Below are 55,452 nucleotides of genomic sequence, written 5' to 3'. Positions count from 1 at the left end.
CGAGCACGCTGCGCGCGAGTTCCACCGGGTCGCCCTGCGCCAGCGTGGTCGGCACGGCGCGCACCGCCAGCGTCCTGGGCGAAAACGGCACCACCTCCAGCCCCAGCATGGCCAGCACCACGCCGCTGTCTTCGGCGGTCGCCACCTCGGTGGGCGTGGCGGCGAAGGTGGCCGGGATCAGCAGCGGCTGGCTGGCCAGCTGCTCGTTGTCCATCTGCTGCTTGAGGCGTTCGTAGACGATGCGCTCGTGCGCGGCGTGCATGTCCACCACCACCAGACCCTGGGCGTTTTCGGCCAGGATGTAGACGCCCTGCAGCTGCGCGATGGCGCGGCCGAGCGGCCAGTCGCCTTCGGGCAAGGCCTGAGCCGGGGCTTCTGCGGACTCAGCCTGGACGGAAGCCGCGTTGGTGAGTGGGGCATCCGGGGAGATCGCCCATCCCTCGGTTCGGGGTGAGGCGGTCGTTGCCCTTTCGGAACCGTTGCCCCACAAGGCCCCAAGGTCGCTCACCCGCTGGCCGATGGCGTCGGGCGGCGCGTAGCGCTGGAACGGCAGTGGGTTTTGCGCCGCGCCCAGCGTGGAGGGCAGGCGGTCGGGTGGCGTCCATACGCCTGCCGATAGGGATGGGTTGGCGCCGGCTTCGCCTTGCGGCAACACAGCTTGCGCACTGGCCGCAGCCGAACGCGGCGCGGCCAGTGCGGCTTCCACCGCGTGGCGCACGGCCTGGTGCACCTCGCGGCTGTCGCGGAAGCGCACCTCGATCTTGGTCGGATGAACGTTCACGTCCACCCGCGTCGGGTCCAGGCTCACGTAGAGCGCGTAGACCGGCTGGCGGTGGCCGTGCAACACGTCTTCGTAGGCGCTGCGCGCGGCGTGGCCGATGACCTTGTCGCGCACGAAACGGCCGTTCACGTAGGCGTATTGCCAGTCGCTGCGCGAGCGCGCCGCGTCCGGCACGCCGGCAAAGCCCCAGACGCGCAGGCGCTGCACGCCGTCGGCCAGGGCCACTTCGCCGGGCACGGCGTCGGCCGGCCAGTTGACCGCCACCGCCTGTTCGATGAAGTCTTCCCCCAGCACGTCGGCCAGGCGCTGGCGCAGGGCGTCCAGCGTGCCACCACCGGCCAGGTCGGCCGCCACGGCACGCCATTGCGCCACCAGCTTGCCATCGTGCCAGATGGCAAAGCCCACCTCGGGCCGCGCCAGCGCGTGGCGGCGCACTGCCTCGATGCAGTGGGCCAGTTCGGTGGCGTCGGTCTTGAGGAACTTGCGCCGTGCCGGCGTGGCGAAAAAGAGTTCGCGCACCTCGACCGTGGTGCCCGGGTTGCGCGCGGTGGGCTGCAGTTCGCCGCTGCGGCCATCGAGCAGCCAGCCGTGGGGCTCGTCGCCGGTGTCCACGCGCGTCAGCACCGAGACCTCGGCGATCGAGCAGATGGCGGCCAGCGCTTCGCCGCGAAAGCCCATGGTGTGCACCGATTCCAGGTCGCCCAGGCTGGCGATCTTGCTGGTGGCGTGGCGCTTGAGCGCGGTGGGCAGCTCGGTGCGGTGGATGCCCCAGCCGTTGTCCTCCACGCTGATGAGCCGCACGCCGCCGGCCTGCAGGCGCACGGTGATCTGGGTGGCGCCGGCGTCCAGCGCGTTGTCCACCAGTTCGCGCACCACGGAGGCGGGCCGTTCGACCACCTCGCCGGCCGCGATCTGGCTGATCAGTTCGTCGGGCAGTTCGAGGATCGGGCGGCGGGCGGGGGAGGGGATGGATGCGTTCACCGGCAAATTGTAGGTCGCAGGGATAATGGCGGTTCCCCCTGCGCCGCTGCGCGGCTTCCCCCCCGAGGGGGACCACACCAGTGGCCCGGTCAGGCCGGTTCCACGGCGTGTGCTGGCAGGGGCCTCTTCTCTCCGGCTCTTCGCGCTGATCCGTCCACCATTGCACACACATTTATGGAACTTGTCACGTTCTTGATCGACTTCATCCTGCACGTGGACCAGCACCTGCAGGCCTTTGTGCAGGCCTATGGCGCCTGGGTCTATGCGCTGCTGTTCCTCATCATCTTCGTGGAAACGGGGCTGGTGGTCATGCCCTTTCTGCCGGGCGACTCGCTGCTGTTCATCGTGGGCGCGCTCTGCGGCGCCGGCCTGATCGACTACCCGCTGGCCGCCGGCCTGATGCTGGCAGCGGCCATCCTGGGCGACCAGACCAACTACAGCATCGGGCGCTACTTCGGGCCGAAGGTGTTCCAGTGGGAGAACTCGCGCTTTTTCAACAAGAACGCCTTCAACCAGGCGCACGCGTTCTACGAGCGCTACGGTGGCGTGACCATCATCCTGGCGCGCTTCATGCCCTTCATCCGCACTTTCGCGCCTTTCGTGGCGGGTGTGGCCGAGATGACGCGCAGCAAGTTCACCGCCTACAACGTGGTGGGCGGCTCGATCTGGGTGATCGGCCTGACCGCCGCCGGCTACTTCTTCGGCAACCTGCCCTGGGTGCAGGCCAACCTGTCCAAGATCATCTGGGCACTGATCTTCGTGCCGGGCCTGATCGCGATCTTCGGCGGCTGGCGCGCGGCGCGGGCCGAAAAGGCGAGGGCGTAGTCCACCCCCGCGACGCCGCAGGCGGCGCGGGGGGCCATCAAATCTGCCGGGTCTTCGCCAGCGGCGGATTGGCGCCGAAGTACTTGACGATGCCCTTGAGCAGGGCGTCGGCCAAGTCGTTCTGGTAGCGCTCGCTGCGCAGGCGCTGCTCTTCCTGCGGGTTGCTGATGAAGGCGGTTTCCACCAGCACGCTGGGGATGTTGGGCGCCTTGAGCACCGCGAACCCGGCCTGTTCCACGCGGGGCTTGTGCAGCTTGCCCACCCGGCCCACCTCGCCCAGCATGGCGCTGCCCAGCTTGAGGCTGTCTTTGATCTGCGCCGTGGTGCTCATGTCGAGCAGGGCGCGCTGCACCGTGGCGTCCGCAGCCCTGACGTTGATGCCGCCCACCAGGTCGGCGGCGTTTTCCTTCTGGGCCATCCAGCGCGCGGCGGCGCTGCTGGCGCCCTTGGTGCTGAGAGCGAACACACTCGCGCCCTGGGGCTGGGGCGTCATGAAGGCGTCGGCGTGGATGCTGATGAACAGATCGGCCTGGACCCGCTGGGCCTTTTGCACCCGCATGTGCAGCGGCACGAAAAAGTCGGCGTCGCGGGTGAGGTAGGCGCGCATGGGGTTGCCGTTGACGCGGGTGGCGTTGATGCGGTCGCGCAGGCGCTGGGCGACCCGCAGCACCACGTCTTTTTCGCGCGTGCCGCCTGGGCCGATGGCGCCAGGGTCTTCGCCGCCATGGCCGGGGTCGAGCGCCACGATGATCAGGCGCTCGGTGGCGTCGCGCTTGCTGGCCGTGGCGCGCTCGGCGGGCGCGGGCTTGGGGCGCGGGCCGGTGGCGGGTGGCCGGGCCGTCACGGGGGAATCGACCGCCGCGCGTTCGTGTTGCGCGATCAACTCGCCCAGCGGATCGATGGCGGCACCGTCACCGCTCGAGGGTGGGTCGGACTCCATGCCCAGCCCCAGCAGCTGGGCGGCGCGCGCGCTGGCCTCGTCCAGCTCTTTCATGCGCTGGCTGATGAGTTCTTCCAGGGGGTCGCGCGTGACCACCGGGTACAGGTCGAGCACCAGCCGGTGCCGGTAGGCCGCCACCGGGTCCAGCTGGAACACCTGGGGTTTGATGGCCTGTTTCAGATCGACCGTCAGGCGCACGAGGTTGGCGCTGATCTGCGAAACACGAATGCCCGCGATGTTGGGGTCGTCGGATTTGAGCTTGCCGACCAGCTCGCGCAGACCCTCCACCAGGTCGATGCCTTCGATGTCGACTGACAGGCGTGGCGGGTTGCTCACCGTGGTCTGGCGGGCCTTGAGCGCGCCGTCGGACTCGATGGTCACGCGCGTGTAGTCTTCCGCGGGCCAGATGCGGACCGCCAGCACGCTGGCGCCGCGCGCGATGTGCTGCGTGCCCAGCAGCAGCACCAGCGAACCCACCTGCAGCAGCAGGCGTCGGTTGGGGTGGTCGGGCGCGGTGCTCACTGGACGACCCTTCGTGCTGCGCTCACTGGCGTACCTTCGCCCTCCGGGCTGCGGTGAGCGCTGGCTTGGGAGCGGCCCGGCGCGGTGCTCATGCCTGCAGCGCGGCCAGCAGATGGCGGCCCGCGGGGGTGAAGGCAGTGAAGGTGACGCGGCGTGCGTCGTCCGCGTCGTCGGCGCGGGTGTCGGGGCTCATGGGTTCTGGCTCGATGTGGATGTCGGCATCAACGCTGGGCAGTGTGTCGGCCGCGCGCTCGGGCCATTCCACGAGCTTGAGGCCGGGGCTGGCGAAAAGTTCGCGAAACCCCGCGTCTTCCCACTCGCGGGGATCGCTGAAGCGGTAGAAATCGAAGTGCCAGATGTGCAGCACCTCGCCGTCGGGCATGAACGCGCAGCTGGTGCTGCTGTGCGGTTCCACCACCGCGTAGGTCGGGCTCTTGATGCGCCCGCTCACGCCCAGGGCGCGCAGCAGGTGGCGCACGAAGGTGGTCTTGCCCGCGCCCAAGTCACCGTGCAGGGTGAGCGTGGCGTGGGCGATGGCGGGGCACTCGGCCAGGCGCAGGGCAAAGGCCCGGGTGTCGTCTTCATGGGCCCAGTGTCCGTGCCAGCGCGGGGCGCCCGCATCCGCGCCCGTTCCTACAATGGGCGCAACATGAAGTCCGGTTTTGATGCTGCTCAACTCGTCTCACAGATACAGGCCTGGGGCCGGGAGCTCGCATTTTCCCAAATTGGGGTCGCTGGTGTCGATCTTTCTGCGGCCGAACCCGGTTTGAAGGCCTGGCTGGGCGCCGGATTTCACGGCGACATGGGCTACATGGCCAGCCATGGCCTCAAGCGCGCACGCCCGGCCGAGCTGGTGCCGGGCACGGTGAGCGTGGTCACTGCGCGCATGGACTACCTGCCGCGCGACACGCCAGACGACTGGCCGAGCCGGGAACTGGCCCGGTTGCAACGGCCCGGCGAGGCGGTGGTGTCGGTCTACGCGCGGGGGCGGGACTACCACAAGGTGTTGCGAAACCGCCTACAGAAGCTGGCCGACCGCATCGCCCAGGCCGTGGGGCCGCTGGGCCACCGCGTGTTCACCGACTCGGCTCCGGTGCTCGAAGCCGAGCTGGCCAGCCGCAGCGGCCAGGGCTGGCGTGGCAAACACACGCTGGTGCTCAGCCGCGAAGCGGGCTCCATGTTTTTCCTGGGCGAGATCTACCTGGACATCGCCCTGCCGCCCAGCGAGCCCGTGAGCCCGCACTGTGGCAGCTGCAGTGCCTGCATCGAGGTGTGTCCGACCCAGGCCATCCTGGGGCCGCACCGGCTGGACGCGCGCCGCTGCATCTCGTACCTCACCATCGAACACGCCGGCGCCATCCCCGAGGACCTGCGCCCGCTCATGGGCAACCGCATCTACGGCTGCGACGACTGCCAGCTCGTGTGCCCATGGAACAAGTTCGCGCAGCGCAGTCCGCTGCCCGACTTCGACGAACGCGAAGGCCTGAGCGGGGCGACGCTGATCGAGCTGTTGGCCTGGTCGGAAGACGAGTTCCTGCGCCGCACAGAAGGCAGCCCGATCCGGCGCATCGGGCATGAACGGTGGTTGCGCAATATCGCGGTGGCGATGGGCAATGCGCTGCGGGTGAGGCCCGATGCCGGTGCCCACCTGGCCCTGCGAGCCGCGCTGCAATCGAGGGCCGCGGACGCCAGCGCGCTGGTGCGCGAACACGTGGCCTGGGCGCTGCGCCAGGCCGGCGGCGGCGACGCCTTCTGAGGCCGGCCCCTCGGTCAGGGCTTTTCGACGTTGGCCATCATGCGTTCGAGCTGAGCCTGCAGCGAGGCGAGTTCGGCGGCATCGAAGCCACGCGTCAGCGCCTGTTCAAACCGCATGCGGTGCTGCTGCATCCGGCGGTGCATGGTGTGACCCTCGGGGGTGAGCCGCAGCCGCTGGCAGCGGCCATCTTGCGGGTCGGGTGCACTTTCCAGCAGGCCGCGTTCGTGCAGCGTCTTGACGATGCGCGCGATCTGCGCCTTGTCGCGCCCGGAATGGAGCACCAGCTCGCGCTGGCTGCTGCCTTCGTGGCGCGCCAGGAAGTTCAGCGCGCGCGCCTCCATGAGCGCCAGCCCGTCGCCGTCGCCACGCACGGCCTCGTGCATGTGGCGGTGAAAGCAGGTCACCAGACTGTGCAGGCGCTCCAACACCTCGGACTTCGCGGGAGAGGGTTTGGTCGGGCTCATATGGTTGACAGTATCATCCAATTAATCCAGAATGGTTGTATCTATCAACCAATGGGTCCACTGTACACCAGGACCTCGGGACCCCATACCCTCATGACCCCAGACCACACCCCGCATCCCCTGGCCGTTCAGCGCCTGCGCCATCCCCTGAAGGTACGCCGTGTGCAGGTGCAGCAGGTCCACAGGCTCAGCCCGCACCTGGTGCGCGTGCGCTTTGCCGGTGAAGATCTGCACGATTTCCACAGCGCTTCGTTCGATGACCACGTCAAGCTCATGCTGCCCGCCGAGCCGGATGGCCCGCTGGTGTTGCCCGAGCTGGGCCCCGACGGCCCGGCGCTTCCGCCCGACGTTGCACGTCCGGTCATGCGCGACTACACGCCACGGCATTTCGATCCGGTGGCGGGGGTGCTCGACATCGAGTTCGCGTTGCACGGCGAAGGCTTTGCCGCCTCGTGGGCCGCACAGGCGCGTGTGGGCCAGCCGGCCGGCGTGGGTGGTCCGCGCGGCTCCTTCGTGGTGCCAACGGGTTTCGACTGGCATCTGCTGGTGGGCGACGAAACCGCCTTGCCCGCCATCGCCCGGCGGCTGGAGGCGTTGCCGGCGAGCAGCCAGGCCATCGTCATCGCGCAGACCACCGCCCCGGCCGATCGCCGCGAGCTGCCCACGCCAGCGGCCCTGCAGTTGCGCTGGCTCACCGAGGGGGTCGATGGCGGACTGGCCGCGGCGGTGGGTGAACTGCGTCTGCCCGACGGCGAAGGCTATGCCTGGGCCGCGGGGGAAGCGGCCGAAATGGCCGCCACACGCCGCGTGTTGGTGGAGCAGCTCGGGTTGGCCAAGGAGCGCCTGCGCGCCGCGGCATACTGGAAGCGCGGGGCCTCGGCCCACCACGAAAACCTGTGACCCGGAAACGGCAGCGGCGCGCCCGGCTTCTGGTGCTCGGGCCGCGGGGCGTTGCGGCGGCGGGCGTGGATGGCCGGAAAACTCCTGTTACAGCGCGGCCCGCCGGACGGGGCAAGATGTCCGACTGAAAACCAGCAAACGCCTTTTGCCATGGGCGTTTAGACCACCCCGAGCGCTGGCTGTCATGCAGTTGCGGGGACTATCATCCCAGCCATGAACCCCGCCTCGTCCACGCAAAACGCCTTGTACCGCTGGGGCCGGCAGTTGCTGACCTCGGTGCTGACCTGGTGGCATGTGCTGTTGCTGGGGGCGCAGATCATGGTGCTTGCGTTCCTGCCGTCGAGCTATCAGGCCGGGGCGCAGCGCGTGGCCGTGCTGCGCAATGTCTACATGGCCACCGCGCCGCTGCTGACCTGGTTTCTGGTGCTCTCGGCGCTCATCAGCCTGGTGCTGATCCGCATCGTGGTGGCCACCGCCTACAGCTACGGCCTGTCGCAGTACGCGCTGGAGGTGCTGGTGCGCACCCTGGTGCTCGAACTCATTCCCCTGTACGCCGCCATGTTCGTGGCGGTGCGCTACGCCATGCCCGGCGCGCAGAGCGTGCGGCGTGCGCTGTCGCGCCAGCTGCGCGAAGGCGTGGTGCGCGATCACCAGGAACTGTTGCGCACCGAGCTGCTGCCGCGCGCCCTGGCCAGCATGTTCTCGGTGCTGCTGCTGGCCGCGCTGAGCTGTGTTATCGCCATCGTGCTGACCTACCTGAACGTGTACGGCTTTACCCACTGGGCGTTGCCGGCGTACGCGCGCAGCGTGGGCAGCGTGTTCTCGCCAGCCGTCACCCTGATCTTTTGCCTCAAGACCTTCTTCTTCAGCCTGGCCGTGGCGGTCGTTCCCATGGCCGGCAGCGCCGCCCGCGATCGCGACGGCGGCTACGGCTACCGCAGCGACATCACCGAATTCGCGCGCCTGCTCTCGGTGGTCGTGCTCATCGAAGTGGTCTCGCTGGTCGGCAACTACTATTGACATGCCATGAACCCGACGCCCATGCCCCCGCCCCTCGACCAGCCCCCGCCAGTGAAGAACCTTGAGCTCAAGGCGGTCATCCTGTTGCTGCTCATGCTGGCGCTGGTGGTGGGGTCTGCGCTGTATGTGATGTACGCGCGTGGCATGTTCGAGCGCACCCAGCGGCTGGTGCTGGTGTCCGACGACTCCGAGGGGGTGGTGGTCGGCATGGACATGACCTTCGCGGGGTTCGCAATCGGCCGCATTTCGCGCATTGAACTCGCCGACGATGGCAACGTGCGCTTCATCGTCGACGTGCCCAGCAAGGACGCGCGCTGGCTGCGCACCTCCAGCATCTTCACCATGGAGCGCAGCCTGGTGGGTGGCACCCGCATCCGAGCCTACAGCGGCATGCTGGAGGATCCCCCGCTCGAAGACGGTGCCGTGCGCCAGGTGTTGCGGGGCGACGCGGCGGCCGAGATTCCCAAGCTCACCGCCTCGGTCCGGGAACTGCTGGACAACCTGACCGCGTTGACCCAGTCCGACGCGGCGCTGGCGCAGAGCCTGACCAATGTGCAGAGCGTGACCGAGCAGCTCAAGGGCCCGCAGGGTGCCCTGGGGGTGTTACTGGGCAACGAGGCCGACGCCAAGAAGCTCCTGCTCACCATCGACCGCGCCAACGCGCTGCTGGCGCGCTCCGATACCCTGGTCCAGCGGCTCGACAGCCTGGTGGCCAATGCCGACCGGCAGGTCTTTGGCCAGGGCGCAGGGCCCGGCGGGCAAGCCGGTCTGGTCAACGACGCACGCGCCACCGTGCAGCAGCTCAATGGCCTGCTCACCGATGCCCGAGGCAGTCTGGCGAAAGTGGACGCGGTGCTGGTGGAGGCCCAGGGCATCGCCAGCAACACCAAGGAGGCCACTACCGATCTGGGGGCGCTGCGCAGCGAAGTGGACACCAGTCTGCGCAAGGTGGACGGGCTGATCAACGACATCAACCGGAAATGGCCATTTGCCCGCGAGACGGAGATCAAGCTGCCATGACGATGCACACCCCCGTTGCTTGCTCGCTGCGCGTCGCCGCATCCCCCCTCAAGGGGGCAACACCTGTGGCCCGGCTGAGCCGGTTCCATGGTGTTTCTGGGTTGGGGCACTTTTTCGGGCGCGTGGGTGGGACCACTCGCTGGAGCGTCGTGGCCCTGGGGTTGGCGCTGGCGGCCTGCGGCAACAATCCGCCCACTCCCGACTGGCAGATGAACGCCAAGAGCAGCAGCGAACGTGCCGCCAACGCCTGGCTCGGTGGCAACAACCGGGTGGAAGCGGCGGAGTTCGCGCGTGCACGCAGCGAACTCGCGCGCACGGGGCGGGCCGACCTGCTGGCGCGCATCGAGCTGTTGCGCTGCGCCACGCGTGTGGCGGCGCTGGCGTTCGAGCCATGCGCCGGGTTCGAAGCGCTGGCCGCCGATGCCGCTCCCGCCGAACAGGCCTATGCGCGCTACCTCGCGGGCAGCGCCACGGCGGCCGACACGCGCCTGCTGCCCCCGGCCCATCAGGCGGTGGCTCAGGGCGTCAACGCGCCCGATGCCGCGCTGGCCTCGATCGAAGAACCCTTGTCGCGCCTGGTGGCTGCTGGTGTGCTGTTCAAGCGGGGCGTGGCCACGCCCGGCGTCATCGCGCAGGCGGTGGACACGGCCTCGGCCCAGGGTTGGCGCAGGCCTTTGCTGGCCTGGCTGAAGGTGCAGCAGCAGCGCGCGCAGGCGGGTGGTGCGGCCGATGAGGCGGCGCGGATTCAGCGGCGCATCGAGCTGGTGCTGGAAACCGGTGTGGCCAAGATGCCCGCGCCGGCGAAGTGATGTGGGCGCGTGAAGCGCCGCCCATGAAAAAGCCGGGCAGATGGTGACATCTGTCCGGCTTCCTGCATGTTGGTGGGGGCAGTAGGATTCGAACCTACGACCTACTGATTAAGAGTCAGCTGCTCTACCAACTGAGCTATACCCCCTGGGCGATGGTGGAGACGAGGAGGATCGAACTCCCGACCTTCGCATTGCGAACGCGACGCTCTCCCAGCTGAGCTACGTCCCCAGAAGCCGCAGATTGTAGCAGCCCTTTTCGGTGCTTCCGGCCCAGGCCGGGTGGCACTGCTCGCATTTTTGATGGGATGCGAACGGCGCTACCGTCGTTGGCCGTCTGCTCGTCCGCGCGATCACGCCATGCCGTTGCGGCTGGCGAGCTCCACGAACAGGGCCGAGTGGTCCAGGTCGGCCAGACCGTGGTCGGCGGCCTGGGCGAACAGCTGCTCGAACAGCGCGGTGATCGGTGCCTCAAAACCGATCTCGCGTGCCGTGGCCATCGCGTTGCGCATGTCCTTCAGTTGCACCGAGATGGCGCCGCGTTTGGCGAAGTCGCGTTCGACCATGCGCTGGCCGTGCACCTGCAGGATGCGGCTGTCGGCAAAACCACCGGTGATGGCCTGCCGGACCTTGGCCATGTCGGCGCCGCCTTTCTCGCAGAGCAACAGCGCTTCGGCCACCGCGCCGATGGTGATGCCCACGATCATCTGGTTGGCGAGCTTGGCGAGCTGGCCCGAGCCGTGCGGCCCCACATGGGTGGGGCGCCCCAGGTGCTCGAACACCGGTCGGGCGCGCTCGAAGTCCGCCGGTTTGCCGCCCGCCATGATGGCCAGCGTGGCCTGCTCGGCGCCCACCGTGCCGCCGGACACCGGTGCGTCCAGGTGATGCACGCCAATGGCGGCGAGCCGGGCCGCGTGGTCACGCGCCTGGCGGGGCTGGATCGATGACATGTCCACCACCAGCGCGCCGGGGCGCAGCCCCTCGGTGGTGCCCTGCCGGAACAGCACGTCTTCGACCACCTTGCCATCTTCGAGCAGGGTGATCACCAGGTCGGCCTGCGCCACCGCCTGTGCCGGAGTGTCACAGACCTGGGCGCCAAAGGGTCGCAGGCGCTCGGCCTTGTCGGGTGAACGGTTCCAGGCGCTCACCTGGTAGCCGGCCACGCACAGGCGGCGTGCGATGGGCCAGCCCATCATGCCGATGCCGAGCACCGCAATGTTCTGGACGGCGGAGGGGGAGGTGGGGGTATCTGGGGTCACGGAAGAGGGGGTGAAAGGGGTGAGAGGGAGCATGGTCCCTGGGGAAAAATTGTAGGTGGCGCCGCTGGTGCGGCCGCACCGTCAGGAAAAAAAAGCGGGCTCCGGGCCAGGCCCGGAGCCCGCACCAAGTGGTTCATCGAACCACGGAGTTGTCGGGGGCAACGGCGGTGCCGGTGTGAGCGTCCATCTGGGCCCCCAGGTGGGCGCTGGCCTGGCCGCTGTGTTGGCGCATCAGGGTCTCGGCTCGCTCGGCGTCGCCCGAGGCCACGGCCTGCGCCATGGCCTCGTGTTCGTCCCACACCGATGCGCGCAGGCTCGACGACTGCAGGGCCTCGCCCATGGCGCGGCGGATGTGGTGCCAGTGCAGCAGGGCGCTCTGTTCGATCAACGGGTTCTGCGAGGCCTGGTAGAGCGCGCGGTGGAACGCCAGATCGGCGTCAATCATGGCCTTGATGTCGCCACGGCGCACCGCGTCGCGCCCCTGTGTGAGCAGGGCGGGGTCGATGCGGGTGCGCCGGGCGGCCGCCAGCCGGACCGCCAGTGCATCGAGCGCGCCACGCACTTCGTAGACGTGGGCGATCCATTGCGCATCCAGCGGGGCCACCTGCAGGCCGCGGCTGCGGCCGCCCGGCCCGCTGGTGACGGGCGCGTCCTGCACGAAGCCGTCTTTCTTCAACAGGCGCAGGGCCTGCATGACCGGCTGGCGCGACACCGCCAGCTGTTCGGCCAGCTCTTCCTGGGTGATGCGCCGTCCCGGCGCGAGCGAGCCTTCGCTGATGGCGTCGAGCAGTGCGCGGTACACCTGATCGGCCAGATCCGGAGTGGTTTCAAGCTGGATCAACTGGGCTGTCATGGGCGGGTGTGAAGATGAATTCTGAACTCTGTATACAGAATACACGAAGTCGAGAGACCTGTCACAACATCCCTCTGCATGACACAATTCGCCCACATGAACGCACCCGCCCACCCCGATCCCGCCTGGCTCGATGGCCAGTACAACAACCGGGCGCTGGTGCCCGAACACGCCCGGCATTTCGAGCGCTGGGCCAGCGAATCGCTGGCGGCGCGCCGGCAGCTCGGCGGTATGCTGGATGTTGCCTACGGCCATGGCGCCGGCGAGACGCTCGACCTGTTTCCCGCACCACGCCCGCACAACGCGCCGCCCGCGCCGGTGCTGGTGTTCATCCACGGGGGGTATTGGCGCAGCCTGGACAAGGCCGACCATTCGTTTGTTGCCCCGGCCTTCGTGAAGCACGGCGCCTGTGTGGTGGTGCCGAACTACGCGCTGTGTCCGGCGGTGGGCATTCCCGACATCGCGCTGCAGATGGTCGACCTGCTGGCCTGGCTGTACCGCAACATCGCCGTGCATGGCGGCGACCCGCACCGCATCACGCTGGTGGGCCATTCGGCCGGCGGGCAACTGGCGGCCCTGCTGCTGGCCTGCCGCTGGCGGGACGTGGGGGCGGATCTGCCCGACGCGCTGGTGAAAAACGCGCTGTCCATCTCGGGGCTGTACGACCTGGAGCCGCTGCGCCACACCCCGTTCCTGCGCGATTCACTGCGGCTGACCCCGGCGCAGGTGAAAAAAGTCAGCCCGGCGCTGCTGCCCGTGCCTCCCGTGCGCGAAGGCCGTGGTCTGCTGTACACCGTGACCGGTGGCGAAGAGAGCAGCGAGTTCCTGCGCCACAACCGGATGATTCAGCAGGCCTGGGGCGAGGAGGTGGTGCCGGTGTGCGAAGCGCTGCCGGGGCTGAACCACTTCAGCGTGCTCGAAGCGCTGGTGCAGCCCGGGCACCGGCTGAACCAGCTGGCGCTGCAACTGTTGAACGGCTAGCCCCCCGCGCCGCCTGCGGCGTCACCCCCCAGGGGGCGGCACTGGCGGCCCGGCGAAGCCGGTTCCGCGGTGCCCTGGCGCCAACGCCCTCTCCGGCGCGAAATGTCTTGATTCGAGGATGCGGTGGAACCGGCTCTGCCGGGCCACTCGCATCGCCCCCTTGAGGGGGTGACGCGCCTTTGGGCGCGGCGCGGGGGTGGGCTTACATAAACAGGTGTTCGCCCGCGTTCTCGCCACCCAGGATCACGTAGTTCACTTTTTTCAGGTCCAGCAGCTTCGTGCCGCCCGAATAGCTGATGGAGCTCTGGACGTCCTGCTCCATCTCCACCAGCGTGTCGGCCAGCGTGCCCTTGATCGGCTCCAGGATGCGCTTGCCTTCGACGTGCCGGTACTCGCCCTTGTTGAAGTCGCTGGCCGAGCCGTAGTACTCCTTGTAGAGCACACCGTCGACCTCCACCGTCTGGCCCGGCGATTCTTCGTGCCCGGCGAACAGCGAGCCGATCATGACCATGGACGCGCCGAAGCGGATGCTCTTGGCGATGTCGCCGTGGCTGCGGATGCCGCCGTCGGCAATGATGGGTTTGGTCGCCACGCGGGCGCACCACTTGAGCGCCGAGAGTTGCCAGCCGCCGGTGCCGAAACCGGTCTTGAGCTTGGTGATGCAGACCTTGCCCGGGCCCACGCCCACCTTGGTGGCGTCGGCGCCCCAGTTCTCCAGATCGATCACCGCCTCGGGCGTGGCCACGTTGCCGGCGATCACGAAGCTGCTCGGGAGCCGGGCCTTGATGTAGCCGATCATGTCGCGCACGCTGTCGGCGTGGCCGTGGGCGATGTCGATGGTGATGTACTCGGGCACCAGGCCTTCGGCGGCGAGGGTGTCCACCGTGGCGCGGTCGGGCGCTTTCACGCCCAGCGAGATCGAGGCGTAGACACCCGCGCCGTGCATGTCGCGCACGAACTGCACGTTGTCCAGATCAAAGCGGTGCATCACGTAGAAGTAGCCGTTCTGGGCCATCCAGAGGCAGATCTTCTGATCCACCACGGTCTTCATGTTGGCGGGCACCACCGGCAGGCGGAACTTGCGGCCACCCAGCTCCACGCCGGCGTCGCATTCCGAGCGGCTCTGCACGCGGCACTTGCGCGGGAGCAACAAAATATTGTCGTAGTCGAAAATTTCCATTTGAAACCAGGCTCCAGAAAACTGTTGTAGATGAACAGGGAGAGCGCTTGGCTTGGGTCCGGCTTTCTGTTGGGCGGGAAGGCCTCCGGCCAAAAAGAAACCGGGCGCAAGAATCTTGGGCCCGGTGATTGATTCTAGGCGCTCTGGCGCCGCGCGCACAGACCGCAGGCCCGTCGGTGGCGGTATGACGCCCATATGGTCTCTCATATAGATCCGCCGCCGGGCACCGGCTTCCTACAATCGACACCATGTTGTTTGAAGAATCCGTTGCCCCGTCCCCGCTGCTCGCGGGCCTGAATGCCGAACAGGGCGCCGCCGTCACCCTCCCTGCCGAACACGCGCTCATCCTCGCCGGTGCCGGCTCGGGCAAGACCCGCGTGCTCACCACCCGCATCGCCTGGCTGCTGCAGACCGGCCAGGTCACGCCCGGCGGCGTGCTGGCCGTGACCTTCACCAACAAGGCCGCCAAGGAAATGATGACGCGGCTGTCGGCCATGCTGCCCATCAACGTGCGCGGCATGTGGATCGGCACCTTCCACGGCCTGTGCAACCGCTTCCTGCGTGCGCACCACAAACTGGCCAACTTGCCGCAGACCTTCCAGATCCTGGACACGCAGGACCAGCTCTCGGCGATCAAGCGCCTGTGCAAGCAGTTCAACATCGACGACGAGCGCTACCCGCCCAAGCAGCTCCAGTACTTCATCAGCGGCTGCAAGGAAGACGGCCAGCGCCCGATGGATGTGGTGGCGCGCGACGAGGAGACACGCAAGAAGGTGGAGCTGTACGCGCTCTACGAAGAGCAATGCCAGCGCGAAGGCGTGGTGGACTTTGGAGAACTCATGTTGCGCAGCTACGAGGTGCTGCGCGACAACGACCCGGTGCGCGAGCACTACCAGCGGCGCTTCAAACACATCCTGATTGACGAGTTCCAGGACACCAACCGCCTGCAGTACGCCTGGATCAAGATGTTCAGCACGCCGCCGCTCGAAGGGCTCACGCCCTCGGGCAACGCGGTGTTTGCGGTGGGCGACGACGACCAGAGCATTTACGCCTTCCGCGGTGCTCGCGTGGGCAACATGGCCGACTTCGTGCGCGAGTTTCGCGTGAAGCACCAGATCAAGCTGGAGCAGAACTACCGCAGCGTCAGCAACATCCTGGACTCGGCCAACCAGCTGATCAGCCACAACAGCAACCGCCTGGGCAAGAACCTGCGCACCGACGCGGGCGCGGGCGAGCCGGTGCGGGTGTTCGAAGCCACCAGCGACTTCGCCGAAGCGCAATGGATCGTGGACGAGATGAAGCAGCTCGCGCGCGAAGACGTGCCCAAGAGCGAGATGGCCGTGCTCTACCGCAGCAACGCGCAGAGCCGCGTGGTGGAAACCGCGCTGTTCAATGCCGGCATGCCCTACCGCGTGTACGGCGGTCTGCGCTTCTTCGAGCGCGCTGAAATCAAGCACGCGCTGGCCTACCTGCGCCTGCTGGAAAACGCCAACGACGACACCAGTTTCCTGCGCGTGGTGAACTTCCCGCCGCGCGGCATCGGGGCGCGCAGCATCGAGCAGTTGCAGGATGTGGCGCGCAGCTCGGGCTGTTCGCTGCACGACGCGGTGAGCGCCGTCACCGGCCGCGCCGGCGCGGCCATCGGCGGTTTCGTGGCCAAGCTCGACGTGCTGCGCGAGCGCTCGGTGGGCATGACGCTGTCCGAGATCATCGAGCTGGTGCTGGATCACAGCGGCCTGATCGAGCACTACCGGGCCGAGCGCGAAGGGCAGGACCGGGTGGAAAACCTGGAAGAACTGGTGAGCGCGGCCAAGAGCTTCGTGGGTATCGAAGGTTTTGGCCGCGACGCGGTGGCGCGCACGGTGGATGGTTCGCCGCTGACACAGAGTCCGGCCAGCCAAGGCATTGACCCGACACTCCCGGTGCTGGACGAGCCGCTGGCCCCCGACGCCGACACCGGCGAGACCATGAGCCCGCTCGCGGCCTTCCTCACGCACGCCGCGCTCGAGTCCGGCGACAACCAGGCCCAGGCCGGGCAGGACGCGGTGCAGCTCATGACGGTGCACGCCGCCAAGGGCCTGGAGTTCGACTGCGTCTTCATCACCGGCATGGAAGAGGGGCTGTTCCCGCACGAGAACTCCATGAGCGACCGCGACGGACTGGAAGAGGAACGCCGCCTGATGTACGTGGCGATCACGCGCGCGCGCAAGCGCCTGTACCTCAGCCATTCGCAGACGCGCATGCTGCACGGCCAGACGCGCTACAACCTCAAAAGCCGCTTCTTCGAGGAACTGCCCGAGAGCTGCCTGAAGTGGCTCACGCCGCAGCAGCCGGCCTGGAACCCGAGCGCAGCTGGCGCGGGCGGTGGCTGGCAGGGCAACCGGGGTGGCTATGGCACGCGGGGCGCCGGTGCGCCCGCCGTGCTGCAACCGGCCTGGTCACCGGGCTGGGCTTCGGGCAGCGACCCCAAAGGACTGGGCGGCAAGAGCAACCCCGAGCCCGACCGCGGCACCGACATCAAGGCCGGCATGAAGGTGTTCCACAACAAGTTCGGCGAAGGCAAGGTGCTGGCGCTGGAAGGCGCGGGCGCCGAGGCGAGGGCCCAGGTGAATTTCTCGCGGCATGGCGTGAAGTGGCTGGCGCTCTCGGTGGCCAAGCTGACGCCGGTGGACGACTGAGCCTCGCCCACGAAAAAAAGCCGCGGCGGCCAAGCCGTCGCGGCTGTAAAAAATCACGCGGTCTCTGATTGACGAGTGTCTCCGCGCAACCTTGGAGCAACTGCGGCGTGCACGAGGCACGCCGTTTCAAATCACATCAGAAGTCGTGGCGCACGCCCATGGCGAAGAGCCTCGTGTCGGCGGTCTTCACGCCAGCGCCATCTTCCACTTCGTGCGTGCGGTAGCCGGCGTACAGCTTCGAGCGCTTGGACAGGGTGTAGGTGGCGCCCAGACCGAAGCCCGAGGCCTTGGACGAGGTGAAGCCGCCGACCTTGGTCTTGCTGGTGGCGAAACCGGCCGACAGGTTGATGGCGCCGACGGGAACGTCCACACCCAGGCTCAGCTCATCGTCGTCGCCCTTGGCGGCGGTGCCGCTGCGGGTGTTGTAGCCGGCGGACAGCTTGGCCACGCCCAGGTCGTAGGCAGCGGCCAGTTGCAGGTACTTGTCCGACTTGCCCTTTTCGTTCTGGTGGCCCAGCGCGAAGTTCATCGGGCCGTTCTTGTAGCCGACCAGGACGGCGGTCATGGTGTCGTCTGCGCCCGCGTTCTGTTCGAAAGCGTAGGACAGGCCACCGTACACGCCACCCATGTTGGGCATGTCGTAGCGCATCTGGTTGTTGAAGCGGCTCGAATAGTCGCCACCCGACTTGAACACGCCGTTGCCCGAAGGCGTGAATGCCGAGTCGAACACCGAGTTGCTGTTGGACAGGGCGCGCGCATCGTCGTACACGCTGTAGGTGCGACCCAGGGTCAGCTTGCCGAAGCCACCCATCAGGCCCATGCTGGACTCGCCCTTGAAGGACGGGCTTTGCAGGGCGCCGGTTTCGGCGTCGATGCGCTGTTCGAGCTTGAAGTGGGCCTTCAGGCCACCACCGAGGTCTTCGACGCCGCGAAAGCCCAGGCGGGGCGTGGTCAGGCCGCCGTTGCCGCCGTTGAACATCTTGGTCTCGCTGCCGGTGCCCAGTTCCTTGATGCTGCCGACCGACAGGTCCACGCGACCGTAGACGGTGACGGACGACTGCGCCATGGTGGCGCCCGAAGCGGCCAGCACGGCCAGAGCGATGAGGCTCTTTTTCATTGAATTTTCTCCAGAGGTTTGGTGAATGGGAAGCCAGCGAGAGACCGCCGGCTTCCACACCCGTTGCCATTTGCAAGCAGGTGTGTCCATTTCATCGAACGACCATAAAAGCTCTGTGACACAAGCCGGGTTTGCTCTCATTGTTGCAATGCAACAACAAACATTTTTCAGGGCTTGCCGGCATTGACCCAGCGCGTCCAGCCGGCGCCGTCGTTGTCGTTGACGACCCAGAGCACGCCCTTGAAGACCACCATGCCTTCGGCCTTTTCCTGCACGTAGTTGAAGTCTTTGCGCAGGTCGCGCACCAGGGTCTTGGTGAGGGTCGCGCCTTCGGTCACGTCGGCGGCTTTCACGCTGTAGATGCGTTTGACTTCGGCGTTGATGGCCTGGCCTTCGCCACCGCCCTTGTCGCGTTCGAGCAGCAGCAGGCGGCCGTCCTCCGTGAGCTGGATTTCGGACAGACCCATCCAGAATTTTTTGGCGTCCTTGCTGTGCTGGTCCAGCGGATAGAGCGCCGTGGTCCAGGTGCTGGTGGGCAGGTGCAGCTTCAGGATGGCGGCCTGGGGTTTGTTCAGGTCAAAGCCCCGCTGCACCGCCATGTAGAGCGTCTGGCCATCGGCGCTGGCGGTCACGCCCTCGTAGCCGGTGCTGGTCTTGGGGCTGGCGAACTTCGCCTGCACGCTGGCGGGCAGCTTCACGCGCTGCTGCACCACGCCGGCCATGTTCACCTTGATGAGTTCGTTGTCGGCGACGGTCTTGCCTTCCGAAGCGATCCAGAAACCGTCGGCCACCTTGGCGATGCCTTCGGGGTCGACCTTCAGCGCTTGGCCATCGGCCTCGGTGAGCAGGGTCACCTGGTCCAGCGTCAAACGTCCCTGCGCCGCATCCGAGGGATCGATGCGGAAGATACGCGACTGGCCGAAGGCGTTGTCGGGCACGGCGTACAGGTGTGTGCCGTCGGTGGTCAGGCCGGAAAGCGCGCCCCAGGGCAGGCTCGCGTCCTTCGCCACCAGTTGCGGTTCGGCAGCGCCTGCTGGCACGCCTCTGGCATGGAAGCGGTAGAGGTTGAGCGAGTTTTCTTTTTCGTTGGCGGTCACGAGCAACTGCTGGCCGTCGCGGCGTTGCGTCACGGTGGTCAGCCCTTCGGGCGCCATGCCGGTGGGCAGCAGTTGCACGAACTGCGGCTGTTTCGGATTGTCCAGGCGGTAGACCTCGACGAAAGAACCCCGCTCCGAGCCGACCAGCAGGTGGGGCTTGCCGCCGAAGCGGCCGGCCGTCACGGCTTCCATCTCCACGCCCTTGGACGCCGAGCGCCCGTCCGGGTAGTGGCCATGCAACAGCGCGTTCACTTCGGTGCGTTCACCGGTTTCGTAGACCACCTCGCCGCGGGTGTTCATCAGCGTGAAGCCGCGGCCGCCCGGCAGCACGCCGGCCTTGTCCTTCTTGCCGTCGCCTTCGTTGGCCGTGGCGAACACGCCCGGTGCCACCCAGGCCACCGCATCGGCCTCGCGGCGCGCGGTGAAGCTGTCCTTGAAAGTGATCTCCTTGTCTTTCTTGAGGTCGGCATTGCCGTTGCGTGTCACGGTGCCGGTGGAGAACACGCGCTCCAGGCGCGCACGCGTCGGATGGCTCAGGTCGATGAGGGCGACCGCGTTGTTCTCCTGCAGCGAGACCACCGCCTTCCGGGCACGCGCATCGATTGAAACGAATTCGGGTTGCGGGTCGTTCGGGTAGACGATGCCGGGCACGGTCTGCAGTGCCTGCACCAGTTCGATCGACTGCACACCGCTGCTGGCACCGCCATACAGGTCCTGCAGTCCGACCACGTCGATGCGGCCGGGGCGCTGGCCGCCCAGCGTGGCGTCGCCCTCGGCGTCGGTTTCTTCGTCTTCGATCGCCACCACGGCGCGCAGCGTGCGGCCCTGGCCAGCGAGCGCCAGCGAATCGGGGCCGATGCCCACGGTGATGTCCTTGACGTGTTTCACGGCAGCGGGCTGGCGGATGTCGTACACGCGCACCAGACCACGGCGCGCGTTGGCCACGTCGTCACCCAGGCGCACCGCCACCACGGCATAACGGCCGTCGGGGCTGATGGCTACCGAGGTCGGTTCGCCCAGGCCCATCAGCTGCACGTTCACGCGCGGCAGCAGCTCCGGCTGCGCAGGGTTCGTGATGTCCACCATGCCGAGCACGCCGGCGTCGGCACTGGTGTAGATCAGGGTCAGGCCGTCCGGCGTGGCGGCCACGATCTCGGCCACGCCGTCCACGGGCAGGTGGTGGACCATGGCGAAGCGGTTGGTCGGTGGGGCTGGCGGCGCGGCCTGGGCCTGTGAGGTGAGCGCGAAAGAAGCGGCCAGCGCCGCGGTCAGGGTGCAGAAGCGAAGTGTGTTCATGCGAAGGTTGGGCGTCGTGGGAAAAGCCCCAGGAGGCTAGGGGGCGCATATGTCATGGTCGTGACCGTCAGTTGCCCAAAACAAAGCCCCTGCCGGCGAATGCGGGCAGGGGCTTGTAGGGCTGTTGTGACTGGTCCGGCGCAAGCCGTCAGGGACTCAGGCGGCTTGGGGTACGGCTTCCCTTGCTTGTTCCTGTTGCTGGCTGACCTGCATCGACAGGTCCAGCAGCACGGCCTTGCTGGTGTAGTAGCGGTCCAGGCGCCACTCGGCCATGATCTCCATGGCGAGATGGAAGTCGTCGTAGTCCAGTCGGTACAGGTCCGACAGCTGGAACGGTACTTCTGACTCCAGCGCCAGCACCAGCCGGGACAGGACCTCTGCCTTCGGCTTGCCGGCGTGGTTCTCGATCAGCTTGCGGGCTTTCTTCAAGGCAATCATGGAACCTCGCTCTCTCTCAACGGTTTGTGAATCGGTCGGCATACCAAAGGTTTCAGGGTATGCCCTAATGGCCGAGCATACCGACGGGGGCTCCGTGTTTGATGACGGAAATATGACGTTGGTGTGAAAGTCCGTCTCCATGAGCGGTGCCCCGTGCTTGGACATGACCGAAGATCTTCGTCAGGCGGCGTGCTTCGCGAGAAATCTCCGCAGGTCGCAGAAGTCGTCCATGCGCTCGGTCAGGGTGGCGTGGTCCCAGTTCCACCAGGCGGTGGATTCGATGGCGGCGGCAATCGACGTCGGGAAGCGTTGCCGGATCGCCCGGGCCGGCGCGCCGGCGGCGATGGCGTAGGCCGGCACGTCCTTGGTGACCACGGCATTGCTGCCGATCACCGCACCGTTGCCGATGCTCACGCCCGGCATGATCACCGCGCCGTGACCGATCCAGGTGTCGTGACCGATGGTTACGCGCTGACGGCGGCGCCACTCGAAGAAGGCCGCGTCGTCCTCGGGCGCCATGCCGTACTTGGCGCGGCGGTAGGTGAAGTGGTGCAGCGTGGGGCGCTCCATGGGGTGGAAGCCCGGGTTGATGCGCACCATGGACGCGATGTTGCTGAACTTGCCGATGTCGGCCGACATGATGTCGCAGCCGCGGTCCAGATACGAATAGTCGTCCAGCAGGCTGTCGGCCAGACGCGCCTGGTCGCCGACCTCGGTGTAGCGGCCGAAGCGGCAGTCGCGGATGACCGCGGTGGGGGCGATGCTCGGGGCTTCGCCCAACTGCGTGGCCTCGCCCACGTTGAACGATGCGATGTGTGTGTGGTTCATGGGAGTCCGTTCGCCCTGGGGGCCGGGGTGTGAGCTGGCATGGGAGCGGCCCGGCGCAGCGCTCATGCGGGCCATCCGGGCAGGGTTTGCAGGTGATCGACGAAGCGGCGGCCCGCGTCGTCCAGCGTGCCGTCGTTCAGGATCTCGAAGGCCTGCGTCGGTGGCAGCGACTGCGTGCGCTGGATGCGGGCCTCGACCTCGGCCAGCGTCTCCCGTGCGCGGGCCAGCAGGCGCTGGCGCAAGGTGTCCGGGCTGGCCGACACGTGCACCACGGTGAGCCCGGGGAAGCGGCTGCGGGTGGCGTCCAGATGGCCCCGCGAGCCGTTGACGAACACCCAGGCACCGTGATCGAGCGGGCCCAGCTCGCTGTGGCGCACGCCGTAGTGCAGGCCGTTGGCCTGCCAGTTCAGCGCAAAGGCACCCCGTTCGCGCAAGGCATGGAACTGGCCTTCGTCCATCGCCTCGTGCGCCTCGTCGCCCGGACGGGCTGTGCGGGTGATGCTGCGCCGCGCCCAATGGATGGACGGTGTGGACCTCAGGTGATGGCGCACCCAGCCCAGCACGCTGTCCTTGCCGGCCCCCGATGGCCCGACCACGTACACCAGGCGGCGGCTCACCGGACTGCCCTCCGTGCTGCGCTCATTTCCCAAACCACCAGCGCTCGACCAGTACAAAGTCGGCGGCTTTCGAGGGCTCGGCGAACAGCGCCAGGCCATCGAAGGGGCAGGGCGGCAGCTCGCCAAACCAGGCCTGGGCCGCCTGCTCAAGTCGCTCCACCGTCCGGGCATCGACACCCTGCAGGTTGCCGGTCAGCGAGAGGTGGAAGCGGTAGCGTTCCAGCACGTAGGGGTAGCCCCAGCGCACCAGCAGGGCGTCCTCCTGCGTGGACAGCGTTCCCATGCGTCGGCGGCGTTCCAGTTCGTCGGACGACAGCGGCGCGGCCAGGTCGTTCAGCTGCGTCACGCAGGCGCTGGCCACCGCGTTGATGGCGTGCTTGTCGCCTTCCGGGCACAGGGCCAGGAAGTCCGCCAGCCGGCGCACCTGCAGGGTGGGCATGTCGAAGGCCGTGAAGGACGCCGCGATGGCCCGCAGCGCCTCGCGCAGATCGTCCAGGCCCACGCCCTCGCTCAGCACAAACGGTGCTTTCAGCGTGGCGTGCCAGCCGTAGCGCCGCGGATCGGCGGTGAGTTGCCGTTGTTGTTCGGGCGTGATGCCGTCGATGGTGGGCTGGGTCAACACGTCGTTCGTGGCCGCGCAGCGGCCCAGCCAGCGGCTGCCCGCCTCCCACCAGGCCGAGCCGGGTGGCGGCGCGAAATAGACCGCGAAACGGTGAGCGTTGCTGAGGTCAATGGTCATCGTGGGCCACCGTGAGCTTCACGCGGTCGCCCGCGAACCAGGTGCTGCCGAACTCGATCGGCACGCCCGCACTGTCGATGTTCACACTGGTCACGAACAGCACCGGCCGGCTGGCCGGCTGCTTGAGCAGCGCTGCCACTGCCGGGCTGGGCAGTTGCGCCGTGATGCGGCTCTCCTTGCGGGTGTAGTCCGCCACGCCGTGGGCGCTGAACGCGTCGGTGATGGAGCCGGTCTCGCGCAACACCGCCTCCAGCCGGTCGAAGCGGGGCAGGGGGAACACACGGTCGCTCACGTGCAGCGGCTGGCCGGCACCCACCCCCAGCACCTGCAGGCGCAACACGGCGCTGCGCGCGGGCACCTGCAGGGCCTGGGCCTGCGCCGCGGTGGCGCGGGTGCGCTGGGCGTCCTGCACTTCGAGGCCGCCGCGCAGGCCGGCCTGCGCCAGGCTCTGGCGGTGCCGCGTGCGCTTGCCAATGATCAGGTCCACCGCGAAGTCCTCGACATAGGTGCCGCTCCCCTGCGTGATGCGCACCAGCCCCTTCTGGCACATGCTGGCCAGCGAGCGGCGGATGGTGTGGCGGTTGACGCCGTACTGCTCGGCCAGCACGTGCTCGGATGGCAGGCGCTGGCCAGGCTCGTACACACCGCGGGCGATGGCCTCGGCGAGTTCGTTGGCGATGCGCGCCCAGAAGCTGTGGTGTTCGCGGGGCGTGTCCGGGAGGGGGGGTGAAAGGGTCAGAAGCTTTGTCATGAAAGGGACATTTGGTGACTCTACGCTCGGGGTCTGGATTCAATTTGTCTAGACGTCTTAAAAGGTACCACGGACATGTTTCACGCATTTGACAATCCGGGCCCCGAGCGGTCCCTGAGCCGCCCGGGCTGGATGGCCCTGCTGGCCCGCGCCCCGCTGGAGGTTCTCGAAGCCGCCCTCGGCCCGCACGATCAGGCTGCCCCGCGCTGGCTGCGCACCCCCGAGACCGGCCTGATGATGGTGCAGGGCCGCGCGGGCGGCACAGGCGAGCGCTTCAACCTCGGTGAAGTCACTGTGACCCGCTGCGCGCTGCGCCTGCCCGGCGCCTCCCAGCAGGCGCCGGTGGGCGTGGCTTATGTGATGGGCCGCTCGCACCGCCACGCGCAGCTCGCGGCGCTGGCCGATGCCCTGTTGCAGGACCCGTCGCAGCAGCCGGTGCTGGAGGCGAAACTGCTGCAGCCGGTGCGCGAACACCTGGCGCATGAGCAGGTGCAGCGCCAGCAGCGCGTGCAGAGCACCAAGGTGGAGTTCTTCACCGTGGCGCGCGAGTCGGGCGGTGCCGACGACGAAGAGGAGGGCGAATGATGTCCCACGATCTGTCTTCGGTGGGGGCCGGTTTTTCCCACGAGGCCTTCGGCAGCCAGGCGGTGTTCCGCTCGGCCCTGATGGCCCTGTCACACCCCGGCCGCTGCATCCCGGTGGAACACGATGCCGAGCTGCCCCGCCACGGCAATGCCGCCGCGGCGGTGTTCCTGCTCGCCATGCTCGACGCCGACTGTGGCCTCTGGCTGTCGCCCTCGCTGCGCGACAGCGACGCCGCCATGTGGCTGCGCTTTCACACCGGTTGCCAGTTGGTGGAGCACGCGGCGCAGGCCCAGTTCGTCTGGGTGGGCGCTGGCGATCCGCTGCCCGCGTTGCAGAGCCTGCGCCAGGGCAGCGACGAATGCCCGGACCAGTCGGCCACCTGCGTGGTCGATGTGGGTTCCCTTTCCGCCGATGCAGATGCCGAAACGCAGCACTGGACGCTCAGCGGCCCCGGCATCCGCGAGCAGGCGTTGCTCAGCGTGACCGGCCTGCCCGCTGACTTCGCCGTGCAATGGGAAAACAACCACGCCGGTTTCCCGCGCGGTGTCGACCTGTTCCTCGCCACCCGCGATGAGCTCGTGGGCCTGCCGCGCACCACGCGCATCCACACACCCGTCGAGGCCTGACCATGTACGTTGCCGTCAAGGGCGGAGAAACCGCCATCCTCAACAGCTACCGCCTGCTGGCCGACCAGCGCCGTGGCGACCCGGCCCAGCCCGAGCTCGGTGTGGCGCAGATCCGCGAGCAGCTCAAGCTGGCGGTGGACCGCGTCATGACCGAAGGTTCGGTGTACGACCCCGAGCTCGCCGCGCTGGCCATCAAGCAGGCCTCGGGCGATCTGGTCGAAGCCATCTTCCTGCTGCGCGCCTACCGCGCCACGCTGCCGCGCCTGGGCACCGCCTGCGCGCTGGACACCGCGCGCATGGCGCTGGAGCGCCGCATCTCGGCCACCTTCAAGGACCTGCCCGGTGGCCAGGTGCTCGGCCCCACCTACGACTACACCCAGCGCCTGCTCGACTTCACCCTGCTGGCCAGCGGCGCGCCGGTGGTGGCGGGTGACGCGGGCGTTGCGGGCAGCGCCCAGCCCGAGGCCACGCCGCGCGTGGTGGACCTGCTCAACCAGGAAGGTCTGATCGAAACCCGCCCGGTGCCGCCGGGCGACCCGGCGCCGGTGGACCTGACGCGCGAACCGCTGCGCTTTCCCGCCGCCCGCGCCACGCGGCTGCAGAACCTGGCCCGCGGCGACGAGGGCTTTCTGCTCGCCATGGCCTATTCGACCCAGCGCGGTTATGCGAACTCGCACCCCTTCGTCGGCGAAATCCGCCTCGGGCAGGTGGCGGTGGAGATCGTGCCCGAAGAGCTGGGCTTTGCCATTTCCATCGGCGACATGGAGCTGACCGAGTGCGAGATGGTCAACCAGTTCGCTGGCAGCAAGACCGAGCCACCGCAGTTCACGCGCGGCTACGGACTGGCCTTCGGTCACAGCGAACGCAAGGCCATGGCCATGAGCCTGGTGGACCGCGCGCTGCGCGCCGACGAACTCGGCGAAGCCGTGTTGTCGCCGGCCCAGATGCAGGAGTTCGTGCTCTCGCACAGCGACAGCCTGGAGGCCTCGGGCTTTGTGCAGCACCTGAAGCTGCCGCACTACGTGGACTTCCAGTCCGAGCTGGAGCTGGTGCGCAAGATGCGCGCCGTGGCCACCACCCACCCCACCCCCAACGAAGAGGCCGCCGCATGAACGCACCGTACGAAGCCGTGGCGCTGGAGCGCCTGCCCGAGCCGTCCGTCGAGCGCGCGGCCGAGGTCAATTTCGCCTACCTCGACGAGCGCACCAAGCGCATGATCCGCCGCGCCATCCTGAAGGCCGTGGCCATTCCCGGTTACCAGGTGCCGTTCGGCTCGCGCGAGATGCCGCTGCCCTACGGCTGGGGCACCGGCGGCATCCAGGTCACCGCCTCGGTGATCGGACCGGACGACACCTTGAAGGTCATCGACCAGGGCTCGGACGACACCGTCAACGCGGTCAACATCCGGCGCTTCTTCCAGCGCACCACCGGCGTGGCCACCACCACGCGCACCACCGAGGCGACCCTGATCCAGACGCGCCACCGCATCCCCGAGATCCCGCTGGTCGAAGGCCAGGTGCTGGTCTACCAGGTGCCGGTGCCCGAGCCCATGCAGCGCCTGGAGCCACGCGAGACCGAAACCCGCACCCTGCACGGCCTGGCCGAATACGGCCTCATGCACGTGAAGCTCTACGAAGACATCGCGCGCTACGGCCACATCGCCACCACCTACGACTACCCCGTGCTGGTCAACGGCCGCTACGTGATGGCGCCGTCGCCGATCCCGAAGTTCGACAACCCCAAGATGCACATGAACCCGGCGCTGCAGCTCTTTGGCGCCGGGCGCGAGAAGCGCATCTACGCCGTGCCGCCCTACACGTCGGTCGAAAGCCTCGGCTTCGAGGACCACCCGTTCGAAGTGCAGCGCTGGGACGCCGCCTGCGCCCTGTGCGGCGCCACCGATTCGTTCCTCGACGAGGTGATCACCGACGACGCCGGTGCGCGCATGCACGTGTGCTCGGACTCGGACTATTGCCAGTCGCGCCAGCCGGCAGCAGGGGAGGGTTCATGAGACTGCTGATCCGCGAAGCCACCGAAGCCGATCTGCCCGGCGTGCTGGCACTGTACGGGCAGTCGGGCCTGGACAACGACGCCGTGCTCTCTGTGGCGCAGGCGCGCGAGGTGTTCCAGCAGTTTGCGCGCTACCCCAGCTACCGGCTTTTCGTCGCCTGCGAGCCAGCGTTTCCCGACAGCGTGATCGCCACCTACGCCTTGCTGGTGATGCACAACCTGGCGCACTGCGGTGCACCCTCGGCCATTGCCGAAGACGTGGTCGTGCACCCGCAGCGCCAGGGCAAGGGCATCGGTCGCCAGCTCATGGCGCACGCCATCGAGCAGGCCCGCGAAGCCGGTTGCTACAAGCTGGCCCTGTCGTCGAACGCCAAACGCCAGGCCGCACACGCCTTCTACGAATCCCTCGGCTTCCAGCGCCACGGCCTGAGTTTTGTGATTGAGACTTGAAATGAAACCCTCTTCTTCAACCCCCCTGCTGCGCGTGCGCGGCGTGGCCAAGCGTTACGGTGACCAAGTCGCGCTGCACGAAGCGTCCTTCGATCTCTGGCCGGGCGAGGTTCTGGCCGTGGTGGGCGAGTCCGGTTCGGGCAAGACCACCCTGCTCAACGCCATCGCCGCGCGCACCGCGCCCGATGCGGGCAGCGTCGAATTCCTCGGCCGCGACGGTCTGCTGCAGGACGTGCACACCATGTCGCAGGCGCAGCAACGCCTGCTGGCGCGCACCGACTGGGGCTTCGTGCACCAGAATCCGGCCGATGGCCTGCGCATGGACGTGTCGGCCGGTGCCAACGTGGGCGAGCGCCTGATGGGCCTGGGCGAGCGCCACTACGGGCGGCTGCGCTGCACCGCCGAAGAGTGGCTGCAGCGCGTCGAGATCGACCCGATCCGCATCGACGACGCGCCGCGAACCTTCTCCGGTGGCATGCGCCAGCGCCTGCAGATCGCGCGCAACCTGGTCACGCAGCCGCGCCTGATCTTCATGGACGAGCCCACCTCGGGGCTGGACGTGTCGGTGCAGGCCCGCCTGCTCGACCTGATGCGCCAGCTCACGCGCCAGATGCACCTCGCCGCGATCATCGTCACGCACGACCTGGCCGTGGCCCGTCTGCTGGCTCACCGCATGATGGTGATGCAGCGCGGCCGCGTGGTCGAGGCCGGCCTCACCGACCAGGTGCTCGACGATCCCCAGCACCCCTACACCCAGCTCCTCGTCTCTTCGGTATTGCAACCATGAACCCACCCTTGCTTCAGATGAAAGGGGTGGCCAAGCGCTTCACCCTGCACCACCAGCACGGCGCCGAACTCTCGGTGCTGCACAACGTCGATCTGGAGGTGCGCCCTGGCGAATGCCTGGTGCTCGACGGCCCTTCCGGCATGGGCAAGAGCACGCTGCTCAAGCTCATCTACGCCAACTACCGCGCCACCGAAGGCCGCATCACCGTGGCGCCTCCGGGCAGCGCGCCGGTGGAGGTGACCGAGGCCTCGCCGCGCGAGCTGGTGCGGTTGCGCCGCGAGAGCATCGGCTACGTGAGCCAGTTCCTGCGCGTGATTCCCCGCGTGTCGGCGCTCGACGTGGTGGCCGAAGCGCTGGTGGAAGACAGCGGCGACGACCCCGCGGCGCTGGAGGCCGCGCGCGAACAGGCGCGCGCCTGGCTCACCCGGCTGCGCATCCCGGAGCGCCTGTGGGCCTTGCCGCCGGCCACGTTTTCCGGCGGCGAGCAGCAGCGCGTGAACATCGCACGCAACATGATCAAGCCGCGGCCGCTGATGCTGCTGGACGAGCCCACCGCCTCGCTGGACGCGGCCAACACCCGCACCGTGATCGAGCTGATCCAGGAAGCCGCCGCGCGCGGCGCGGCGCTGGTCGGCATCTTTCACGACGCCCATGTGGGCGACGCCGTGGCCACGCGGCGCATCAACGTCGGTGATTTCAGGAGCGCTGCATGAACCACGCTGTGAGCCCGCCCATCGTGTTCAAGAACGCCCGTCTGGTGCTGCCCGACGAAGTGCAGACCGGCAGCCTGTCGGTGGAGGCCGGGCGCATCGCCGGCTTCGGCGCGAGCAACAGTTCGCTGCCGCAGGCCATCGACCTGGAGGGTGACTACCTCATGCCCGGCTTCATCGAGGTGCACACCGACAACTTCGAGCGCCACCTGATGCCGCGCCCCAAGGTGCAGTGGGCCGAGATGCCCGCGCTGCTGGCGCACGACGCCGAGATCGCCGCCGCCGGCATCACCACAGTGTTTGACGCGCTGGGCGTGGGCGATGCCGATCATGAAAGCCTGCGCGGCACTGCGTGGGACGCGGTGCTGCAGACGCTGGACGCCTGCACGGCAGAAAACGTGCTGCGCGCCGACCACCACCTGCACGTGCGCTGCGAGCTGCCGGCGCACAACACCATCGACCTGTTCCAGCCCTTCCACGGCCATGAGCGCCTGTCGCTGATCTCGCTCATGGACCACACGCCGGGCCAGCGCCAATGGGAAAACATCGAACACGCACGGATCTACTACACCGGCAAGAAAGGCTGGAGCCAGGAAAAGTTCGAGCACCAGGTGGCACACGCCGAGCGCCTGCAGGCCCAGTACGCCGAGCCGCACCGCGACTACTTTGTGGACTACTGCCGCGAGCACGGCATCGCGCTCGCCAGCCACGACGACACCACTGTCGCCCATGTGGAGCAGGCCCATGCCGAAGGCGCCAGCCTGTCCGAATTCCCGACCACGATGGCGGCCGCCCAGGCCGCGCGCGAGCGGGGATTGCTCACGGTCATGGGCGGTCCCAACGTGGTGCGCGGCGGCTCGCATTCGGGCAACGTGGCCGCGGCCGACCTGGCGCGCCACGGCCTGCTCGACATCCTCTCCAGCGACTACGTGCCGGGCAGCCTGCTCAGCGCCGTGTTGCGGCTGGTGGCCGACGACATCCTGAGCCTGCCCGAGGCCGTGGCCATCGTCAGCCGCAACCCGGCCCGCGCCACCGGCCTGCACGACCGCGGCGCCATCGAGCCCGGCCTGCGCGCCGACCTGGTCCAGGTGCGTGTGGTGAACATGCCCAACGGGCTGCGCCACGGCGTGGTGCGCGCGGTCTGGAGAGAGGGACAACGGGTGCTCTGACTTGAAATGTTCTGCCAACCGTCAAACGACTGTCACAACGAAAACCCACACTGTGAGCGTGTCTAGACGACTTTGGAGCCACCCATGAAAACCGCCCTGCGCATTCACCAACTGAACAAGCACTTCGCCAACGGCAAACACGCCTTGCGCGACATCAATCTGGAGATCCGGCAGGGCGAGATGGTGGCGCTGATCGGCGCCTCCGGCTCCGGCAAGTCCACGCTGTTGCGCCATGTGGCGGGCCTGGTGGTGGCCGACGCGGGCGAAGGCTCGCTGATCGAGATCGACGGCTGCTGTGTGCAGCAGGGTGGCCGGGTGCACCGCGACATCCGCAAGGTGCGCTCGCAGATCGGGTTTGTGTTCCAGCAGTTCAATCTGGTGGACCGCCTGCCCGTGATGGCCAACGTGCTGGTCGGGCGCCTGCACCGCATGCCGCTGTGGCGCAGCCTGACCCGCTGGTTCAACGCCCAGGAACGGGCGCTGGCCATCGAGGCGCTGGCCCGCGTGGGCATCGCCGATTGCCACGCCCAGCGCGCGTCCACGCTCTCGGGCGGCCAGCAGCAGCGCGCAGCCATCGCCCGAACGCTGGTGCAGGGCGCCAAGGTGGTGCTGGCCGACGAACCCATCGCCTCGCTCGACCCCGAATCCTCCCGCAAGGTCATGGAAATCCTCGCGCGCATCAACCGCGAAGACGGCTCCACCGTGGTGGTGTCGCTGCACCAGGTGGACATGGCCCTGAAGTACTGCCCGCGCGTGATCGCGCTGCACCAGGGCCAGGTGGTGTTTGACGGCGCCGCGTCGTCGCTCACCCCAGCCCTGCTGCGCGAGCTCTACGGCATGCAGGCCGACGAAATGCTGATGGGTGAACCCCAGGCCCACGCACCGATTCCTTTGACTCCGGTGCCCGAGCGCCACTGGCCGGTTCCGCTGGCGCAAGCGGCCTGAAAGCTGCCTTCCTTCACACGCTTCCCTGCTGTCATCCCGTCCCGCTTCACATCCCTTCCTCACGGAGTTTTTCCCATGCTCAAGAAAACCCTGGCCGGCCTCGCGCTCGGCCTTACCCTCACCGGCGCCCTGGCGCAGGACATCAACTTCGGCATCATCTCGACCGAGTCGTCGCAGAACCTCAAGGCCGACTGGCAGCCGCTGCTCGACGACATGGCCAAGCAGACCGGTTTCAAGGTCACGGCTTTCTTCGCGCCCGACTACGCCGGTGTGATTGAAGCCATGCGCTTCAACAAGGTGCACGTGGCCTGGTACGGCAACAAGTCGGCCATCGAGGCCGTGGACCGCGCCAGCGGCGAGGTGTTTGCCCAGATGGTCAACGCCGACGGCACCGACGGCTACTACTCGCACCTCATCGTGCACAAGGACAGCCCGATCAAGTCGCTGGACGATGTGCTGAAGAACGGCAAGAGCTACAGCTTCGGCAACGGCGACCCGAACTCCACCTCCGGCTTTGTCGTGCCCAGCTTCTACGTGTTCGCCAAGAACAAGATCGACCCGCGCACGCACTTCAAGATCGTGCGTTCCGCCAACCACGAAACCAATGCGCTGGCCGTGGCCAACCAGCAGGTCGACGTGGCCACCAACAACAGCGAAAACCTCGACAAGATCGCGCAGAAGTTCCCCGAGAAGCGCAAGGACATCCGCGTGATCTGGACTTCGCCCCTGATCGCACTCGACCCGCTGGTCATGCGCAAGGACCTGCCCGAGGCGACCAAGGCCAAGATCAAGAATTTCCTCTTCGCCTACGGCAAGACCGACCCGCGTGAAAAAGAAGTGCTGGTGAAGATCTCCAAGCTCTCGGGCTTCAAGCCCTCGTCCAACGCGCAGTTGCTGCCGATCCGCCAGCTGGACCTGTTCGGCAAGCGCAACAAGATCGAGTCCGACACCGCGCTGAGCGAAGCCGACAAGATGGCCAAGCTGGCCGAGATCGACAAGCTGCTGGCCGCGCTGAACTGACCGTTCTCTTCAGCGTTCGCTACCTGGCGCTGCCCACCCGGACCGTTCGCGGCACTCTGCTGCGGACGGTCTGCGCGTGAGGCGCACCCTCGAATTCCCATATCCCGCCCACCACGATGTCCACCACGCTCAATGTCCACCGCCTGACGCCGGCCGTGGTTCCCGCACCGAAACGCAGCCTGACCTGGTACCTGTCCTGGGCCGCGCTCTTGCTGCTGCTTGCGGGCTCGTGGAAGGGCGCCGACATGCGCCCGCTCGACCTGATCCGCGACTCGGGCAACATGGCCACCTACGCGGCCGACTTTTTTCCGCCCGATTTTTCGCAGTGGAAGCTGTACCTGAGCGAGATCATCGTCACGCTGCAGATCGCGCTCTGGGGCACGGCGCTGGCCGTGCTCACCGCCATCCCGCTGGGCCTGCTGGCCTCCAGCAACATCACGCCCTGGTGGGTGCACCAGCCGGTGCGCCGCCTGATGGACGCGTTCCGCGCCATCAACGAAATGGTGTTCGCCATGTTGTTCGTGGTCGCGGTCGGCCTCGGGCCTTTCGCCGGCGTGCTGGCGCTGTGGATCCACACCGCGGGCGTGCTGGCCAAGCTGTTCTCGGAAGCGGTGGAGGCCATCGATCCGCAGCCGGTGGAAGGCATCCGTTCCACCGGCGCCAGTGCGCTGCACGAGATCGTCTACGGCGTGATCCCGCAGGTCATGCCGCTGTGGATTTCCTACATGCTGTACCGCTTCGAATCCAACGTGCGTTCGGCTTCGGTGGTGGGCATGGTGGGCGCGGGCGGCATCGGTGTCGTGCTGTGGGAGATCATCCGCGGCTTCCAGTACGCCGAGACCTGCGCCGTGATGCTGATGATCATCGTCACGGTGAGCGTGATCGACGTGATCTCTTCCCGGATTCGCAAGGTTCTGATCTGAGATGGTGCTGGCCGGCTTAGAGTCGGCACCATGCTGATCTCGCACCGCACTTCGGTGGTGGCCCGCCTGGGCACCGCGCAGACCCTGGCCTGGGCCTCGTCCTACTACCTGCCGGCCATGCTGGCCACGACTATGGCCGCGGACCTCGGCGTGTCCGTGACGACGGTCTTTGCCGCCTTTTCGTTTGCCCTGATCGTTTCGGCGGTGTTTGGCCGCTGGGCGGGGCAGTTGATCGACCACCACGGTGGCCGCCCGGTGCTGATCGGCACCAACCTGCTGTTCGCCGCGGGGCTGCTGGCGCTGGCATTGGCGCAAGGGCCGGTGCTTCTGTTTCTGGCCTGGGGCCTGATTGGCGTGGCGATGGCGGCAGGCCTGTACGACGCCGCCTTCGCGACCCTGGTGCGCCTGTATGGCCACGACGCGCGCAGCAGCATCACCGGCATCACCCTGATCGCTGGTTTCGCCAGCACCGTCGGTTGGCCGCTCACGGCCTGGCTGGAGCTCGAATTCGGCTGGCGCGGCGCCTGTCTGTGCTGGGCGGGCCTGCACCTGCTGCTCGGGCTGCCGCTCAATGCGTCCTTGCCGCGCAGCGTGGCAGCGCCCGACGTGAGCCCGGTGGTGGCGGCGGTGTCACCCACCGCCGTGCCAGAGGCGGCGAGGGCGCCGGGCGCCACGTTCTGGCCCACCGTTCTGCTCTCGCTGGTCTTCGCCGTCACCTGGTTCACCAGCACCGCCATGGCGGCCCACCTGCCCAGCCTGCTGCAGGCCCACGGGCTGACGCTGGCCGCCGCGCTGGCCCTCGCGGCCCTGGTGGGACCGGCCCAGGTGGCGGCCCGGCTGCTGGAGTTCGGCTTCCTGCGCAAGGTGCACCCCTTGCTGTCGGCCCAGCTGGCGACGGCTGCGCACCCGCTGGGCGCCGTGCTGCTGATGGTGGTGGGTGGTCCGGCGGCGTTGTTGTTCACGGTGCTGCACGGCGCGGGCAACGGCATCCTCACCATCGCCAAAGGCACGTTGCCTCTGGTGATCTTCGGGCCGAAGGGTTACGGGGCGCGCCAGGGCTTGCTGATGGTGCCGGCGCGCGTGGCGCAGGCCTTTGCGCCGCTGGTCTTTGGCCTGGCGATTGACCAGTTCGGGGGCGGCGCCCTCTGGGTGTCCACCGGGGTGGGCCTGGTCGGCCTGGCTGCGCTGGTGTGGCTCCAGCGCAGTGGCTCGGTGGTGCGGTAGAGGGGTTGCGGTCCGTTGTTGTTGCACCTCGCGTGCCAAGGCGTGTGCGGGCAGGCCGCAGCGCTTCAGTGTGGCGGTCGGTGCTGCGCGCCGACTTCCCTGCGATGCTCGCGGCCGTGGCCCGTCGCACAACTCGCTGCGTTCGCTTCGCTCTCTCCGCTCAGACAAGTGCGACAAGTCAGTTGACGAAGCGCGCTGCGCGCGCGGCCACGGCCACTGCGCTTCTCGGCGCCTCACAGGCGCGCTGCGACCTGCCCGCACACGCCTTGGCAGACACACTGTTGGCGCACCACCGGTGGAACACCCAAACGCTTCATGCTGCGGCAGGCGCTGTCCGGTGGGGGCGATGTTCCGGGGTGGCTGTGTCCGCCCGTCTGGGGCCGGGCGCGCAAGTGCGCGCATCGTTGACTGACTCGCGGCCACTGTCTGAGCGGAGAGAGCGCAGCGAACGCAGCGAGTTTGGCCGCGCCGGCCCCAGACGGGCGGACACAGCGAAGTCGGCGCAGCGCGCCGACCACCCCGGATGAGCCCCCACCGGGCAGTGCCTGCCGCAGCCGCGAGGTGCAGCACCTCGGCTTTGGACTGCAAAAACCATCTATTCAGAGGTCAGAGCGTTTCCAGGGCAACGGCTTTCAAAGGGGCATGAAACCGCGGAGCCCCCTTGGCCGCAAAAGCCAGGTGACCGCCGATGACGTGCGCCGCCACGCTGGGTGGCCGCCCGGCCGGCGTGCGCACGAGCACGATGTCGGCCCGCAGGCCCACGGCGAGGCGGCCACGATCAGACAGCCCGGCCGCATCCGCGGCGTTGCTGGAGATCATGGCCCAGGCGTTGGCGAGATCACAGACGCCGTCTTCGCTCAGGCGGAAGGCGGCCGGCAGCATGGCCGGGTAGTAGTAATCGGACGTGAGCACCGTGCACAGGCCCGCGCGCGCCATGACCGCCGCCGACACCGCGTTGCTCATGTGACTGCCGCCACGCACGACGTTGGGCGCGCCAAACACCACCGGGTTGCCATACAGGCGGGCCAGCGTCGCGGTCTCGATGGTCTTGGGAAACTCCGAAATCGTGCAGCCGAGGGTCTGGTACCCGGTGCGCACCTCGGGCGATGGGTCGTCGTGCGAGGCCATGGGCACCCCGGCGGCCAGCGCGGCGGCGGCCAGGCGGCGGATGGAGGCCGGCACCTCCCCGTGCCGCGCGGCGACCCGCTCGGCCAGCGCCTGCAAGGCTTCGGCGGGCAGACCGGTGCGCTGCAGCACCGTCATGCCGTCTTTCGGATGCCCGATCTTGCGCAGGATGTCGGCGGTGTGGTCGTTGAAGGCGAGCAGGGCGATGCGGCCTTTGGCCAGCCAGCCCAGCACCTCTTCCTCGCCGTCGAGGTTGTAGGTTTCGTGGCGCAGGTGCAGGCGCGCATCGCACGACAGGTGGCCGGCCGCGGCGTCCATCGCCGCCATCAGGCGCACCAGCGTTTCGCGGCTGCGCAGGCCCGGTTCCCAGGAGAAGGTCACGCCATGGAAGGCGGTGGAGATGCCGTTGGCCACCAGTTGCCGGTCGGTCTCGGCCAGGGCGAGCTGCAGGTCGAAGTGCACGCCCGGGCGGGGCATGATCTGGCGCTCGAAGGCGTCGCCATGCAGGTCGATGATGCCGGGCATCACCCGCAGGCCCCGGGCGTCCATCACCGGTGCGCCGTTGGCTTCGCTGCCGATCTCCACGATGACGCCGTGGTCCACCGTGATGACCACGTCATCCTGAAAACCCGATGGCAGCAGGGCGCTGCCGCCTGCGATCGCAAACCGCTCCAATGTGTTCATGCCTGGTATCCCCGGTGATCAAAAGCCGTCCAGCGTGCCGCCTTTGTGTGACAGCGGCGCGACGAAAAGGCGGTGTCATACAAGTCATGAAAACTTCATGTCGTCTACACAACTTTGTCATCGCACGGCGTCACGCTCTCCAAGTTGTCTAAACCACTTGGAGTTGCCTCATGAACTGGACCAAACACCTCGCCACCGCCGCCGCGGTGATCGGCCTCACCGCCACCGCTATCTCGGCCCAGGCGCAAACGCTGCGCCTGGCCGTCACCGACATCGTGGGGCTGGAGAACCTGCAGCGCGAATACGCCGGCTTCCAGAAGATCCTGTCGGAAAAGTCCGGCATGAAGGTCGAGCTGTTCCCCGTGCCCAACCGCACCGCCGCGGTGGAAGCGCTCAACGCGAAGAAGATCGACCTCGTGCTGACCGGCCCGGCCGAATACGTGGTGTTCAAGAAGCGCACCGACGCCAAGCTGGTGGTGGGCTTCAGCCGCCCCGAGTACTACGGCTCGGTGGTCACGCTGGTGGGCTCGGGCATCGACGGCGTGGAAGACCTCAAGGGCAAGAAGGTGGCCCTGGGTGACGTCGGCTCCACCTCGCGCCACCTCTCGCCGATCCAGGTGCTGGCCGACCTGGGCCTCAAGCCCGGGCAGGACGTGCAGATCCTGCACATCAACCGCAACGTGGCGGTCGAGGCCATGAAGCGCGGCGACGTGTCCGCCATCGGCATCAACCGCACCGATCTGCCCGGCCTGTCCAAGCGCCACCCCGATGTGGTCTTCAAGGTCATCGCGCGTGGGCGCGACCTGCCCAACGACGTGCTGCTCGCCGGCACTCATGTGCCCGACGCCGTGGTCGGCCAGATGAAAAAGGTCTTCAGCGAGAACTCCGAAGCACTCATCGCCGCCGTGCTGATGGGGCCGGACGAAAACCAGAAGTTCCAGGGCATGAAGTTCATCCCCAGCATCGCCGACGCCGACTACAACTACGTGCGCAAGATGTACGCCACCATCGGCCAGGCGCAGTACGCCGCCTTCGTGGGCGATTGATCCCCCGGGCGCCGCACCACCATGTTGAACACGTTCGCGCCCGCTGCCACGCTGGTGGACGGCGAGGCCCTGCCCGGGGCCCAGGCCCTGGAGACCACCGCCCCGCCCGCCGATCTCTGGGTGCGTGGCCTGAGCAAGCGCTTTGATGCCGCCCAGCCGGTGCTCGACGGTGTGGCCTTTCAGGTGAAGGCGGGCCAGCGGGTGGCGCTGATCGGCGCCAACGGCGCCGGCAAGTCCACGCTGCTGCGCTGCTGCATGCACCTGATCCCGCCCGACGGTGGCGAGGTGCGGTTGTTCGGCACGCCACTGGCCGGCCTGGACGCGCCGGCCTTGCGGCGCCTGCGGTCCCAGGTGGGCTTCGTGTTCCAGAAGCACAACCTGGTGCCGCGCCTCTCGGCACTGTCCAACGTGCTGCACGGCGCGCTGCCGCGCACTCCGCTGGCGCACGCCTGGTTTCAGGGGCTCGCACCCGCGGCGCTGCGCGGCGAAGCCCTGGGCTGTCTGGAGCGCGTGGGGCTGTCGCACATCGCGCTGCGCCGGGCCGACAAGCTCTCGGGCGGGCAGTCGCAGCGGGTGGCGGTGGCGCGCGCCCTGATGCAGCGGCCGCGCCTCATCGTGGCCGACGAGCCCGCGGCCAGCCTCGACCCGGTGGCCGGCGACGAGGTGATGTCGCTGTTTTCCGGGCTGGTGAAAGACGAGGGGCTGACCATGGTCTTCACCTCCCACGATCTGGCGCACGCCGTGAAATACGCCGACCGCGTGATCGCCCTGCAGCGCGGCCGGATCGTGCTGGACGCGCTCAGCCACGAGGTGAACGTGGCCGAACTGAGGACCTTGTATGCATAGCCGTCCCCAGGCCCCCGCCTTGCGCGCCTTGCCCGACCGCTTCGAGCGCACCAGCCCGGCCAGCTTCATGGTCTGGCTGATCGTGCTCGGCTTCTTCGCCTGGTCGGTCAACAAGACCGGTGTGTCGTTCGGCGACCTCTGGGGCGGCATCCCCCAGATGACTCGGCTGGTGGGCGAGATGCTGCCGCCATCGACCGCGCGGCTCGAAGCCGTGGGCTGGGCGTTGCTGGAAACCTTCCAGATGGCCTTCGTGGGCACGGTGGTCGGCGTGCTGCTGAGCATTCCCATGGCGGTGCTGGCCACGCCCCACCTCTCGCCGCACCCGCTGGTCTACCACGCGGCGCGCCACCTGATCGCTTTCTTCCGCACCGTGCCCGATCTGGTGTGGGCGCTGCTGTTCGTGGTGTCGGTCGGCCTGGGGCCGTTCGCCGGCACCCTGGCCATCGTCATTGACAAGATCGGTTTCTGTGGCCGCTTCTTTGCCGAGGCCATGGAAGAGGTGGACCGCGGGCCGCAGGAGGCGCTGTCCGCCATGGGCACGGGCCGGCTGTCGCTGATCATGTGTTCGGTGTTCCCCGCCGCCATGCCTTCGTTCATCAACACCTCGCTGTTCAGCCTGGAGAAGGCGACGCGTTCGTCGGTGGTGCTCGGGCTGGTGGGGGCGGGCGGCATCGGCATCGAGCTGAAGGTGGCGATGGACCTGTTCAACTACGACGAGGCCGCCACCATCATCCTGGCGATCTTCGCGCTGGTGGTGCTGGTGGAGCGGCTGAGCGCGGTGCTGCGCAAGAAGGTCCTGTGAATCAGGCGCCCGGTGCGTCCGGCGGGCCCTGCCACCACCGCCGTACCTGATCCGCCACCCACGCCGGGTCGTCCAGCGGCAGGTCGTGGCCCGCGCTGGGGTGCATCACCAGCGGGCAGTGCCAGGCGCTGGCGATGGCCCGCGAGCAGCGGCTGTCCACCAGGTGGTCGTGCTCGCTGGCCAGCAGCAATACCTTCGGGATGGGCGCCGCAGGCGCGGCGCTGAAGCGCGCGGCCGCCACCAGCTGGCGCAGGGCGTTGGCCGCGGACACCGGGCGCTGCACGCGCGCGGCCACCCAGTCTTGAAGCACCGGCTCATGGGCCTGCACGCGGTTGCTGGTCATGCGCAGGATCGCCCGTTCGGCGTCTTGCGCTGAACCGGGGGCGAACGCCAGGCGCAGCAGGGTGGGGGTGTTGTGCGCCAGCAGGCGCTGGCGCAGGGGGCTGAAAGGGCGAAAGCTGGTGTTGATCAGCACGCAGGCCGCCACCTCGGCCGGTGCCACGCGCGCCCACTCGGCCGCCACCATGGCGCCCAGCGACATGGCCAGCAGGTGCACCGGTGGGGCGATGCCCTGCCGGGCGAGCTCCGCGCGGCAGGCGGCCACCATGCCCGCGACCGTGGCCGGGCTGGCCTCGCGGTGGCGCTGGCCGTTGCCGGGCAGGTCCGGGGTGACGATGCGGGCCGTGGGCATGGCCCGCTGGAACACGGCCGGGAAGCCGCCCCAGTGCGCCGCTTCGCGCGTGAGGCCGCGCAGGAAGATCCAGGGGGGCGTGGTCATGGCGTGTCCTGTGCTCCGTACCAGTGCGCCAGGGCGTCGGCGTGGCGCTGGTCGCGGGTGTCCGGGCTCGGGGTCCAGTGCGCGTGGCTGCAGGCGGCCCGCGCGAGGAAGTCCAGCAGCGAGAGGTGGCGGCGCAGCACGCGCTGCTGGCGGTGGTCGATCAGCGGGTTGAAGATGCCCTTGCGCGAAAACAACTGGCGCGGGTTCTTCTTGATCCACAGCCACGAGCCCATCTCCAGCGTCAGCGGCAGAAAGCTGCGCTCCGGGTGCTCGGCGCGGGCCCGCAGGTAGAGGTGGTCCCAGAGGTCGCCGTGCGCCAGGTACTGCGCGCTCTGGGGTTCGATGATGTAGGGGTGGTGGCTGTGCGCCTGCAGAAAGATGTCCTTGAGCGCGTGCAGCTCCGCCAGGTGCGCAATCGGTTCGCGCGTGTGGGCGTAGGGAAACCACAGGCGGTCGCTCACGCCGAACCCCGAGTGGCAGTCCAGCGCGAGGCTGAACGGGCGGCTCAGCAGCTCGCTCTGCACCACGTCGCACAGCGCCTGGCTCTCCGCTTCCATCGGGTCACCGAGCCGTCCGCGGTACCAGGGCAGGCCCGCGCTCAGGCGCTGGCCACCGAGCAGGTAAGGCACTTTCTCCCGCGCCTCCACCGGGGCGTTGCGCATCAGGTCCACGCCGCGCGGATTGGCCCGTGTGGCCGCCCACATCCCGCCGGGGTTGACGATGGGCATGAAGACCAGCCGGACCTGCTCCAGCTGCCGGTGCAGGGTCTGGTCCCAGCGCAGCCGCATGACGACGTTCTGCAGAAACGCAATCACCACCTGCGCGCCGATCCGTTCGAGGCCGTGCACGCCGCCAAAGAACCCGACCGCGGGGGCCTGCGGGTCGGTGGTGCCCAGGCCGATGGCGTAGACGGGAAAACGGTGGCCCGCTGCCACCGACACCTCGCACACCACCCGCGCCTGCAGATGGGGCGCGCCCTGCCCGACGATCTTCTCCAGCGCGATCAGTTCGGGCAGGGCGCTGTGGGGCATGGTGAATGGATGGGCGGGGTTCACACGGGGTGTTCAAAGGGGGCCTTGCGCCGTGCCGCGCCCTGACGCGAAACGGTCACACAGGTGGCCTATCTTGGCAGGCATCCTGGCTTGACGAGGGGTTTTCCTGTGAAACATGCATGGTCACCGCGGAAGACCGAGGTGCAACGCTTCGTGCTGTCGTTCGGCATGATCGCCTGCGGCCTGGCCTGGGGCCTGGTGGAGCTGTTCGCGCTGCACCGTTCGCGCTACCGCGCCTGGCGCGCGGGCCTGGGCCTGCCCCATGAACAAGGGCCCGACCCCGCGCCCTGAGGCGCGAGGGGCGGGCCCCTCGGGGAAACATCAGCTGCCGATCAGGCCGCCGTCGTTCTTGGTGATGGCGATGGTGGCCGAGCGCGGGCGCTTGCCGGCGCCGTAGCCGGCGTTGGCGGGCCACTGGCTCTGGTACTTGGCCGGGTCGTTCACATCGGCCATCTTGGTGCTTTCACCCGGGTGCTGGATGTTGACGAACACCGCGCGGCCATCGGGCGTTTCGCACCAGCCGGTGATCTCGCAGCCCTTGGGGCCGACCAGGAAGCGCGCCAGCGTGGTGGGTGTGGGGGTCTTGCCCACGTAGGTGGTCACTTCCCTGTCGCCATGCTTGACCGTGCGCGCACCGCCGTCGCCGACCTTGCCGGGAATGGCGGCCAGCATCATGCAGTTGGTCTTGTCGGTGTAGGCGCCGTCGTCGGTCTGGATCCAGCAGATGCCGGTGGCCGGGCTGAACACCAGGCCGTCGGGTGCGGACATGTCGTTCTCGTCCGTGAGGCTGGAGAGGTTCACGCTGGACTTGTCCGCATCGGCCTCGGCGCCGAACACGTAGATGTCCCACTTGAACGCGGCCGCGGCGGACGAGGCATCGGCCAGGCGCACGATGTGGCCGTGCACGTTGCCCTTTTGCTCCTTGCTGCCCTTCATGTCCTTGTAGGAGCGCGGGTTCACGGCGTTGGTGCTTTCCGGGGCGCGGTTGCTGTTGTTGGTGAGGGTGAAGTACACCTCGCCGGTGCGCGGGTGCACGCCGTTCCATTCCGGGCGGTCCATCTTGGTCGCGCCCACGGCGTCGGCCGCCAGGCGGGTGAAGATGGCCACGTCGGCGTTGCTCTTGAACTCGAAATACGAGCTGCCGGCGATCACCGGGTTGTTCATCGAGAGTTCCAGCCACTCGCCGCTGCCATCGCCCTTGAAGCGCGCGGCAAACAGCGTGCCCTTGTCGAGGTACTTGTCGCCAGCGGCCAGGCGGTTGGCCGGGCTGGCGTCTTTCGGGTCCCACTTGGCGTCGGACACGAACTTGTAGATGTACTCGCCGCGTGCGTCGTCGCCCATGTAGGCCACGATCGGCTGACCGGCCACCGGCTTGGCGAAGGCCACGCTTTCGTGCGCGAAGCGGCCCAGGCCGGTGCGCTTGCGCATGGGGGCCTGGGTGTCGTAGGCGTCCATCTCCACCACATAGCCGAAGGTGTTCATCTCGTTGCGGTAGTCGGCTTTGGCACTGGCGGCCAGGGCGCCGTTGTTCCAGCGCACGTACTGGTCTTGCGGGCCGGCGCTTTCCCAGCCGTGGCGGCTGGCCGCGCCGGCCTTGCGGCCGTAGCGCTTGAGCGCCTGCACGTGTTTGTCCTTCTTGCGCGCATCGTCGTCTTTCGCGTCGCGGAAGAAGTAGCCGTACCAGTTTTCCTCGCCCGACACAAACGTGCCCCAGGGCGTCTTGCCGGTGCCGCAGTTGTTCAGCGTGCCGCGGCACTGGGTCGCGTCGGGGCTGAATTTCGTGACCAGGTGCTCGCTGCCGCGCGCCGGGCCGTGGATGGCGCCCGGCGTCATGGTGGTGACGCGGCGGTTGAAGGCCGAGCCCGGCTGGTAGGCCCAGCGCTTGCCGTCGGAGTGCACTTCCACGAAAGACAGGCCGTGGATGGCCAGTTCCTTGTCCACCTCGGCGGCGGGGCGGGGCAGGGTAGCGGTGCCGCCGTTGGCGTGGATGAAGAAGGAAGAGAGCTGCTCGTCGGTGGTGGCCTCGTGGTTCATGGCCAGCAGGCCGCGGCTGTTGAAGCTGTTCGAGGGCTTGCCCGAAGCGTCCAGGCCAAACCACTCCATGCCGTCGTGGTGGTCGCCGGCGCGGTGCTCGAAGTCGGCGTCGGTGCCGTCGTTCTTGAAGGCGGGGGTGCTGGCGGTGAGCGGGTCGCCCAGCGCGTAGACGACCTGGGCGGTGTAGCCCTCGGGCACGATGACCGCGTCGGCCAGGCTCTTGGCCACGGGCTTGAAGCCCAGGCGGTCTACCGAGGTGGCGCTGGCGCCGGTGGTGGCGCAACCGGTCACGGCGGTCACACCCAGAGCCGCACCGGCCATGCCGGCGCCCTTGAACAGGCTGCGGCGGCTCAGGCGGGTGTCGAGCACCTGCTCGAAGCGCGGGTTGGCCGAGGTGTTCGAGTCCTCTTCGTTGAAGTCCGTTTGCGGGTTGTTGTGTGGGGTGTGGTCGCGCATGCTTGCCTCAGGGCGTGGTTGAAAAACGCCATGTTGGAGAGCTTGCGTGACACCGGTGTGATGACTGTGTGACGGTTTGAAGACGGCGCCGCCCGCCGGCGCGCTGTCAGCGCCCGGGGCCCCGTTTACCGGGGCATGGCGGGGTGGTCTTGCGGCGGGCGCTGCTCCATGTAGCCCATGCCGTCTTTCACGCCCTTCTTGCCTTCGATCTGCCAGGCGGTCTGCTGGCCCACCAGGCGCGCCAGGAACTCGACTTCTTCATCGGTGTGGTTGATGGCGCCCGCGGGCGTGAGGAAGCGGCCCTTCTTCGGCTCGACCTCGCCCCAGAACGACTGGTGGTAGCTGGCCTGCGACAGCGCGCGGTCACCGCGGGCGCTCATCTCCACCGTGCCGTAACAGTTGCAGAAGTAACTGCGCTGGTCGGGGAAGACCTCGGCGTACACCCCCGTGCCCCGGATGCCGGCGGTGAGCGTGGGCAGGACGATGGAGCGGCGCGCCCCGCGCCCGAACACACTGACCACCGCGCCGGTGAGCAGGCGCATCAGGCTCACGGTGTTCAGCGTGCTGCCGCGCTGAACCGACATGCGCGTGTTCTGCCGCACATGAAACGCGGCGTTGCCGATCACGAACACCAGCCGCGATGCCGGGCCGGTGATGATGTCGTCGCCGGTCTGGATGGTCTGCTGCTGCACCATGCGCCGGCCGTTGAGCAGCACGTCGCCCACGAATTCCACCACGTTGCTGCGCTGCTGGGCCATCGCCCCGGGCAGGCCCCCCAGGGCCACCCACGCGGCGGCGGCCTTGAGGGTGTCGCGCCGTTGCGTCCACAGGACTTCGGATTCCTGGCGGCCTGAGAGGCTGTGGGGGTGGGTCATGCGTCGTCTCCGGTGGTGGGGGTGGGTGGGGGCAGGGCTTCGTCGTCGTCCGCGATGAAGCTGTCGCGGAAGGTGAAATAGATCGAGGCGTGGAACATCGAGGCCATGAACAGCACCGAGGGGTAGAGAATGATGCTCATCGCCTGGGTACCGCCCAGCATGGCGCCCAGCAGGCTGATCACCAGGCCCATGGCCATGAACACACCCACCCAGCTCAGCGCATAGACCAGCATGGCGCCCTTGTTGGCCCAGCACGCGGCCGCACTGAAGAACAGACTCTTGACCGGGCTCACGCCGTGCCAGTGCACCAGCGCCGGCGCATGCCAGAAGGCCATCAGCACGGGCACGTAAACCACCATCGCCAGCCACAGGCCGCTGTTGAGCATGGCCGAACGCACCATCTCGGGCGTGACCTCGGGGTCGTTGAGCGCCACCTCGGCACTGCCCGCGCCACCCGCCAGGGCCGCCGCGGCCAGCACCAGCAACAGCGCGCCGGCGTACATCGCGCCAAGCACGAGCATGGGCCGGCTGCGCGCCGGGCCCGCGCGGAACGCGGCGATCAGCGTCGAGGGCATGGGGAAGCGGCCCTGGAAGGCTTCGCGGCTGGCGGTCATCAGCCCCAGCGTGGCCGCGGGCACCAGCAGCAGCGAAATGGCCGAGCCGATCACCGGCACCAGCGAAACCACCGACACCAGCGCCATGAACATGAAAAACAGGCCCGACAGGGCCAGGGGCTGGCGAAAGAAGGTTTTCACCCCCAGTTTCACCCATGTGATGCCGGTGAGGGCGGGGACGAGGTGGAGTTTCATGCAGGGGTTGGGGTGGGGTCAGGCGGCCACGCAGGCCTCTTCGAGCAGCGAGGCCGACAGGGCCTGGGCGTGGCGCACCCGCTCGCGCAGCACGCGTTCGAAATGGGTCGGGTCGTGCGGTTTCAGCATGCTCGCGTCGCGGGGCAGGTGCCAGTCCCACAGGCGCGAGAGCCAGAAGCGCAGGGCGCCCGCGCGCAGCATGGCCGGCAGCAGCTGGCGCTCGGCCATGCTCAGGGGCCGCACCGCCTGGTAGGCCGCGATCATGGCCCGGGCGCGCCCCGCGTCGTGCTGGCCGTCGCGTTCGTCGGCCGCGTGGAGGATGCACCAGTCGTTCAGGCAGACCGCCAGATCGAACAGGAAACTGTCGTTGCCGGCGAAATAGAAGTCGAAGAAGCCGGTGAGCTCGCCGTCGTCGAACATCACGTTGTCGCGGAACAGGTCGGCGTGCACCGGGCCGCGCGGCAGGGCCGTGTAGGCCGAGCCTGCGGCCACATGGTTCTGGTAGGCCAGCTCGGTGCGGATCAGCGCGGCCTGGCTCTCGCCCAGGTGCGGCAGCACCACCGGCACCGTCTCGTTCCACCAGGGCAGGCCGCGCAGGTTGGGCTGGCTCATCTCGAAGCCACGCCCAGCCAGGTGCATGCGCGCGAGCATGTCGCCCACGGCGCGGCAATGCGCCTCGGTGGGCGCGAGCTCGCTGTGGCCCCGCAGCTTGTTCACCACGGCGGCGGGTTTGCCCTGCACGCTGTGCAGGATCTCGCCGCGCTCGTCGGCCGCGGGCTCGGGCACCGGAATGCCCTGGCCCGCCAGGTACTTCATGAGGTGCAGGTAATACGGCAACTGCTCGAAACTCAGGCGCTCGAACACGGTCAGCACGTGTTCGTGCGCCACGCCGTCGCGCACCGTGGTGGCGAAATAGTTGGTGTTTTCAATGCCCCCCTGGATGCCACGCAGCTCGGTGAGGTCTCCCAGGCTCAGGCGGTGCAGCAGGGCGGCGGCTTCGCCAAACGCGACTTCGGTGTAAACGGCCATGAAGGTGCGGCGTGCGATCAGAAATTCAGGATACGCCAGCGGCTGCGGCCGGACGCGCCCGTGGTCTTGCCGGCGGCTTCGCCGAGGTCCGTGGCGCCCTGGGCGGGCACGATTTCATAGGCGGGCGCGCCGTTCTTGGGCTGCACGGCGATGTGGCGGGTCTGGCCGCCCACGCGCAGCTCGTCGATGCGGGCGTGGTCGTCTTCGTGGGTGATGCGCTCGATGCGCTCACTGAAAGCCGGCGCCGGGGCCTCGGCGGCTGGCTCGGTGGGGGGTGGCGTCTGGGCCATCGCCGGCAGGCAGGCCAGGACGGCCAGCGCCAGCAGCGACTGGCGGATGAGGGGGGTAGGGTGTTGGCACATGCCCCATTGTAGGCAGGCAAAGCCCCGCCGGCACCCGCCCGTGGCGCTGGCTGACGCACGGATTCCCCCACAATCGCGCCATGTCTGACGAAAAAACGCCCACCCCCACCCTGCTGCTGGTCGACGGCTCCAGCTACCTCTACCGCGCTTTCTTTGCCGGTGGCGACGCCATGAGCACCACCCTGCCTGACGGCACGGAGCTCAAGACCGGCGCCATCCGCATCATGATCAACATGGTGCAGAAGCTGCTCAAAGACTACCCCTGCACCTATGCGGCCTGCGTGTTCGACGCGAAAGGCCCCACCTTCCGCGACGCGATCTACCCCGAATACAAGGCCCATCGCAGTCCCATGCCCGACGATCTGCGCGCCCAGATCGCGCCGATCCACGAGGTGGTTCGCCTCATGGGCTGGCCGGTGCTCGACGTGCCGGGCGTGGAGGCCGATGACGTGATCGGCACCCTGGCCGTGGCGGCGGCCAACCAGGGCATCGAAGTCATCATCTCCAGCGGCGACAAAGACCTGGCACAACTGGTGAACGAACACATCGCCATCATCGACACCATGAGCGGCAAGGTGCGCGACATGGCCGGCGTGGAGAGCGAATTCGGCGTGCCCGCCCGCCTGATGCTGGACTACCAGATGCTCGTGGGCGATCAGGTGGACAACGTGCCCGGTGTGCAGGGTGTGGGCCCCAAGACCGCCGTGAAGCTGCTGCAGGAATACGGCTCGGTGGACGCCTTGATGGCGCAGGCCGACCAGATCAAGGGGGCAGTGGGCGAGAAGCTGCGCAAGGCGCTCGACTGGCTGCCCACCGGGCGCCAGCTGCTCACCATCAAAACCGACTGCGACCTCAACGGCTGGGTGCCCGACATGCCCTCGCTGGAGGCCATCCGCATGGGGCAGCCCCAGAAGGAACCGCTCAAGACCTTCTACGACACCTACGGCTTCAAGGGCCTGGCCAAGGCGCTGGGCGGCGAGCCCCCATCTTCACCCTCGGCCCCAGGCAGCGAAGGGTCTTCCCTCCCTCGCCCCTCTGGGGAGCGGGCCGGGGTGAGGGGCACGCCCACCAACGACCTCTTCAGCGAAGCCGAACCCGCCGAGGCCGGCGAAGCACCCACCCGCACCAGCACCCTCCAATACGACACCATCCTCACCTGGGAAGCCCTCGACACCTGGCTCCCTAGGTTGGAAGCCGCCGAGCTCGTGGCCGTGGACACCGAAACCACCTCGCTCGACGAAATGGTGGCCCAGATCGTCGGCATCAGCTTCAGCGTGACACCCGGCGAAGCCGCCTACATCCCGCTCAAACACGCCGGCCCCGATGCGCCGGAACAGCTCCCGTTCGACGAAGTGCTCGCCAAGCTCAAACCCTGGCTCGAAAACCCGGCCAAACACAAGCTCGGCCAGCACATCAAGTACGACCGCCACGTGTTCGCCAACCACGGCATCGAAGTGCAGGGCTATGTGCACGACACCATGCTGCAGAGCTATGTGCTCGAAGTGCACAAGCCCCACGGCCTGGCCAGCCTGGCCGAGCGCCACCTGGGCCGCAGCGGCATCAACTATGAAGACCTCTGCGGCAAGGGCGCCCACCAGATCCCGTTTGCCCAGGTGGACGTGGCCAAGGCCGCCGAATACTCCTGCGAAGACAGCGACCAGACCCTGGACGTGCACCGCGCGCTGTGGCCACAGCTCGAAGCCGACGCCAAGCTCAAGTTCATCTACGAGCTGGAAATTGCCAGCAGCGAAGCGCTCTACCGTATCGAGCGCAACGGCGTGCTGATCGACGCGCCCACGCTCTCCAAACAGAGCCACGAGCTGGGCCAGCGCATCTTCGCGCTGGAGCAAGAGGCCTACGCCATCGCCGGCCAGCCCTTCAACCTGAGCAGCCCCAAGCAGCTTGGCGAAATCTTCTTCGACAAGCTCGGCCTGCCCGTCATCAAGAAAACCGCCACCGGCGCGCGCAGCACAGACGAAGAGGTTTTGGAAAAACTCGCCGAAGACTACCCGCTGCCCGCCAAGATCCTGGAGCACCGCAGCCTCGCCAAGCTCAAGGGCACCTACACCGACAAGCTGGCCCAGCTCGCCAACCCGCGTACCGGCCGCGTGCACACCCACTACGCCCAGGCCGTGGCCGTGACCGGGCGGCTGTCAAGCAACGACCCCAACCTGCAGAACATCCCCATCCGCACGGCCGAAGGCCGCAAGGTGCGCGAAGCCTTCGTGGCGCCGGCCGGCAGCGTGATCGCCAGCGCCGACTACTCGCAGATCGAGCTGCGCATCATGGCCCACCTGAGCGGCGACGCGGCTTTGCTGCGCGCCTTTCAGGCCGGTGAAGACGTGCACCGCGCCACCGCCGCCGAGGTGTTCGGCATCACACCGCAAGAGGTGAGCAGCGAACAGCGCCGCTACGCCAAGACCATCAACTTCGGCCTCATCTACGGCATGGGCACCTTCGGCCTGGCCAAGTCGCTGGGCATCGACAACACAGCGGCCAAGACCTACATCGACCGCTACTTCGCCCGCTTTGCTGGCGTCAAGCAGTACATGGACGAAACCCGCGCCCTGGCCAAACAGAACGGGTACGTCGAAACCGTGTTCGGCCGCAAGCTGGTGCTGCCCGACATCCGCAACGCCAAGGGCGCCAAGCTGGCTGCGCTGGAGCGCCAGGCCATCAACGCCCCCATGCAAGGCACCGCAGCCGACCTCATCAAGCTGGCCATGGTGGCCGTGCAAAAGGCGCTGGACGAACAGCAGCGCGGCACGAAGATGATCATGCAGGTGCACGACGAACTGGTGTTCGAGGTGCCCTTGGCGGAAGTGGACTGGCTCAAGACCGAAATCCCGCGCCTGATGGCGGGTGTGGCCGAACTCAAGGTGCCGTTGCTGGCGGAGGTGGGGGTGGGGGCGAACTGGGACAAGGCGCACTGAGCGAGGCAGACAACAACATCGACGCGGGCTAACCAGAGCGGCCACCAGGCCGCCACCGCACAGGGAGGACGATGCATGAACAAGACGGATCGGCTGTACCACATCACAACGCTGCTGCGTGCTCGCCGACGCATCACACTCGCCGAACTCCAGGCCGAGACCGGCGCCTCACGCGCTACCCTCATGCGCGACCTGGCCTGGCTGCGCGATGGGCTGAACCACCCGATCCATTGGGAACGGGACGCCCAGTGCTACCAATGGCGAGCGTCCGACCGCGCGGAAGATGCCCCGGAAGAAGTGGCGGGTTTGTGGTTTAGGCCCTCTGAAGTGCTGGCGCTGCTCACGCTGGACCAATTGCTACGCGACATTCAGCCCGGCGACCTGATGCAGCGGCACCTGCGGCCCCTGGAACAGCGGCTGAAAAAGATGCTGCGTCAGGCCGGCCTGGACGGCACCGCCGAGCGCCAACTCGGCGAGCGCATCCGCGTCATCGGCCTGGCCCAGCGCCCGGTGCCACCGCAGAGCTTTGAAACCGTAGGGCTGGCGCTCAGCCAGCGCCGCCGCCTCGCCATGCACTACCAGGCGCGGGGCAACGGCGAGCACAGCGAGCGCACCGTGTCGCCCCAACGCCTCGTCTACTACCGCAGCAACTGGCTGCTCGATGCGTGGTGCCACGAGCGCGACGAACTGCGCAGTTTCAGCCTGGACGCCATCCGCCGCCCCGTGGTCTTGAGCGAGGCCGCAACAGACGTTTCCCCTAAAGAGCTGGACCAGACCCTGGGCAACGGCTACGGCATCTTCAGCGGCAAGGCCGTGCAATGGGCCACCCTGCGGTTCACCCCCGAGCGCGCCCGCTGGGTGGCCGCCGAGCAATGGCACCCCCAGCAGAAAGGCGAGTGGGACGCACAAGGCCACTGGGTGCTGCAGATTCCCTACAGCGACGACCGCGAACTGGTGATGGACATCTTGCGGCACACGCCCGAGGTGGAGGTGCTTGAGCCTGCGGGGTTGCGGGAGCGGGTTTTGGAAAAAATGCGGGAAGGATTGGTGCGGTGGGGTGCGGTCTCATGATTTGAGACAGCCCGGTCTCACACTCCTTCACGGAATCCACCAGCTTCGGGCCACTCAAAATCTTCACAGAGGTAATGGTCGTGTCAGCACCACAGACTCAGGCGAGCGGGCATATGTTGGCGGCGAATACCAAGCTGGTGGCTTGGGGAAAGCTTTCGCGAGACAAATCAGGACAGTTGACCGGCGAGCATCCTTTGCTGGATCACATGACTGATGTCGCCGCGTGCTTCTTGGCACTGGCTGAATGCGCGGGCATTCGACGTTCTCTGGAACTTTCGGCCGGCCGACCCCTCGACGAATCAGATTTGCAACGACTGGCAGTGTTGGTCTTTTTGCACGATGTCGGCAAAGCCAACGCCGGTTTTCAGTCCCGGCGATGGCAATTACCCGAACGACCGCCAGCGCTTTGGCCCACTACTCCATTTGGACATGGACCCGAAGGCTGGGAACTGATTGCCGGGCGCGTACCGAACGCCGAACACTACGCAGCCGGGTTGCCCATTGCCGAAATGGTGGCCTGGGGTGATGTGGCTGTCAGTGAGTTGCTACAGGCGAGCATCAGCCACCACGGTCGACCGCTGGGTGAATGTCCTGAAAAGCAAACGGGAAGCATCTGGAAGCCGGTGCTGGCCAATAGCGGGACGGTGTTGTATGACCCGGCAGCCACTTTGACTCGCATGGGTGAGCGTTTGACGCAAAGCTATCCGCTGGCGTTCAGGGAATGCCGGCGACCACTGCCTGACCAACCCGCCTTCGTGCATTTATTTGCTGGGCTGGTGCAGCTGGCTGACTGGCTGGGCTCCGATACACGTGAAGCATTTTTCCCATACACCGCACCTGGAGAAGATCGAATCCAGTCCGCAGTTGCTCGTGCAGCTTATGCGGTGCGGTCCATTGGTCTGGATGTGTCTGCTTGGAAAAATGAGCTGAATGGTCAATCGCCCACTTTCAGCGCAGCGTTTGGTGTGCTGGCTGCCCGCCCCATGCAGTTGGCCGCAGCCGATCTCTCCTTGGGAGACATCGTGGTACTGGAGGCTGAAACCGGCAGCGGCAAGACCGAAGCCGCGTTGTGGCGCTTCCTGAAGCTATTTGAAGCAGGCAAGGTTGATAGCCTGTACTTCGCCTTGCCCACGCGCGTAGCGGCGACACAGCTCTATCAACGTGTGTTGGCACTGGTGACGCGGCTATGGCCAATAGATGCCCCTGTGGTCGTGCGCGCGTTGCCAGGATACGAAGCAGCAGACGATCAGGAAAAAATCAGCCTGCCGGATTTCAAAGTCCAGTGGCCCGATGTCCCTGATGACTACAAAGCTAACCAGCGGTGGGTGGCCGAATCACCCAAGCGCTTTCTGGCCGCCACCATCGCGGTGGGCACCATCGACCAAGCCTTGCTCGGCGCGCTCAAGGTCAAGCACGCCCACATGCGCCACGCCTTGTTGGCTCGCAGCTTGCTGGTCGTTGATGAGGTGCACGCATCCGATGCGTACATGACCGTGCTGTTGGAGAAATTGCTCCAAGCGCACATCAAAGCAGGTGGCCATGCCATATTGCTTTCTGCCACCCTCGGCGCCGTGGCCCGAACGCGCTATCTCAACATTGGGAACAAAAAGAAGCATGCGCCACCCTCGCTGGCCGATGCATGCGCAGCCGCCTATCCGGCACTCAGCTTCCGAGATTCAACCGGCATTCACTTGCACCCCGTGGCAGGCAACCCACAACACAAAACAGTGCATTGGGAGACGCTGGATGCCATGGACGACCCCAAACAGATTTCGATGCTCGCCGCGCAGGCTGCGGCACAAGGCGCGCGCGTGCTGGTGGTACGCAACACCGTGCCTGCTGCCGTCACCACATTGAAAGCGCTGGAAGAACTGACCTTGGCTCAAGGCGGTGACTGGTTGTTCAAGGTCAACGGTGTCAGCGCGGTTCACCACAGCCGCTACAGCCGACAGGACCGCCCCTTGCTTGATCAAGCGGTAGAAGCCCAATTGGGGAAAACGCGGCAAGACAGGAAGGGGCGCGTCGTTGTTGGCACGCAAACACTGGAGCAAAGCCTGGACATTGATGCCGATTTGCTCATCACCGACCTGTGCCCCATGGACGTGCTGCTGCAACGCCTGGGCCGTTTGCACAGGCACAACCGGCCCGAGGCTGAACGGCCCGAGGGCTGCCGCCAACCACGCGCCTGGGTGCTCACTCCCACGGGGCACGATCTCTCACCCTTGCTCAAGCGTGCTCGCCATGGTCTGGGCCGCTTCCACGATGGTGGTGGTGTCTATCCCGACTTGCGCATGGTGGAGGCCACCAAGCGCCTGATTCAGGCGCAGCCCAGGCGCCAGATACCCGCCGAAAACCGCCTGCTGGTTGAGCACGCCACGCACATCGAAGCGCTGCAGGTGATCGAAAAAGAACTTGGCCCCGATTGGCAGAAGCTGGGTCAGGCCATTGAAGGCGACACCAGTGCTCGTAGAGGCGTTGGGCACCTCCACACCTTGCCGTACGACGAGGCGTTTGGCGAGGTTCTGTTTCCGGACAGTGATCAAAGAATTGCGACCCGCCTTGGCGCGGCCGACCGTCTGGTGATTTTTGACCCGCCCCAACCTGGTCCGTTTCAGCAGGACGTGAAGCAATTGGCGCTGCGTCACCATCAGGTCCCCGAGGGCGTCAGCCCTGACACCTTACCCACAAACATCGCCGAATTGCCAGCAGGCGCAGGTTTTGAGTTCGCTTTAGGCGCCGCGCGCTATCGTTACAACCGCTTTGGGCTTGAGCGCTTGAAAGCCCACGACAAAAACCAACCCACACAGGGAGGACCCATATGACGATTGCCCCGGAGCTGCAGTTTTGCTTGCTCACTGAGCCTCTCATTCGCTATCGCCGTGCGAGCGATGGGAGGACCGTTTGTGCCAACTTGCCTGAGTTGTTCGTAGCGCTTTCCGCTGACGAAGTGCGCGACTACCCGGCTTTGCGCCCGCATCAGCGTCACCCCTGGCACGCGTTCTTGGTTCAGTTGGCCGCTATCGCGCTGCACAAGGCAAACAGAACGGCTGCTCTTGAAACCGCGCAGGAATGGCGTGATGCGTTGTTGGTCCTCACGCCGGATGACCCGGACGGGGCTGCGTGGTGTTTGGTATCGCCACCGAATCGACCAGCGCTGTTGCAGGCCGCCGTCGTTGGCGGAAGCATCTCGGATTGGAAATCTGAGTCATTTGCCGCTGACGAAATTGACATGCTGGTCACATCCAAAAACCATGATGTCAAAGGCAGCCGCGCACGACGCTCGCAACCCGAAGACTGGCTATTCGCTCTGTTGAGCTTGCAGACCCAAGAGGGATTTTTGGGTGCGGGCAACTACGGGATCTCTCGCATGAACGGGGGCTTTGCCAGCAAGCCGGGCGTGGGTGTGGCTGCTGTCGGTTTTCCCGGAGCCCGTTGGATGCGAGACATTGCTGCATTGCTCAAGAGACGCGACCGAACGGTGGAGGCGCATGGTTTGCAAGGGGACGAGGGATTGGCACTGGTCTGGCTTGCTCCTTGGGATGGGCTCGGCAGTCTGTCGTTTTCCAAACTCGATCCGTTCTACATCGAGATTTGTCGTCGTATTCGCTTGCGGTGTGTTGACGGTGAAATCATGTCTGTTGGGACTGGCAGCAAAGCGGCACGCATTGCTGCGAAAGAGCTAAACGGTTTGACGGGTGACGCGTGGACGCCCATTGATGTGGAGGGCGGTAAGGCTCTTACGATCACCGCCAACGGGTTCACCTACAAACTGGTTTCGGAGCTGATGTTCGGCGGTAAATACCAAGCACCGGTTGCTCAAAACTTTGACCACTCAGCCAAAGGTGACAGCTTGATTTTTGTCACGCAGGGAGTCACTCGAGGGCAAGGGAAAACGGAGGGCTACCACGAGCGCCGTGTACCTGTATCACCCAAGGTGCGGGGTCTTTTGATGACAAACCAGAAGGCGCATCTGGAGCGCATCGCTGGGCAGCGTATCTCTGCTATTGGCGAAGTTCGAAAGCTGCTCTGGCTTGCATTGGCGGTCTTGTTTTCAAACGGAGCTTCTGGTGACAGCAGTGAGGGAAACAAAGCAAAGGCAAGCAAGTTTTCCGCGCCCTTTGAAGAGGCCGAAGACGCACGCTTCTTTGATGACCTCAATGAAGAAATAGAGGCTGCTGACCCATCAGAACGACGGCTGCAGTGGTTGTTGGAATTGGTTGAACGGGCAGAGGCCATTTTGAAAGTGGCGTTTGACGCCGGACCGCGCAGCGGCATCCAAAAGTACCGAGCGCAGTCTGCAGCCTTGTCACGCTTTCATGGTGGTCTTCGCAGTGACAAGTTTCAGATAACCGACCTCGTGAATTACTACCGCCAACAAACAACCAAACATCAGGAGGAAACCAGTGACCACGCTTGAACCCACCTTGGACGGGCACGCTCCACCGGAGGCTGTCGCCACGTACCGCGAGCCCTTCGGGGCGCTGGCTGCCTACATCAAGCGCGCCAGCACCGGCGACCGCGCGGCACTGGCCCGGCTCAAGCCGGAAGCACTACAGCCCCACCAGTTGGCTGCGTTGGCACGAGCCTTGTCAGCGGCAGGCCTGGCCCCCGAGCAATGGCATGCAGACACTTGGCCGCGTTGGGCTTTGGTTGCACATGGCATGGCGCTGGCTGGGCATGACGGTAAACAGAGGCTGGGGAGGCAGTTGGCCAACGCAGGGGTGTCTGAATCGCGCGTTACCAAATTGCTCACTTCGCGAGGCGAAGCCTTCACACAGCTTTTGCCTCGTGTGCTGCGGCTGCTGGCCAGCAAAGGCGTGGCGCCCAACTGGCGTGAACTGGGCGAACTGGTGCTCAAAGAAGGCAGCGCCTTGCGCAGCAGCCAAGCAGAAGCCGAGGAAATACGCCTCCAGATCGCAGGCCCCTATTTCTCGGCGCTGGCCCGCGCCGAATCCAAGTCATAACAAACCATCACTCAAGGAGTTTTCATGAATCTGCCCCGTTTTATTCAAATCCACACCCTGCACAACTACCCCGGCGCACTGCTGAACCGCGACGATGCGGGCCTGGCCAAGCGCCTGCCTTATGGCGACGCCATACGCACGCGCATTTCGTCTCAGTGCTTGAAGCGCCACTGGCGGGTGGCTGAGGACCATTTTTCGCTGGCGAGCCTGGGTGTGCCCATGGCAGTGCGCTCCAGGGAGACGCTGGACTTGATCCGGAAAAAACTGATTGAAGCGGGCCTCTCTGAG

Annotated in this window: 52 protein-coding genes and 2 tRNA genes (2 of these 54 running past the window's edge); 30 read left to right on the top strand and 24 right to left on the bottom strand. The window is 67.1% G+C overall.

Translation table 11 applies throughout. The annotated features are described in order from the left end of the window. Nucleotides 1–1,762: the 5' portion of a DNA mismatch repair endonuclease MutL gene (gene mutL, locus HTA01S_RS01555; RefSeq protein WP_068167107.1), read on the bottom strand. It extends 239 nt beyond the left edge of the window; the window shows 1,762 of its 2,001 coding nt (coding positions 1–1,762); the start codon lies at nt 1,760–1,762; its stop codon lies beyond the left edge, outside the window. Nucleotides 1,763–1,936: 174 nt separating this feature from the next. Here mutL and HTA01S_RS01550 point away from each other — a divergent pair, with 174 nt between their 5' ends. Beyond that, entirely contained in the window at nt 1,937–2,587 is a 651-nt protein-coding gene (locus HTA01S_RS01550) for a DedA family protein (protein WP_068166802.1), read from the top strand. Nucleotides 2,588–2,624: 37 nt separating this feature from the next. On the opposite strand, the gene HTA01S_RS01545 is transcribed toward HTA01S_RS01550, so the two are convergent. Both HTA01S_RS01545 and tsaE read right to left on the bottom strand, forming a co-directional pair. Continuing rightward, entirely contained in the window at nt 2,625–4,049 is a 1,425-nt protein-coding gene (locus HTA01S_RS01545) for an N-acetylmuramoyl-L-alanine amidase (RefSeq protein WP_068166800.1), read from the bottom strand. Nucleotides 4,050–4,137: 88 nt separating this feature from the next. Next, nucleotides 4,138–4,716, bottom strand: a complete 579-nt coding sequence (gene tsaE / locus HTA01S_RS01540; RefSeq protein WP_068167106.1) for a tRNA (adenosine(37)-N6)-threonylcarbamoyltransferase complex ATPase subunit type 1 TsaE — start codon at nt 4,714–4,716, stop codon at nt 4,138–4,140. Between tsaE and queG the strand changes: the two genes are divergently transcribed. After that, nucleotides 4,699–5,805, top strand: coding sequence for a tRNA epoxyqueuosine(34) reductase QueG (gene queG, locus HTA01S_RS01535; protein WP_084235809.1), 1,107 nt, complete (start codon nt 4,699–4,701; stop codon nt 5,803–5,805). The two genes, tsaE and queG, sit on opposite strands and share 18 nt — an antisense overlap. A 14-nt stretch (nt 5,806–5,819) precedes the next feature. Here the strand turns inward: queG and HTA01S_RS01530 are convergent, their stop codons facing one another. Then, on the bottom strand, nt 5,820–6,269 hold the full coding sequence (locus HTA01S_RS01530) for a MarR family winged helix-turn-helix transcriptional regulator (RefSeq protein ID WP_068166795.1): 450 nt from the start codon (nt 6,267–6,269) through the stop codon (nt 5,820–5,822). 93 nt (nt 6,270–6,362) lie between these two features. Here HTA01S_RS01530 and HTA01S_RS01525 point away from each other — a divergent pair, with 93 nt between their 5' ends. The 4 genes from HTA01S_RS01525 to HTA01S_RS01510 all read left to right on the top strand — a co-directional run bounded on the left by HTA01S_RS01525 (nt 6,363) and on the right by HTA01S_RS01510 (nt 10,018). Then, entirely contained in the window at nt 6,363–7,169 is an 807-nt protein-coding gene (locus HTA01S_RS01525; RefSeq protein WP_068166793.1) for a siderophore-interacting protein, read from the top strand. Nucleotides 7,170–7,382: 213 nt separating this feature from the next. Continuing rightward, nucleotides 7,383–8,189: an MlaE family ABC transporter permease gene (locus HTA01S_RS01520; protein ID WP_068166791.1), complete on the top strand. Its 807-nt coding sequence runs from the start codon at nt 7,383–7,385 to the stop codon at nt 8,187–8,189. A 6-nt stretch (nt 8,190–8,195) separates the two neighbouring features. Further along, complete coding sequence (locus tag HTA01S_RS01515) at nt 8,196–9,209, top strand: MlaD family protein (RefSeq protein WP_068166789.1); 1,014 nt, start codon at nt 8,196–8,198, stop codon at nt 9,207–9,209. Between the two features lie 149 nt (nt 9,210–9,358). Next, the gene (locus HTA01S_RS01510) at nt 9,359–10,018 is read left to right on the top strand and encodes a hypothetical protein (RefSeq protein WP_245637959.1); all 660 of its coding nucleotides are present in this window, start codon (nt 9,359–9,361) and stop codon (nt 10,016–10,018) included. 70 nt (nt 10,019–10,088) lie between these two features. Here the strand turns inward: HTA01S_RS01510 and HTA01S_RS01505 are convergent. The 4 genes from HTA01S_RS01505 to HTA01S_RS01490 form a co-directional block, all read right to left on the bottom strand. Beyond that, a tRNA-Lys gene (locus tag HTA01S_RS01505) sits at nt 10,089–10,164 on the bottom strand. 7 nt (nt 10,165–10,171) lie between these two features. After that, a tRNA-Ala gene (locus tag HTA01S_RS01500) sits at nt 10,172–10,247 on the bottom strand. Between the two features lie 121 nt (nt 10,248–10,368). After that, on the bottom strand, nt 10,369–11,307 hold the full coding sequence (locus HTA01S_RS01495; protein WP_084235761.1) for an NAD(P)-dependent oxidoreductase: 939 nt from the start codon (nt 11,305–11,307) through the stop codon (nt 10,369–10,371). A 100-nt stretch (nt 11,308–11,407) separates the two neighbouring features. After that, nucleotides 11,408–12,127 (bottom strand): GntR family transcriptional regulator, encoded by a 720-nt coding sequence (locus HTA01S_RS01490; protein ID WP_068166781.1) that lies wholly within the window; start codon nt 12,125–12,127, stop codon nt 11,408–11,410. Between the two features lie 96 nt (nt 12,128–12,223). Between HTA01S_RS01490 and HTA01S_RS01485 the strand changes: the two genes are divergently transcribed. Beyond that, nucleotides 12,224–13,108 carry an alpha/beta hydrolase gene (locus HTA01S_RS01485; protein WP_068166778.1) on the top strand — a complete coding sequence of 295 codons (885 nt, stop codon included), beginning with the start codon at nt 12,224–12,226 and terminating at the stop codon, nt 13,106–13,108. A gap of 202 nt (nt 13,109–13,310) precedes the next feature. On the opposite strand, the gene HTA01S_RS01480 is transcribed toward HTA01S_RS01485, so the two are convergent. Continuing rightward, nucleotides 13,311–14,288, bottom strand: a complete 978-nt coding sequence (locus HTA01S_RS01480) for a GMP reductase (RefSeq protein ID WP_068166775.1) — start codon at nt 14,286–14,288, stop codon at nt 13,311–13,313. A gap of 248 nt (nt 14,289–14,536) precedes the next feature. Here HTA01S_RS01480 and HTA01S_RS01475 point away from each other — a divergent pair, with 248 nt between their 5' ends. After that, nucleotides 14,537–16,966, top strand: coding sequence for a UvrD-helicase domain-containing protein (locus HTA01S_RS01475; protein ID WP_068166772.1), 2,430 nt, complete (start codon nt 14,537–14,539; stop codon nt 16,964–16,966). A gap of 136 nt (nt 16,967–17,102) precedes the next feature. Here HTA01S_RS01475 and HTA01S_RS01470 read toward each other — a convergent pair whose 3' ends face one another. From HTA01S_RS01470 to phnF, 7 genes are all read right to left on the bottom strand, one after another. Next, nucleotides 17,103–18,083 (bottom strand): porin, encoded by a 981-nt coding sequence (locus tag HTA01S_RS01470; RefSeq protein ID WP_068166769.1) that lies wholly within the window; start codon nt 18,081–18,083, stop codon nt 17,103–17,105. Nucleotides 18,084–18,250: 167 nt separating this feature from the next. Further along, entirely contained in the window at nt 18,251–20,476 is a 2,226-nt protein-coding gene (locus HTA01S_RS01465; protein WP_068166767.1) for an esterase-like activity of phytase family protein, read from the bottom strand. A 156-nt stretch (nt 20,477–20,632) separates the two neighbouring features. Next, on the bottom strand, nt 20,633–20,905 hold the full coding sequence (locus HTA01S_RS01460) for a hypothetical protein (RefSeq protein ID WP_407656087.1): 273 nt from the start codon (nt 20,903–20,905) through the stop codon (nt 20,633–20,635). A 189-nt stretch (nt 20,906–21,094) separates the two neighbouring features. Further along, entirely contained in the window at nt 21,095–21,742 is a 648-nt protein-coding gene (locus tag HTA01S_RS01455) for a DapH/DapD/GlmU-related protein (protein ID WP_068166763.1), read from the bottom strand. Between the two features lie 62 nt (nt 21,743–21,804). Next, the gene (gene phnN / locus HTA01S_RS01450; protein WP_068166761.1) at nt 21,805–22,359 is read right to left on the bottom strand and encodes a phosphonate metabolism protein/1,5-bisphosphokinase (PRPP-forming) PhnN; all 555 of its coding nucleotides are present in this window, start codon (nt 22,357–22,359) and stop codon (nt 21,805–21,807) included. Nucleotides 22,360–22,381: 22 nt separating this feature from the next. After that, entirely contained in the window at nt 22,382–23,098 is a 717-nt protein-coding gene (locus tag HTA01S_RS01445; RefSeq protein ID WP_068166759.1) for a DUF1045 domain-containing protein, read from the bottom strand. Then, a complete protein-coding gene (phnF, locus tag HTA01S_RS01440) occupies nt 23,088–23,849 on the bottom strand; it encodes a phosphonate metabolism transcriptional regulator PhnF (protein WP_068166757.1) in 762 nt (253 codons plus the stop codon). The genes HTA01S_RS01445 and phnF overlap by 11 nt, the downstream gene beginning before the upstream one ends. Before the next feature lie 75 nt (nt 23,850–23,924). On the opposite strand from phnF, the gene phnG reads away from it, so the two are divergent. From phnG to HTA01S_RS01380, 12 genes are all read left to right on the top strand, one after another. Next, complete coding sequence (gene phnG, locus HTA01S_RS01435; protein ID WP_068166754.1) at nt 23,925–24,434, top strand: phosphonate C-P lyase system protein PhnG; 510 nt, start codon at nt 23,925–23,927, stop codon at nt 24,432–24,434. Further along, nucleotides 24,434–25,060 carry a phosphonate C-P lyase system protein PhnH gene (phnH, locus tag HTA01S_RS01430; protein WP_407656086.1) on the top strand — a complete coding sequence of 209 codons (627 nt, stop codon included), beginning with the start codon at nt 24,434–24,436 and terminating at the stop codon, nt 25,058–25,060. Before phnG ends, phnH begins: the two co-directional genes overlap by 1 nt. Before the next feature lie 2 nt (nt 25,061–25,062). Further along, nucleotides 25,063–26,172 carry a carbon-phosphorus lyase complex subunit PhnI gene (locus tag HTA01S_RS01425; protein ID WP_068166750.1) on the top strand — a complete coding sequence of 370 codons (1,110 nt, stop codon included), beginning with the start codon at nt 25,063–25,065 and terminating at the stop codon, nt 26,170–26,172. Then, nucleotides 26,169–27,071, top strand: coding sequence for an alpha-D-ribose 1-methylphosphonate 5-phosphate C-P-lyase PhnJ (locus HTA01S_RS01420; protein WP_068166748.1), 903 nt, complete (start codon nt 26,169–26,171; stop codon nt 27,069–27,071). The genes HTA01S_RS01425 and HTA01S_RS01420 overlap by 4 nt, the downstream gene beginning before the upstream one ends. Continuing rightward, nucleotides 27,068–27,520: a GNAT family N-acetyltransferase gene (locus tag HTA01S_RS01415; RefSeq protein WP_068166745.1), complete on the top strand. Its 453-nt coding sequence runs from the start codon at nt 27,068–27,070 to the stop codon at nt 27,518–27,520. Before HTA01S_RS01420 ends, HTA01S_RS01415 begins: the two co-directional genes overlap by 4 nt. Nucleotide 27,521: 1 nt before the next feature. Further along, nucleotides 27,522–28,307, top strand: coding sequence for a phosphonate C-P lyase system protein PhnK (gene phnK / locus HTA01S_RS01410; protein ID WP_068166743.1), 786 nt, complete (start codon nt 27,522–27,524; stop codon nt 28,305–28,307). After that, nucleotides 28,304–29,020, top strand: coding sequence for a phosphonate C-P lyase system protein PhnL (gene phnL, locus HTA01S_RS01405; RefSeq protein ID WP_068166741.1), 717 nt, complete (start codon nt 28,304–28,306; stop codon nt 29,018–29,020). Before phnK ends, phnL begins: the two co-directional genes overlap by 4 nt. Beyond that, entirely contained in the window at nt 29,017–30,186 is a 1,170-nt protein-coding gene (locus HTA01S_RS01400) for an alpha-D-ribose 1-methylphosphonate 5-triphosphate diphosphatase (RefSeq protein WP_068166739.1), read from the top strand. Before phnL ends, HTA01S_RS01400 begins: the two co-directional genes overlap by 4 nt. A gap of 84 nt (nt 30,187–30,270) precedes the next feature. Beyond that, nucleotides 30,271–31,131, top strand: coding sequence for a phosphonate ABC transporter ATP-binding protein (gene phnC, locus HTA01S_RS01395; protein WP_068166736.1), 861 nt, complete (start codon nt 30,271–30,273; stop codon nt 31,129–31,131). A 75-nt stretch (nt 31,132–31,206) separates the two neighbouring features. Continuing rightward, complete coding sequence (gene phnD, locus HTA01S_RS01390; RefSeq protein ID WP_068166734.1) at nt 31,207–32,151, top strand: phosphonate ABC transporter substrate-binding protein; 945 nt, start codon at nt 31,207–31,209, stop codon at nt 32,149–32,151. Nucleotides 32,152–32,267: 116 nt separating this feature from the next. After that, complete coding sequence (gene phnE, locus HTA01S_RS01385) at nt 32,268–33,074, top strand: phosphonate ABC transporter, permease protein PhnE (RefSeq protein WP_068166732.1); 807 nt, start codon at nt 32,268–32,270, stop codon at nt 33,072–33,074. Between the two features lie 30 nt (nt 33,075–33,104). Further along, a complete protein-coding gene (locus HTA01S_RS01380; protein WP_068166729.1) occupies nt 33,105–34,298 on the top strand; it encodes an MFS transporter in 1,194 nt (397 codons plus the stop codon). Nucleotides 34,299–34,904: 606 nt separating this feature from the next. On the opposite strand, the gene HTA01S_RS01375 is transcribed toward HTA01S_RS01380, so the two are convergent. After that, complete coding sequence (locus tag HTA01S_RS01375; protein ID WP_084235758.1) at nt 34,905–36,107, bottom strand: alpha-D-ribose 1-methylphosphonate 5-triphosphate diphosphatase; 1,203 nt, start codon at nt 36,105–36,107, stop codon at nt 34,905–34,907. 170 nt (nt 36,108–36,277) lie between these two features. Between HTA01S_RS01375 and HTA01S_RS01370 the strand changes: the two genes are divergently transcribed. Genes HTA01S_RS01370 through phnE (HTA01S_RS01360) form a run of 3 tightly spaced genes read left to right on the top strand, consistent with a single transcriptional unit; the run spans nt 36,278 to nt 38,801 of the window. Beyond that, the gene (locus tag HTA01S_RS01370) at nt 36,278–37,153 is read left to right on the top strand and encodes a PhnD/SsuA/transferrin family substrate-binding protein (RefSeq protein WP_084235757.1); all 876 of its coding nucleotides are present in this window, start codon (nt 36,278–36,280) and stop codon (nt 37,151–37,153) included. A gap of 21 nt (nt 37,154–37,174) precedes the next feature. Then, complete coding sequence (locus HTA01S_RS01365; RefSeq protein WP_084235756.1) at nt 37,175–37,999, top strand: phosphonate ABC transporter ATP-binding protein; 825 nt, start codon at nt 37,175–37,177, stop codon at nt 37,997–37,999. Further along, nucleotides 37,992–38,801 (top strand): phosphonate ABC transporter, permease protein PhnE, encoded by an 810-nt coding sequence (gene phnE / locus HTA01S_RS01360; protein WP_068166724.1) that lies wholly within the window; start codon nt 37,992–37,994, stop codon nt 38,799–38,801. Before HTA01S_RS01365 ends, phnE (HTA01S_RS01360) begins: the two co-directional genes overlap by 8 nt. A gap of 1 nt (nt 38,802) precedes the next feature. Here phnE (HTA01S_RS01360) and HTA01S_RS01355 read toward each other — a convergent pair whose 3' ends face one another. Both HTA01S_RS01355 and HTA01S_RS01350 read right to left on the bottom strand, forming a co-directional pair. Beyond that, complete coding sequence (locus tag HTA01S_RS01355; protein ID WP_068166722.1) at nt 38,803–39,579, bottom strand: alpha/beta fold hydrolase; 777 nt, start codon at nt 39,577–39,579, stop codon at nt 38,803–38,805. Next, nucleotides 39,576–40,610, bottom strand: a complete 1,035-nt coding sequence (locus HTA01S_RS01350; protein WP_068167101.1) for a M14 family zinc carboxypeptidase — start codon at nt 40,608–40,610, stop codon at nt 39,576–39,578. The genes HTA01S_RS01355 and HTA01S_RS01350 overlap by 4 nt, the downstream gene beginning before the upstream one ends. A gap of 162 nt (nt 40,611–40,772) precedes the next feature. Here HTA01S_RS01350 and HTA01S_RS25045 point away from each other — a divergent pair, with 162 nt between their 5' ends. Then, entirely contained in the window at nt 40,773–40,922 is a 150-nt protein-coding gene (locus tag HTA01S_RS25045) for a hypothetical protein (protein ID WP_245637958.1), read from the top strand. A 30-nt stretch (nt 40,923–40,952) separates the two neighbouring features. Here HTA01S_RS25045 and HTA01S_RS01340 read toward each other — a convergent pair whose 3' ends face one another. The 5 genes from HTA01S_RS01340 to HTA01S_RS01320 form a co-directional block, all read right to left on the bottom strand. After that, nucleotides 40,953–43,121 carry a PhoX family protein gene (locus HTA01S_RS01340; protein WP_068166715.1) on the bottom strand — a complete coding sequence of 723 codons (2,169 nt, stop codon included), beginning with the start codon at nt 43,119–43,121 and terminating at the stop codon, nt 40,953–40,955. A gap of 125 nt (nt 43,122–43,246) precedes the next feature. Next, nucleotides 43,247–43,996, bottom strand: a complete 750-nt coding sequence (locus tag HTA01S_RS01335) for an iron dicitrate transport regulator FecR (protein WP_068166712.1) — start codon at nt 43,994–43,996, stop codon at nt 43,247–43,249. Further along, the gene (locus HTA01S_RS01330; protein WP_068166711.1) at nt 43,993–44,805 is read right to left on the bottom strand and encodes a BPSS1780 family membrane protein; all 813 of its coding nucleotides are present in this window, start codon (nt 44,803–44,805) and stop codon (nt 43,993–43,995) included. The genes HTA01S_RS01335 and HTA01S_RS01330 overlap by 4 nt, the downstream gene beginning before the upstream one ends. A gap of 18 nt (nt 44,806–44,823) precedes the next feature. After that, a complete protein-coding gene (locus tag HTA01S_RS01325; protein WP_068166709.1) occupies nt 44,824–45,834 on the bottom strand; it encodes a homoserine kinase in 1,011 nt (336 codons plus the stop codon). Nucleotides 45,835–45,851: 17 nt separating this feature from the next. Further along, nucleotides 45,852–46,196, bottom strand: a complete 345-nt coding sequence (locus HTA01S_RS01320; RefSeq protein WP_157571925.1) for a DUF2782 domain-containing protein — start codon at nt 46,194–46,196, stop codon at nt 45,852–45,854. Nucleotides 46,197–46,276: 80 nt separating this feature from the next. On the opposite strand from HTA01S_RS01320, the gene polA reads away from it, so the two are divergent. From polA to cas7e, 6 genes are all read left to right on the top strand, one after another. Further along, on the top strand, nt 46,277–49,129 hold the full coding sequence (gene polA, locus HTA01S_RS01315; protein WP_068166703.1) for a DNA polymerase I: 2,853 nt from the start codon (nt 46,277–46,279) through the stop codon (nt 49,127–49,129). A gap of 75 nt (nt 49,130–49,204) precedes the next feature. Next, on the top strand, nt 49,205–50,200 hold the full coding sequence (locus HTA01S_RS01310; protein WP_068166699.1) for a helix-turn-helix transcriptional regulator: 996 nt from the start codon (nt 49,205–49,207) through the stop codon (nt 50,198–50,200). A gap of 80 nt (nt 50,201–50,280) precedes the next feature. Beyond that, nucleotides 50,281–53,022 carry a CRISPR-associated helicase Cas3' gene (gene cas3 / locus HTA01S_RS01305; RefSeq protein WP_245637957.1) on the top strand — a complete coding sequence of 914 codons (2,742 nt, stop codon included), beginning with the start codon at nt 50,281–50,283 and terminating at the stop codon, nt 53,020–53,022. Then, on the top strand, nt 53,019–54,617 hold the full coding sequence (locus HTA01S_RS01300) for a type I-E CRISPR-associated protein Cse1/CasA (protein ID WP_068166691.1): 1,599 nt from the start codon (nt 53,019–53,021) through the stop codon (nt 54,615–54,617). The genes cas3 and HTA01S_RS01300 overlap by 4 nt, the downstream gene beginning before the upstream one ends. Then, nucleotides 54,604–55,164: a type I-E CRISPR-associated protein Cse2/CasB gene (casB, locus tag HTA01S_RS24485; RefSeq protein WP_218017295.1), complete on the top strand. Its 561-nt coding sequence runs from the start codon at nt 54,604–54,606 to the stop codon at nt 55,162–55,164. The genes HTA01S_RS01300 and casB overlap by 14 nt, the downstream gene beginning before the upstream one ends. Before the next feature lie 24 nt (nt 55,165–55,188). Continuing rightward, on the top strand, nt 55,189–55,452 hold the beginning of the coding sequence (cas7e, locus tag HTA01S_RS01295; RefSeq protein WP_068166690.1) for a type I-E CRISPR-associated protein Cas7/Cse4/CasC. Its footprint extends 933 nt past the window's final position; the window shows 264 of its 1,197 coding nt (coding positions 1–264); its start codon is at nt 55,189–55,191; the stop codon falls past the right edge of the window.

The organism is Hydrogenophaga taeniospiralis CCUG 15921, assembly GCF_001592305.1.
Lineage (GTDB): Bacteria > Pseudomonadota > Gammaproteobacteria > Burkholderiales > Burkholderiaceae_C > Hydrogenophaga > Hydrogenophaga taeniospiralis.
This window is presented reverse-complemented; position numbering and strand designations above follow the sequence as displayed.

What these genes read in the sequence shown, in the direction of transcription:
- HTA01S_RS01550 (WP_068166802.1), top strand. Translation starts at nt 1,937, where the DNA reads ATGGAACTTGTCACGTTCTTGATCGACTTCATCCTGCACGTGGACCAG.
- queG (WP_084235809.1), top strand. Translation starts at nt 4,699, where the DNA reads ATGAAGTCCGGTTTTGATGCTGCTCAACTCGTCTCACAGATACAGGCC.
- HTA01S_RS01530 (WP_068166795.1), bottom strand. Translation starts at nt 6,269, where the DNA reads ATGAGCCCGACCAAACCCTCTCCCGCGAAGTCCGAGGTGTTGGAGCGC.
- HTA01S_RS01525 (WP_068166793.1), top strand. Translation starts at nt 6,363, where the DNA reads ATGACCCCAGACCACACCCCGCATCCCCTGGCCGTTCAGCGCCTGCGC.
- HTA01S_RS01520 (WP_068166791.1), top strand. Translation starts at nt 7,383, where the DNA reads ATGAACCCCGCCTCGTCCACGCAAAACGCCTTGTACCGCTGGGGCCGG.
- HTA01S_RS01515 (WP_068166789.1), top strand. Translation starts at nt 8,196, where the DNA reads ATGAACCCGACGCCCATGCCCCCGCCCCTCGACCAGCCCCCGCCAGTG.
- HTA01S_RS01495 (WP_084235761.1), bottom strand. Translation starts at nt 11,307, where the DNA reads ATGCTCCCTCTCACCCCTTTCACCCCCTCTTCCGTGACCCCAGATACC.
- HTA01S_RS01490 (WP_068166781.1), bottom strand. Translation starts at nt 12,127, where the DNA reads ATGACAGCCCAGTTGATCCAGCTTGAAACCACTCCGGATCTGGCCGAT.
- HTA01S_RS01485 (WP_068166778.1), top strand. Translation starts at nt 12,224, where the DNA reads ATGAACGCACCCGCCCACCCCGATCCCGCCTGGCTCGATGGCCAGTAC.
- HTA01S_RS01480 (WP_068166775.1), bottom strand. Translation starts at nt 14,288, where the DNA reads ATGGAAATTTTCGACTACGACAATATTTTGTTGCTCCCGCGCAAGTGC.
- HTA01S_RS01475 (WP_068166772.1), top strand. Translation starts at nt 14,537, where the DNA reads ATGTTGTTTGAAGAATCCGTTGCCCCGTCCCCGCTGCTCGCGGGCCTG.
- HTA01S_RS01470 (WP_068166769.1), bottom strand. Translation starts at nt 18,083, where the DNA reads ATGAAAAAGAGCCTCATCGCTCTGGCCGTGCTGGCCGCTTCGGGCGCC.
- HTA01S_RS01465 (WP_068166767.1), bottom strand. Translation starts at nt 20,476, where the DNA reads ATGAACACACTTCGCTTCTGCACCCTGACCGCGGCGCTGGCCGCTTCT.
- HTA01S_RS01455 (WP_068166763.1), bottom strand. Translation starts at nt 21,742, where the DNA reads ATGAACCACACACACATCGCATCGTTCAACGTGGGCGAGGCCACGCAG.
- HTA01S_RS01445 (WP_068166759.1), bottom strand. Translation starts at nt 23,098, where the DNA reads ATGACCATTGACCTCAGCAACGCTCACCGTTTCGCGGTCTATTTCGCG.
- phnF (WP_068166757.1), bottom strand. Translation starts at nt 23,849, where the DNA reads ATGACAAAGCTTCTGACCCTTTCACCCCCCCTCCCGGACACGCCCCGC.
- phnG (WP_068166754.1), top strand. Translation starts at nt 23,925, where the DNA reads ATGTTTCACGCATTTGACAATCCGGGCCCCGAGCGGTCCCTGAGCCGC.
- phnH (WP_407656086.1), top strand. Translation starts at nt 24,434, where the DNA reads ATGTCCCACGATCTGTCTTCGGTGGGGGCCGGTTTTTCCCACGAGGCC.
- HTA01S_RS01425 (WP_068166750.1), top strand. Translation starts at nt 25,063, where the DNA reads ATGTACGTTGCCGTCAAGGGCGGAGAAACCGCCATCCTCAACAGCTAC.
- HTA01S_RS01420 (WP_068166748.1), top strand. Translation starts at nt 26,169, where the DNA reads ATGAACGCACCGTACGAAGCCGTGGCGCTGGAGCGCCTGCCCGAGCCG.
- HTA01S_RS01415 (WP_068166745.1), top strand. Translation starts at nt 27,068, where the DNA reads ATGAGACTGCTGATCCGCGAAGCCACCGAAGCCGATCTGCCCGGCGTG.
- phnK (WP_068166743.1), top strand. Translation starts at nt 27,522, where the DNA reads ATGAAACCCTCTTCTTCAACCCCCCTGCTGCGCGTGCGCGGCGTGGCC.
- phnL (WP_068166741.1), top strand. Translation starts at nt 28,304, where the DNA reads ATGAACCCACCCTTGCTTCAGATGAAAGGGGTGGCCAAGCGCTTCACC.
- HTA01S_RS01400 (WP_068166739.1), top strand. Translation starts at nt 29,017, where the DNA reads ATGAACCACGCTGTGAGCCCGCCCATCGTGTTCAAGAACGCCCGTCTG.
- phnC (WP_068166736.1), top strand. Translation starts at nt 30,271, where the DNA reads ATGAAAACCGCCCTGCGCATTCACCAACTGAACAAGCACTTCGCCAAC.
- phnD (WP_068166734.1), top strand. Translation starts at nt 31,207, where the DNA reads ATGCTCAAGAAAACCCTGGCCGGCCTCGCGCTCGGCCTTACCCTCACC.
- phnE (WP_068166732.1), top strand. Translation starts at nt 32,268, where the DNA reads ATGTCCACCACGCTCAATGTCCACCGCCTGACGCCGGCCGTGGTTCCC.
- HTA01S_RS01380 (WP_068166729.1), top strand. Translation starts at nt 33,105, where the DNA reads ATGCTGATCTCGCACCGCACTTCGGTGGTGGCCCGCCTGGGCACCGCG.
- HTA01S_RS01375 (WP_084235758.1), bottom strand. Translation starts at nt 36,107, where the DNA reads ATGAACACATTGGAGCGGTTTGCGATCGCAGGCGGCAGCGCCCTGCTG.
- HTA01S_RS01370 (WP_084235757.1), top strand. Translation starts at nt 36,278, where the DNA reads ATGAACTGGACCAAACACCTCGCCACCGCCGCCGCGGTGATCGGCCTC.
- HTA01S_RS01365 (WP_084235756.1), top strand. Translation starts at nt 37,175, where the DNA reads ATGTTGAACACGTTCGCGCCCGCTGCCACGCTGGTGGACGGCGAGGCC.
- phnE (WP_068166724.1), top strand. Translation starts at nt 37,992, where the DNA reads ATGCATAGCCGTCCCCAGGCCCCCGCCTTGCGCGCCTTGCCCGACCGC.
- HTA01S_RS01355 (WP_068166722.1), bottom strand. Translation starts at nt 39,579, where the DNA reads ATGACCACGCCCCCCTGGATCTTCCTGCGCGGCCTCACGCGCGAAGCG.
- HTA01S_RS01350 (WP_068167101.1), bottom strand. Translation starts at nt 40,610, where the DNA reads ATGCCCCACAGCGCCCTGCCCGAACTGATCGCGCTGGAGAAGATCGTC.
- HTA01S_RS01340 (WP_068166715.1), bottom strand. Translation starts at nt 43,121, where the DNA reads ATGCGCGACCACACCCCACACAACAACCCGCAAACGGACTTCAACGAA.
- HTA01S_RS01335 (WP_068166712.1), bottom strand. Translation starts at nt 43,996, where the DNA reads ATGACCCACCCCCACAGCCTCTCAGGCCGCCAGGAATCCGAAGTCCTG.
- HTA01S_RS01330 (WP_068166711.1), bottom strand. Translation starts at nt 44,805, where the DNA reads ATGAAACTCCACCTCGTCCCCGCCCTCACCGGCATCACATGGGTGAAA.
- HTA01S_RS01325 (WP_068166709.1), bottom strand. Translation starts at nt 45,834, where the DNA reads ATGGCCGTTTACACCGAAGTCGCGTTTGGCGAAGCCGCCGCCCTGCTG.
- HTA01S_RS01320 (WP_157571925.1), bottom strand. Translation starts at nt 46,196, where the DNA reads ATGTGCCAACACCCTACCCCCCTCATCCGCCAGTCGCTGCTGGCGCTG.
- polA (WP_068166703.1), top strand. Translation starts at nt 46,277, where the DNA reads ATGTCTGACGAAAAAACGCCCACCCCCACCCTGCTGCTGGTCGACGGC.
- HTA01S_RS01310 (WP_068166699.1), top strand. Translation starts at nt 49,205, where the DNA reads ATGAACAAGACGGATCGGCTGTACCACATCACAACGCTGCTGCGTGCT.
- HTA01S_RS01300 (WP_068166691.1), top strand. Translation starts at nt 53,019, where the DNA reads ATGACGATTGCCCCGGAGCTGCAGTTTTGCTTGCTCACTGAGCCTCTC.